General features: G+C 64.4%; 57 protein-coding genes and 1 pseudogene. 29 read left to right on the top strand and 29 right to left on the bottom strand.

What is annotated here, in order from left to right:
• Positions 1-29: 29 nt before the first annotated feature.
• Positions 30-335 carry a GlsB/YeaQ/YmgE family stress response membrane protein gene (locus tag OC450_RS28240; RefSeq protein WP_211381771.1) on the bottom strand — a complete coding sequence of 102 codons (306 nt, stop codon included), beginning with the start codon at positions 333-335 and terminating at the stop codon, positions 30-32.
• A gap of 282 nt (positions 336-617) precedes the next feature.
• Here OC450_RS28240 and OC450_RS28235 point away from each other — a divergent pair, with 282 nt between their 5' ends.
• From OC450_RS28235 to OC450_RS28225, 3 genes are all read left to right on the top strand, one after another.
• Positions 618-893 carry a hypothetical protein gene (locus OC450_RS28235; protein WP_211381770.1) on the top strand — a complete coding sequence of 92 codons (276 nt, stop codon included), beginning with the start codon at positions 618-620 and terminating at the stop codon, positions 891-893.
• Between the two features lie 156 nt (positions 894-1,049).
• On the top strand, positions 1,050-1,727 hold the full coding sequence (locus OC450_RS28230; RefSeq protein ID WP_211381769.1) for a Crp/Fnr family transcriptional regulator: 678 nt from the start codon (positions 1,050-1,052) through the stop codon (positions 1,725-1,727).
• A 56-nt stretch (positions 1,728-1,783) separates the two neighbouring features.
• On the top strand, positions 1,784-2,011 hold the full coding sequence (locus tag OC450_RS28225) for a hypothetical protein (RefSeq protein WP_211381768.1): 228 nt from the start codon (positions 1,784-1,786) through the stop codon (positions 2,009-2,011).
• Between the two features lie 169 nt (positions 2,012-2,180).
• On the opposite strand, the gene OC450_RS28220 is transcribed toward OC450_RS28225, so the two are convergent.
• Both OC450_RS28220 and OC450_RS28215 read right to left on the bottom strand, forming a co-directional pair.
• Positions 2,181-2,447 (bottom strand): hypothetical protein, encoded by a 267-nt coding sequence (locus OC450_RS28220; RefSeq protein ID WP_256809126.1) that lies wholly within the window; start codon positions 2,445-2,447, stop codon positions 2,181-2,183.
• 314 nt (positions 2,448-2,761) lie between these two features.
• Complete coding sequence (locus OC450_RS28215) at positions 2,762-4,198, bottom strand: lipopolysaccharide biosynthesis protein (protein ID WP_211381766.1); 1,437 nt, start codon at positions 4,196-4,198, stop codon at positions 2,762-2,764.
• A 308-nt stretch (positions 4,199-4,506) separates the two neighbouring features.
• Between OC450_RS28215 and OC450_RS28210 the strand changes: the two genes are divergently transcribed.
• The gene (locus OC450_RS28210; protein WP_211381765.1) at positions 4,507-5,574 is read left to right on the top strand and encodes an endo-1,4-beta-xylanase; all 1,068 of its coding nucleotides are present in this window, start codon (positions 4,507-4,509) and stop codon (positions 5,572-5,574) included.
• Positions 5,575-5,584: 10 nt separating this feature from the next.
• Here the strand turns inward: OC450_RS28210 and OC450_RS28205 are convergent, their stop codons facing one another.
• A complete protein-coding gene (locus OC450_RS28205; protein WP_262049065.1) occupies positions 5,585-6,538 on the bottom strand; it encodes a DUF6492 family protein in 954 nt (317 codons plus the stop codon).
• 658 nt (positions 6,539-7,196) lie between these two features.
• On the opposite strand from OC450_RS28205, the gene OC450_RS28200 reads away from it, so the two are divergent.
• Positions 7,197-7,928, top strand: a complete 732-nt coding sequence (locus tag OC450_RS28200) for a 4'-phosphopantetheinyl transferase family protein (RefSeq protein ID WP_211381763.1) — start codon at positions 7,197-7,199, stop codon at positions 7,926-7,928.
• An 85-nt stretch (positions 7,929-8,013) separates the two neighbouring features.
• On the opposite strand, the gene OC450_RS28195 is transcribed toward OC450_RS28200, so the two are convergent.
• The 3 genes from OC450_RS28195 to OC450_RS28185 form a co-directional block, all read right to left on the bottom strand.
• The gene (locus OC450_RS28195) at positions 8,014-9,039 is read right to left on the bottom strand and encodes a histone deacetylase family protein (RefSeq protein ID WP_262049064.1); all 1,026 of its coding nucleotides are present in this window, start codon (positions 9,037-9,039) and stop codon (positions 8,014-8,016) included.
• 96 nt (positions 9,040-9,135) lie between these two features.
• Entirely contained in the window at positions 9,136-10,074 is a 939-nt protein-coding gene (locus tag OC450_RS28190; protein ID WP_211381761.1) for an SMP-30/gluconolactonase/LRE family protein, read from the bottom strand.
• Positions 10,031-12,106 (bottom strand): PQQ-dependent sugar dehydrogenase, encoded by a 2,076-nt coding sequence (locus OC450_RS28185; protein ID WP_262049063.1) that lies wholly within the window; start codon positions 12,104-12,106, stop codon positions 10,031-10,033. The genes OC450_RS28190 and OC450_RS28185 overlap by 44 nt, the downstream gene beginning before the upstream one ends.
• Before the next feature lie 207 nt (positions 12,107-12,313).
• On the opposite strand from OC450_RS28185, the gene OC450_RS28180 reads away from it, so the two are divergent.
• The 3 genes from OC450_RS28180 (at position 12,314) to OC450_RS28170 (ending at position 14,561) form a co-directional block, all read left to right on the top strand.
• Positions 12,314-12,547 carry a DUF6894 family protein gene (locus OC450_RS28180; RefSeq protein WP_211381759.1) on the top strand — a complete coding sequence of 78 codons (234 nt, stop codon included), beginning with the start codon at positions 12,314-12,316 and terminating at the stop codon, positions 12,545-12,547.
• A gap of 9 nt (positions 12,548-12,556) precedes the next feature.
• The gene (locus tag OC450_RS28175; RefSeq protein WP_211381758.1) at positions 12,557-12,733 is read left to right on the top strand and encodes a hypothetical protein; all 177 of its coding nucleotides are present in this window, start codon (positions 12,557-12,559) and stop codon (positions 12,731-12,733) included.
• A gap of 238 nt (positions 12,734-12,971) precedes the next feature.
• Entirely contained in the window at positions 12,972-14,561 is a 1,590-nt protein-coding gene (locus tag OC450_RS28170) for a gamma-glutamyltransferase family protein (RefSeq protein ID WP_262049062.1), read from the top strand.
• A 95-nt stretch (positions 14,562-14,656) separates the two neighbouring features.
• Here the strand turns inward: OC450_RS28170 and OC450_RS28165 are convergent, their stop codons facing one another.
• From OC450_RS28165 to OC450_RS28150, 4 genes are read right to left on the bottom strand one after another with little or no spacing between them, the layout of a single operon-like run.
• Positions 14,657-15,943: an NAD(P)/FAD-dependent oxidoreductase gene (locus OC450_RS28165; protein ID WP_262049061.1), complete on the bottom strand. Its 1,287-nt coding sequence runs from the start codon at positions 15,941-15,943 to the stop codon at positions 14,657-14,659.
• Positions 15,944-15,954: 11 nt separating this feature from the next.
• A complete protein-coding gene (locus tag OC450_RS28160) occupies positions 15,955-16,686 on the bottom strand; it encodes an amino acid ABC transporter ATP-binding protein (protein ID WP_211381755.1) in 732 nt (243 codons plus the stop codon).
• A complete protein-coding gene (locus tag OC450_RS28155; protein WP_211381754.1) occupies positions 16,683-17,336 on the bottom strand; it encodes an amino acid ABC transporter permease in 654 nt (217 codons plus the stop codon). Before OC450_RS28155 ends, OC450_RS28160 begins: the two co-directional genes overlap by 4 nt.
• Before the next feature lie 31 nt (positions 17,337-17,367).
• Positions 17,368-18,132 carry an ABC transporter substrate-binding protein gene (locus OC450_RS28150; protein ID WP_262049060.1) on the bottom strand — a complete coding sequence of 255 codons (765 nt, stop codon included), beginning with the start codon at positions 18,130-18,132 and terminating at the stop codon, positions 17,368-17,370.
• Positions 18,133-18,315: 183 nt separating this feature from the next.
• Between OC450_RS28150 and OC450_RS28145 the strand changes: the two genes are divergently transcribed.
• Positions 18,316-18,984, top strand: a complete 669-nt coding sequence (locus tag OC450_RS28145; protein ID WP_211381752.1) for a helix-turn-helix domain-containing protein — start codon at positions 18,316-18,318, stop codon at positions 18,982-18,984.
• 75 nt (positions 18,985-19,059) lie between these two features.
• Here the strand turns inward: OC450_RS28145 and OC450_RS28140 are convergent, their stop codons facing one another.
• On the bottom strand, positions 19,060-20,325 hold the full coding sequence (locus OC450_RS28140; RefSeq protein WP_211381751.1) for a D-amino acid dehydrogenase: 1,266 nt from the start codon (positions 20,323-20,325) through the stop codon (positions 19,060-19,062).
• A gap of 69 nt (positions 20,326-20,394) precedes the next feature.
• The gene (locus OC450_RS28135) at positions 20,395-21,723 is read right to left on the bottom strand and encodes an aspartate aminotransferase family protein (RefSeq protein ID WP_262049059.1); all 1,329 of its coding nucleotides are present in this window, start codon (positions 21,721-21,723) and stop codon (positions 20,395-20,397) included.
• Positions 21,724-21,872: 149 nt separating this feature from the next.
• Between OC450_RS28135 and OC450_RS28130 the strand changes: the two genes are divergently transcribed.
• The gene (locus OC450_RS28130) at positions 21,873-22,421 is read left to right on the top strand and encodes a cupin domain-containing protein (RefSeq protein ID WP_211381749.1); all 549 of its coding nucleotides are present in this window, start codon (positions 21,873-21,875) and stop codon (positions 22,419-22,421) included.
• 136 nt (positions 22,422-22,557) lie between these two features.
• Complete coding sequence (locus OC450_RS28125; protein ID WP_211381748.1) at positions 22,558-22,710, top strand: hypothetical protein; 153 nt, start codon at positions 22,558-22,560, stop codon at positions 22,708-22,710.
• A 44-nt stretch (positions 22,711-22,754) separates the two neighbouring features.
• On the opposite strand, the gene OC450_RS28120 is transcribed toward OC450_RS28125, so the two are convergent.
• From OC450_RS28120 to OC450_RS28110, 3 genes are read right to left on the bottom strand one after another with little or no spacing between them, the layout of a single operon-like run.
• The gene (locus OC450_RS28120; protein WP_262049058.1) at positions 22,755-25,016 is read right to left on the bottom strand and encodes a xanthine dehydrogenase family protein molybdopterin-binding subunit; all 2,262 of its coding nucleotides are present in this window, start codon (positions 25,014-25,016) and stop codon (positions 22,755-22,757) included.
• Entirely contained in the window at positions 25,009-26,064 is a 1,056-nt protein-coding gene (locus OC450_RS28115) for an FAD binding domain-containing protein (RefSeq protein WP_211381746.1), read from the bottom strand. Before OC450_RS28115 ends, OC450_RS28120 begins: the two co-directional genes overlap by 8 nt.
• Positions 26,061-26,558, bottom strand: coding sequence for a (2Fe-2S)-binding protein (locus OC450_RS28110; RefSeq protein WP_211381745.1), 498 nt, complete (start codon positions 26,556-26,558; stop codon positions 26,061-26,063). Before OC450_RS28110 ends, OC450_RS28115 begins: the two co-directional genes overlap by 4 nt.
• 252 nt (positions 26,559-26,810) lie before the next feature.
• Between OC450_RS28110 and OC450_RS28105 the strand changes: the two genes are divergently transcribed.
• Together OC450_RS28105 and OC450_RS28100 are read left to right on the top strand one after the other, a co-directional pair.
• Positions 26,811-27,449, top strand: a complete 639-nt coding sequence (locus OC450_RS28105) for a TetR/AcrR family transcriptional regulator (RefSeq protein WP_211382412.1) — start codon at positions 26,811-26,813, stop codon at positions 27,447-27,449.
• Between the two features lie 65 nt (positions 27,450-27,514).
• Positions 27,515-27,922 carry a DUF4864 domain-containing protein gene (locus tag OC450_RS28100; RefSeq protein WP_262049057.1) on the top strand — a complete coding sequence of 136 codons (408 nt, stop codon included), beginning with the start codon at positions 27,515-27,517 and terminating at the stop codon, positions 27,920-27,922.
• Here the strand turns inward: OC450_RS28100 and OC450_RS28095 are convergent.
• Positions 27,919-29,184: an MFS transporter gene (locus OC450_RS28095; RefSeq protein WP_211381743.1), complete on the bottom strand. Its 1,266-nt coding sequence runs from the start codon at positions 29,182-29,184 to the stop codon at positions 27,919-27,921. The two genes, OC450_RS28100 and OC450_RS28095, sit on opposite strands and share 4 nt — an antisense overlap.
• A 175-nt stretch (positions 29,185-29,359) precedes the next feature.
• Between OC450_RS28095 and OC450_RS28090 the strand changes: the two genes are divergently transcribed.
• The 9 genes from OC450_RS28090 (at position 29,360) to OC450_RS28050 (ending at position 37,616) form a co-directional block, all read left to right on the top strand.
• Positions 29,360-29,782: a hypothetical protein gene (locus OC450_RS28090; RefSeq protein WP_249128816.1), complete on the top strand. Its 423-nt coding sequence runs from the start codon at positions 29,360-29,362 to the stop codon at positions 29,780-29,782.
• Positions 29,783-29,858: 76 nt separating this feature from the next.
• On the top strand, positions 29,859-30,146 hold the full coding sequence (locus tag OC450_RS28085) for a hypothetical protein (protein WP_211381741.1): 288 nt from the start codon (positions 29,859-29,861) through the stop codon (positions 30,144-30,146).
• Positions 30,147-30,155: 9 nt separating this feature from the next.
• Positions 30,156-31,580 carry a TolC family protein gene (locus tag OC450_RS28080; RefSeq protein WP_262049056.1) on the top strand — a complete coding sequence of 475 codons (1,425 nt, stop codon included), beginning with the start codon at positions 30,156-30,158 and terminating at the stop codon, positions 31,578-31,580.
• A gap of 13 nt (positions 31,581-31,593) precedes the next feature.
• Positions 31,594-32,931: a copper oxidase gene (locus OC450_RS28075; protein WP_262049055.1), complete on the top strand. Its 1,338-nt coding sequence runs from the start codon at positions 31,594-31,596 to the stop codon at positions 32,929-32,931.
• A gap of 35 nt (positions 32,932-32,966) precedes the next feature.
• Positions 32,967-33,422, top strand: a complete 456-nt coding sequence (locus tag OC450_RS28070) for a cupredoxin domain-containing protein (protein ID WP_211381738.1) — start codon at positions 32,967-32,969, stop codon at positions 33,420-33,422.
• 14 nt (positions 33,423-33,436) lie between these two features.
• Complete coding sequence (locus OC450_RS28065; RefSeq protein ID WP_211381737.1) at positions 33,437-33,739, top strand: copper-binding protein; 303 nt, start codon at positions 33,437-33,439, stop codon at positions 33,737-33,739.
• 166 nt (positions 33,740-33,905) lie between these two features.
• Positions 33,906-34,658 (top strand): hypothetical protein, encoded by a 753-nt coding sequence (locus OC450_RS28060; protein ID WP_211381736.1) that lies wholly within the window; start codon positions 33,906-33,908, stop codon positions 34,656-34,658.
• A 321-nt stretch (positions 34,659-34,979) separates the two neighbouring features.
• The gene (gene flhA, locus OC450_RS28055) at positions 34,980-37,121 is read left to right on the top strand and encodes a flagellar biosynthesis protein FlhA (RefSeq protein ID WP_256809117.1); all 2,142 of its coding nucleotides are present in this window, start codon (positions 34,980-34,982) and stop codon (positions 37,119-37,121) included.
• A 294-nt stretch (positions 37,122-37,415) separates the two neighbouring features.
• Positions 37,416-37,616 (top strand): hypothetical protein, encoded by a 201-nt coding sequence (locus tag OC450_RS28050; RefSeq protein ID WP_011084994.1) that lies wholly within the window; start codon positions 37,416-37,418, stop codon positions 37,614-37,616.
• 191 nt (positions 37,617-37,807) lie between these two features.
• Here the strand turns inward: OC450_RS28050 and OC450_RS28045 are convergent, their stop codons facing one another.
• Both OC450_RS28045 and OC450_RS28040 read right to left on the bottom strand, forming a co-directional pair.
• Positions 37,808-39,028 carry an NAD(P)/FAD-dependent oxidoreductase gene (locus tag OC450_RS28045; RefSeq protein WP_262049054.1) on the bottom strand — a complete coding sequence of 407 codons (1,221 nt, stop codon included), beginning with the start codon at positions 39,026-39,028 and terminating at the stop codon, positions 37,808-37,810.
• Between the two features lie 140 nt (positions 39,029-39,168).
• Entirely contained in the window at positions 39,169-40,128 is a 960-nt protein-coding gene (locus tag OC450_RS28040; RefSeq protein WP_262049053.1) for a helix-turn-helix transcriptional regulator, read from the bottom strand.
• A gap of 997 nt (positions 40,129-41,125) precedes the next feature.
• Here OC450_RS28040 and OC450_RS28035 point away from each other — a divergent pair.
• From OC450_RS28035 to OC450_RS28025, 3 genes are all read left to right on the top strand, one after another.
• Positions 41,126-41,473 (top strand): hypothetical protein, encoded by a 348-nt coding sequence (locus OC450_RS28035; RefSeq protein ID WP_262049052.1) that lies wholly within the window; start codon positions 41,126-41,128, stop codon positions 41,471-41,473.
• 64 nt (positions 41,474-41,537) lie between these two features.
• Entirely contained in the window at positions 41,538-41,666 is a 129-nt protein-coding gene (locus OC450_RS28030) for a hypothetical protein (protein WP_262049051.1), read from the top strand.
• A gap of 305 nt (positions 41,667-41,971) precedes the next feature.
• On the top strand, positions 41,972-43,813 hold the full coding sequence (locus tag OC450_RS28025) for a caspase family protein (protein ID WP_262049050.1): 1,842 nt from the start codon (positions 41,972-41,974) through the stop codon (positions 43,811-43,813).
• A gap of 214 nt (positions 43,814-44,027) precedes the next feature.
• Here the strand turns inward: OC450_RS28025 and OC450_RS28020 are convergent, their stop codons facing one another.
• The 6 genes from OC450_RS28020 to fliI all read right to left on the bottom strand — a co-directional run bounded on the left by OC450_RS28020 (position 44,028) and on the right by fliI (position 48,880).
• Complete coding sequence (locus OC450_RS28020; protein ID WP_211381731.1) at positions 44,028-44,261, bottom strand: hypothetical protein; 234 nt, start codon at positions 44,259-44,261, stop codon at positions 44,028-44,030.
• Positions 44,262-44,294: 33 nt separating this feature from the next.
• Positions 44,295-44,543, bottom strand: coding sequence for a hypothetical protein (locus tag OC450_RS28015; protein ID WP_256809112.1), 249 nt, complete (start codon positions 44,541-44,543; stop codon positions 44,295-44,297).
• Between the two features lie 626 nt (positions 44,544-45,169).
• Positions 45,170-46,243 carry an anti-sigma factor domain-containing protein gene (locus OC450_RS28010; protein WP_211381730.1) on the bottom strand — a complete coding sequence of 358 codons (1,074 nt, stop codon included), beginning with the start codon at positions 46,241-46,243 and terminating at the stop codon, positions 45,170-45,172.
• 37 nt (positions 46,244-46,280) lie between these two features.
• Positions 46,281-46,826 carry a sigma-70 family RNA polymerase sigma factor gene (locus tag OC450_RS28005; RefSeq protein ID WP_211381729.1) on the bottom strand — a complete coding sequence of 182 codons (546 nt, stop codon included), beginning with the start codon at positions 46,824-46,826 and terminating at the stop codon, positions 46,281-46,283.
• Between the two features lie 187 nt (positions 46,827-47,013).
• Entirely contained in the window at positions 47,014-47,433 is a 420-nt protein-coding gene (gene fliJ / locus OC450_RS28000; RefSeq protein ID WP_129271398.1) for a flagellar export protein FliJ, read from the bottom strand.
• A 121-nt stretch (positions 47,434-47,554) separates the two neighbouring features.
• Positions 47,555-48,880: a flagellar protein export ATPase FliI gene (gene fliI, locus OC450_RS27995; protein WP_211381728.1), complete on the bottom strand. Its 1,326-nt coding sequence runs from the start codon at positions 48,878-48,880 to the stop codon at positions 47,555-47,557.
• A 441-nt stretch (positions 48,881-49,321) separates the two neighbouring features.
• Here fliI and ctrA point away from each other — a divergent pair, with 441 nt between their 5' ends.
• The 4 genes from ctrA to OC450_RS27975 all read left to right on the top strand — a co-directional run bounded on the left by ctrA (position 49,322) and on the right by OC450_RS27975 (position 52,197).
• Positions 49,322-50,023 carry a response regulator transcription factor CtrA gene (ctrA, locus tag OC450_RS27990; protein ID WP_015688285.1) on the top strand — a complete coding sequence of 234 codons (702 nt, stop codon included), beginning with the start codon at positions 49,322-49,324 and terminating at the stop codon, positions 50,021-50,023.
• Positions 50,024-50,192: 169 nt separating this feature from the next.
• On the top strand, positions 50,193-50,597 hold the full coding sequence (locus OC450_RS27985) for a DUF350 domain-containing protein (RefSeq protein ID WP_211381727.1): 405 nt from the start codon (positions 50,193-50,195) through the stop codon (positions 50,595-50,597).
• 1 nt (position 50,598) lies between these two features.
• Positions 50,599-51,033, top strand: a complete 435-nt coding sequence (locus tag OC450_RS27980) for a hypothetical protein (RefSeq protein WP_262049049.1) — start codon at positions 50,599-50,601, stop codon at positions 51,031-51,033.
• Between the two features lie 3 nt (positions 51,034-51,036).
• Positions 51,037-52,197 carry a glutathionylspermidine synthase family protein gene (locus tag OC450_RS27975; RefSeq protein WP_256809109.1) on the top strand — a complete coding sequence of 387 codons (1,161 nt, stop codon included), beginning with the start codon at positions 51,037-51,039 and terminating at the stop codon, positions 52,195-52,197.
• Positions 52,198-52,360: 163 nt separating this feature from the next.
• Here OC450_RS27975 and OC450_RS27970 read toward each other — a convergent pair whose 3' ends face one another.
• From OC450_RS27970 to OC450_RS27955, 4 genes and pseudogenes are all read right to left on the bottom strand, one after another.
• Positions 52,361-53,233 carry a CheR family methyltransferase gene (locus OC450_RS27970; protein ID WP_211381724.1) on the bottom strand — a complete coding sequence of 291 codons (873 nt, stop codon included), beginning with the start codon at positions 53,231-53,233 and terminating at the stop codon, positions 52,361-52,363.
• Positions 53,230-54,429, bottom strand: coding sequence for a chemotaxis response regulator protein-glutamate methylesterase (locus OC450_RS27965; protein ID WP_211381723.1), 1,200 nt, complete (start codon positions 54,427-54,429; stop codon positions 53,230-53,232). Before OC450_RS27965 ends, OC450_RS27970 begins: the two co-directional genes overlap by 4 nt.
• 74 nt (positions 54,430-54,503) lie before the next feature.
• Positions 54,504-54,869 (bottom strand): PleD family two-component system response regulator, encoded by a 366-nt coding sequence (locus tag OC450_RS27960; protein WP_007600538.1) that lies wholly within the window; start codon positions 54,867-54,869, stop codon positions 54,504-54,506.
• Between the two features lie 72 nt (positions 54,870-54,941).
• Positions 54,942-55,020 (bottom strand): annotated as a pseudogene (locus tag OC450_RS27955) (chemotaxis protein CheW); the annotation flags it as partial.

Here is a 55,020-nt window from a genome sequence, read left to right as displayed (position 1 = left end):
CGTTCCAGGCCGATTCTCGCGAAGCGCGCCTACCAGCGTTTGCGCCAAACGCCGCCCCATTGTCCGCTCCATCGGCTCCGTCCGCGGACGAGCGCCACGATCATGAGCAGCAACACCGCGCCGACCGCGGCGTCGATGATCTGCGAAACCATGCCGGAACCGAGATGGATTCCCAGTTGCGGAAATATCCAGCTCGCAATGAAGGCGCCTGCTATGCCCACGACGAGATCGCCGACCAGGCCCAAGCGCGTGCCCATGACGATCCGGCCCGCAAGCCAACCGGCCGCGATGCCCACGGCCAATATGACGAAAAGGCTTTCACCAGATAGATTCATGTTCACATCCTCACCAACGGACGACCAAGCGGTGTTCCGCCACCGGTCAGACTAGACCTGAGCAAGGGCGGATGATGTGCAAAACAGCTCAGAGCCGGTCGTGTGATCGGCGCGCGGCTCACTATTAATTGCGGACCATTCCTCCAAAGCTGAGCAATTCTGCTCGGAAGCAGGGCGAGCCAGCCGATAGTGTCTCTGACGACCGCCTCCGACCTGCGCGACGAGCCGGATCGACAAGTGACGCGGCTGATACCTCTGCAGGTTCGTCCAGGAGATCTCACATTGCCCATCAGAACTACGCGGACCACCGTTTCGTTCGCCAATCCCTTCGTTCTTCAGGGCCTGGAAGGCTCACAGCCCGCAGGTGAATATGTCGTGCTCGCTGACGACGAGCAGATCGAAGGGTTGTCGCGGATCGCTTATCGGCGCGTGGCGACGCTGCTTCAGACGCCCGCGACATCTGCCTCCCAACTGCTGATCCAGTCCTTCTCGATCAGCCAGACGGAGCTGGATGCCGCACTCATGAAGGACCGGCATCAGACGGTCGTACGGCATTGAGCGCAGGCGAGCGATATGGCGAGGCGGCCGAGCCGCCGCCACAAGTGTTTGGCCGGGATCACCGGCGGGCCGGAGGGCGGAAGCAAGATTTGCCTAACGCGCCCGGCGCCGGCCCTGCTAAGCTGAAGCTCTCTCCATCAGGTTCTTGACGACGTCATGCCAAAAGCGGCGAAAAGCGCGTTCGATCCAAAGCTCTTTCTCGCCAAGGTCGGCGAGGGCAAAGCCATATTGAAACTCGACAAGAACCAGGTCGTGTTCTCGCAAGGCGACGCCGCGGACACGGTCTTCTACATCCAGTCGGGGAAGATCAAGGTTCTGGTCATCTCCGAGCAGGGCAAGGAAGCCGTGGTCGGAATCATGGAACCCGGACAATTCTTCGGTGAGGGTTGCCTGAACGGCCATCCCTTGCGAATTTCGACAACGGTGGCGATGGAACAATGTGTGATCACGTCCATCGCGAAATCAGCGATGCTCGCGGTGCTCAAGGGCGAACCAAAGTTCTCCGAGTTGTTCATGGGCTATCTGCTCAGTCGAAACAGCCGCATCGAGGAAGACCTGATCGACCAGTTGTTCAATTCGAGCGAGAAGCGGCTTGCGCGTCTGCTGCTGCTCCTGGCGAATTTTGGCAAGGATGGCGCCACTCAGCCCATCGCGGTGCAGGTCAGCCAGGAGACGCTCGCGGAGATGATCGGAACAACCCGCTCCCGGGTCAGCTTCTTCATGAACAAGTTCCGCAAGCTCGGTTTCATCACTTACAACGGCAAGATCGAAGTTCACAACTCCCTCCTGAACGCGGTCTTGTATGACAAGCCTGAGATCGTGAGGGACGACTGAAGCGGTTGGAGGCAGGAACGCCTCGTGCCGTCTCCGCAACGATATGAAGGTACTCCATGAAAACGCCGACCACGCAAGTCGACGAGATCGAGCCGAGAGCCATTCAAAGGGCCGACGTAGCACCGGCCGATGGCTTCTCCCTTGTGGTCGATGGTCACTTCAAGACCCGTTACGACAGCGAAACGGCTGCCCGAGCAGCCGGGGGCGAGTTGCTCGGCAGGTTCCCGATGTTGCAAATCCTAGTCTACGATGCTGCGACCGGGAGGCGGTCGCCGCTGCAATAGATGGCTGCCTTTGCTGTGCGGGACGGTTTGCTGTGCGGGACGGTTTCCGGGCTCGTCAGATTCCGGCGGCCCCCGGACGAAGAGCAGCGCTTCGCTGTCCCGGTCGAGACGCTTGTCGGCACCCGAGGCGTCGAGCGTATGGCCGACCAACTCGCCCGCCGGCAACCACCTATCGGGACGCATCCCGGCCCCTCGCCTCTTCCTCGGCCAGCCGCTCCAGGAGCCATAGCCGCCGGGCGTCGTCTTTGGCCAGATCGAGCCGCCTTCTGAAGCTTCTCAGGTTTTCGCGGTGGATGTATTCTTCCAGGTCCTCCAATCGGTGGCCCTCGTTCAGGTCGGCGGCCTCAGATCGTAACTGGCGAACCAGAGAACCGCGGCCGATGTCATCGGATCGGCTTCGACCATGGCGGCGCGCAGTTGATGGCAGCCGGCGCATGCGAACGTTCCGATGTCAAACGCGGGCGAGCCGGGCATCCTCGCCAAGGTCATGTGTTCGCCGCACCTGGGACAGCGCGGCTGCAGGCTTGATGCAGATGGCGGACCGGATGAGCGGGAATGTTGCACATGCATGCGATTCACCCTCGAGGCCTGGCGGGAGCGTGACAGCACTCCCAGTCACCGATAGATACCGATAAGGGCGGTGATGACCCCAGCATGAGCCGCCGGGTCCGAAGTTACTGGTCAATATTGCTCAGCTGGAGCGAAGTTCCCACCCGGGGCCCGGCCCGACGGCCTGGTCGGACATCGCGGCTAGACGCCCAGTGCCTTCCGATTGAAGGTTCGCAGAACACGCAGCGACAGCGTGCGAACGTTCGCGACGTTGAGAAGCCACGCCGCAGCGGCATAAGCGAGCCCGCCGGCGAGGCTCACGACCACAAGCGATACGAGGCCGGTGCCGTTGGCCTGCGATCGTGCAACGAGGATCGCAGCTGCCATCGCCGCAGCGGCGACGGCAACGCCAGCGAGGCGATTGAAGTCGAACGGCACGGGATGGGCGCGCTGCATCAGGACGACGGCCACGACGAAGCCGATCGCTTCGGTCGCGAGCGTCGCCAGCGCCGCACCGTGGAGGCCGTAACCGGAGACCAGCGCGAACATCAACGCCACGCTGACCACCAGCGTGAGGAACGATTGCGCCGCGAGCATGAAAGGCCGCTCGGCGAGCTGGAAGCTGATCTGCACGTAGAATTGATTGGCGATGCCGAAGAAGCGCGCGAGCACCAGGATCGGCAGCAGCGCCGACACGCCGGCGCGGAAGTCGACGCCGACCAGCGTGCCGGCGACCTGGTCTGCTGCAAGCGCAAGCCAGACCGCGACGGGCGCGACGACGACGAGCAGAAGTTCGAGGCTCTCGGTCAGCCGCTCCCGCGTCGTCTCGTCGTTTTTCTCCGACAATGACCGGAACACCAGCGGCACGGTCGCCGCGGCGACGCTGGAGGCGATCATGACCATGAACTGGCGCGGCAGATCGGCGGCAACGCCGAAGATGCCGGCGGCGTCCTTGCCCAGCAGATAAGCGACGATGAGCCGGTCGCAGGCCGAATAAACCGCGACGGACAATCCGGCCAGCGTCAGCGGCAAGCCGTAGCGCGCGAGCTGCATGAACTGGCTGCGCTGGAATCGTGCGATCCTGGTGCGGTCGCCGATCAGATTGAGGATGATCCCGGTGAGCGACCCCAGGCCGAACGCGGCCAGCAGTCCCAATCCACCCCAGCCGAGCCAGATGCCGAGCAGGCCAAAGCCGACGCTGGCCACGCTGCGCACGATCGAGATCGCCGCGAACCTATAGGGACGCAATTTGGCGCGTTCGAACTCCTGGCCGACATCGACGGCATTCGCCGTGATCGCGACGAACATGCTGGCGAGCAACAGCCCGACACTGACGTCGCTGCGGAACAGGAAGACCAGCGGCGTGGTGGCGCAGAGCACTGCAACGGTGAGCGCGAAGGCGACCATCGCCGTGCCGCGAAAATCCACCTCGGCCGACATCGCCTGATAGCGCGACACCGACAGCTTGATCCAGGCAAAGAAGATCGCGCCGAGAATGCCGGCCAGGCTGATGCCGACGACATAGACGCCGTACTCCGCCGGCGTCAGCAGCCGCGTGTAAGCCGTGACGGCGAAGAAGCCCACCGCCGCGGGCAGGATGTAGGCGACGAGGTAAATCGAGAAATGGCGGTTCAGCATGCGAGCACGGGACCGGCAACATGGTTGCGAGTGTGACGGCCGTTGATCAATTGGACCTTGGCGGGACGGGCGAATTGCGCTGCAGCATCGCTCAAGAGTGTCACATAAGTCTGCAAATCGGGCGGCGAATGAGACAGCCCCCGGGATTTCGTCGGTTAGCGTTAAATTTGCCCTTCCCTGATCGGAAGGGCGCGACCGCCGAACGCAACGATGACTCGTCGATGGCAAAGGTTAACCCAACAAAGCAAAACCCCCGCATTGCGAGGCGCCGCTTGGTACGTTGGCGCATTGGTTCCCAAAGGAATGCCGTGACCAGGCTCGACAGACGCGAATTTCTCCTCGGCAGCGCTGCCGCACTCGCGGCGGGCACATCGGCGTCCGCGGCGCCGGCGTCGAAGCTCGCCCAGCGCCGACCGGGATTTGGCGCCGCGGCCACGCTCTGGGACCTGCAGGCCGATCCGCGGCTCGGCGAAGCCATCAGCACCTATTGCACGCAGGTGGTTCCGGTGCTCGAGCTGAAATGGCCGATGCTCCGTCCGAACGCGCACACCTTCGCCTTCGAACGCGCCGATGCGATCCTGGATTTCGCCCGGCAGAACGATCTGACGATGCGCGGCCATGCGCTCGCCTGGTATCACGACATTCCGGACTGGACCAAGCAGATCAAGGATTCCAAAGGCGTCGAGCGCGCCTACGTCGATCACATCGGCACCGTCGTTTCCTATTACAAGGACAAGCTGACGTCGTGGGACGTGGTCAACGAGCCGATCCCGGACAATCCCCGCAGCCCGAAAGACCGGCGCGACACGTTCTGGACGCAGCATCTGGGCAACGGCTGGATTCCGCTGGCCTTCCGCACCGCCGCCGCGGCCGATCCTTTCGTGAAGCTTGCGATCAACGAATATGACATCGAGTCGGCGAAGGACTCATTCATTGCGAAGCGCGCGGCTTACCGCACTCTCATCATGGACCTGCTCGACCAGGGCGTGCCGCTGCACGCCGTGGGCCTGCAATCGCATCTGCACGCCGAGCTCGAGATCGACACGCACGGGCTTGCCGAATTCGTCACCGAGCTGCGCTCCTGGGGTCTCGATGTGCTCGTCACCGAGCTCGACGTCGACGACCAGAAGCTGACGGGGACCCCGGCGGAGCGCGACGTCGTCGTCGCCAAGCGCGTCGATGATCTCTTGACCGCGATCTCGACCAGCGGCCCGGTGCGTTCGATCCTGACCTGGGGCCTCTCGGACCGTTACAGCTGGATCAACGGCACCTTTGCCCGCGCGGACAAGCAGCCCAACCGCCCTTTGCCGCTCGACGGCGAGTTCAAGCCGAAGCCGTTCATGGACGTGATCAGCAAGTTCACGAGGGACGTTTGAGGACGCGGCCTTAGCGCGTCTTCGTCGGTAATTCGAATTCGGCTGCGGCTCCCATATCTTCAGGAGACAGGCTCGGAGCGCGGCGATCGCGCGAGCTGAGGCGGAACACGTCGCGGATGTCGTCGACCGAGGTCGACGAATAGGACTGGATGCAGAGCGCGACCTGCTCGGGCGAGGCGGCACCCATCATCGCTTCGATCGCCGGGCGGTCGAGCCGGGTGTCGTCCCAATGCGATGCGGCGATGCTGTCTTCCGTGACCCGGTGGGTGGCCAGATGCGCGGACGAGCTCGCGACGAAATGGCCATAGAGCAGATATTCCGAGAACTTCTTCTTCCGGCACAGCGCCAGGACCCAGTTCAGTCCCGTCGCCGACTTGATCGCGTCGGTCATCGCACGCGCGGTGTCCTTGTCCCAGACCAGCGCGTTGCCGACATAGTCGTCCGCGGGGAAGGACCTGTCCTTCACGCCGAGGAGCTGGTCGACGGTGCGGAGCCACAGGACATGCAAGGGGTGATCGGCGTCGATCCCGCTGCGCGTGACGAACAGCGGCGTCTTCTCAGCGCCGGCATATTGACCGACGTCGAATTCACGAAAGAAAAGATTGTCCGAATCCAGGATGCAGACGCGCTGCTCCGGCGCGTTGAGGACGCCGGCGATCTTCAGGATCTGCTGGATGTGCCAGCCATGGACGGGCGACGACAGCAGCGACAGCCAGACGCGCCGCTTGCTGATGAACTGGAGCGCCGGGGGCAACGCCCAGAGCCATTTCGGCAGGTAACGCGAGGCCGGAACGATGACGCGCTTGTCGGAAGCGAACCGCTCGAACAGCGGCACGTCCTCATCGTTAACGAGAACATAATGCCGCGTGTATCCCGAGAGCCAGGTGTCGATGCTCTCGCTGAGCAGCGAAAAGCGCTCGATATCCTTGGCGTAGCTGGCGGTCAGCAGGGCAACGGAATGCATGGCGCGCGCTCGAATAATCAAGCCGCACTCATAGCGACAGCGGGAGATGCTGGAAACTCACGATTCGAATCAAGGTAAAGCGAAACGAAGCTTCCGCGATCCGCATCGTGCTGCGCGCGAGGGCAGCCGATGCTGCCGATCGACCGGCCCTGGCTGTCACCGATACACAAGGAGCGCGAGACCGGCTGCAAAGCACGTGCGAATACGGGTTCGCTCGCCAAAGCTGTGTATGATCAAGTTGCGTCTTGATTCTTTGACGCCAGCACGCAAGATTGTTCCCACGTTTTGATTTGGACGATTATTTTCTACCGGGGGAGTTTTATGGGCTTCATCAAATTTGCCAAGGGCAGCTCGTCAAGCCACATCAAGGACATCGACGCCAGCCTTTTCGTGCTGGGCGGGTTCAACAAGGCCAAAAAGAAGTAAGGCTCGACGGCCGGGACGCCGCACGAACCTTGGGCTTCAGTTTACGGACATTGGCGGCTCGCTTGCCGAGTTGGGGTCTCGCACAAGCTTGCATCTGTAAACCGGCCTGCAAATCGACAAGAATTCGCCCGGGTGGACCGCTAGAAGCGGTTCGCCTGGTTGATTTTTGCTCAGTTGATTCTTCCGTCGGGACCGGGGATCCAGCCTCTGCCTGACGCCAAAGGCCCGATTGATGGCAGACGACAGAATTGAACTGTTTGTCGGACTGATCGAGACGATCGACGCGCCGGGCGCGGTCGATGCGTGTCGACATCTGCTCTCGGTCGACGAACGGGTCCGGGCTGACCGCTTCATGTTCGAGCGGCATCGCCGGCAATATATTTTCGCGCATGCGATGTTGCGCCTGGCGCTGTCCCGGGCCGCGCCCGATGTCGCGCCCTCTGACTGGTCGTTCGGGGCCGGCCGCTACGGGCGGCCGTTCGTCGCAGCGCCCAAGACCTCGGCCGCGCTGTATTTCAGCCTGTCCCACGCGGACGGCTGCGTCGCCTGTGTCGTGTCCAGGCACGAAGCCGTCGGCGTCGACGTCGAAACCGTATCGCGGCGGGTGGCTCCGCTGTCGACGGCGCTTCGGTTCTTCGCGCCGGAAGAGGTCGAAACGCTGCGCGGACTGCCGGAGCCCGCCGCGATCGAGCGCTTCTTCGACTATTGGACGCTGAAGGAAGCCTATCTGAAGGCCAGGGGTTTCGGCCTCAATTTGCCGCTCGACGCTTTCGCGATGCAGGTGTCGCGCGAGGCCATCGAGATCAGCTTCAAGCCCGATATCGCCGACGATCCGGACGGCTGGCGCTTCTCGCTGTGCTCGCCGTCGCCCTCGCATCGTCTGGCGATTGCCGACGGCTCCCGCGCCGCCGGCGGCCTTCCCATTATCCGCAATGCATGGCCGCTGCAGGAAGCAGCCGAATGACGCCGCCCTGGGCGGGCGTCTCGAAGGATGGCCGCAGGCGAGCGTTACGCCACGCTTTTCTTCGCAGGGCAGGGAGAGGCGAGCCTCAGCGCGCCTCTTCGAATCCTGCCAGCACCGAGGTCAGATTGGCGCCCAGAATATCCGAGAGATAGCCGCCCTCCTGCACGAACACGGTCGGCAGGCCCATCTTGGCGATGGCCTGGCCGATGCGGCGGAAGCCGGGCGTGGTAACGGCGAGGCCGCGCAGCGGATCGTGCTCGGAGGCGTCGAGGCCTAGCGCGATGACGAGGGCGCCGGGCGCAAAGGATTCGATCGCCTTGCGCGCGACATCCAAGGCCTGGATGTAGCCCTCGTCGCCAGTGCCGATGGCGAGGGGAATGTTGAGATTGGTGCCGCGCCCCTCGCCCTCGCCGCGCTCATGCGCATAGCCCCACACGAACGGGTAATACGCGGTCGGATCGGCATGGATCGAGATCGTGTACACATCGGGCCGCGCGTAGAAGATTCCCTGCGTGCCGTTGCCGTGGTGGACGTCGACGTCGAGGATCACGACGCGCTCGTGCCTCTGCCGCAGATGTGCCGCCGCAATCGCGCTGTTGTTGAGGAAGCAGAAGCCGCCGGCCATGTCGCGATAGGCGTGATGGCCGGGCGGTCGGCAGAGCGCATAGGTCGCATCCTCGCCGTCCATCACCAGCTGTGCCGCCGTGACCGCGACGTCGGTCGCGGCGCATGCCGCCGCCCAGGTGCCCCGGCCGATCGGCGCCGCGGTGTCGGCGGTGTGCCAGCCGAGCTTGCCGACGATGTGGGTCGGATAGGTCGCGGCATGACGCACGGGATGGATGTTGCCGATCATCTCCGGGCCGGAATCGCCGAGCGCGGTCCAGGCATCCCAGGCCTCGCTCAGGAACGACAGATATTCCGGACTGTGGACTCGCGCACGCGGCCCCTGCCCGAATGTGGTCGGCTCGACCAGTTGATGCTTGCCGTCCTTGAGCCCCTTGAGCAGCCGGTCGGCACGCTCGGGCTGCTCGGTGGTGCGCTTGACGACACCGCGGACCAGGAAGAATTGCGGATCGTGGCTGCGATGCAGTTCGGTATGGACGGCTTTCACTCAAACACTCCGTGGTCGCGTGCTCTTCGACGATGTCCACAGATGTCTAAATCCCTGCGGCGGCCAGATGCAAGCAAGAACAATGCCGCGCCTTTTCTAGCAGCGCCCGCGCTGCAGGCAGTGCTCGCGGCCCTGCTGGTCGGTGCGGAAGGACTCGATGAAGCCGCCCTGGCGCTGGGTGACGAAAACGGTCTTGCCGTCGCTGCCGCCGAAGGCGAGGTTGGTGGGCTCCCTGGCCCTAAGCGCAATCTCGCGCTCGACCGCGCCGTTGGGCTTCATCAGCGCGATCGTGCCTTTGAGGATGCGCGCGACATAGAGACGGCCGGCCACGTCGGTGCGCAGCCCGTCGACGGTGTCGGGCTGAAACGCCTTCACCAGCTTTGCGCTCGCGAGCTCGTTGCCGTTGATCGTGTAGGACCAGATCTGGCCGCTGCTGGATTCGCCGACATAGAGCGTCTTGCCGTCCGGGCTGAGGTCGATGCCGTTGGTGGTGCCCATCGCGCGCGGCGCCGACATGACCTGCCCCTGCACCGCGCCGTCAGCAGATTTGGCGATGCGCCAGATGTGGCCTTCCCGACCCTTCCAGTTCGGGTCGCTCGCATAGACCGTGCCGTCATGGGCGACCGTGATGTCGTTGGGCTGGTTCATCTCGTCGGAGTGAAACCAGACGGCAGGCTCGGCGCTTCCCTTCGGAATGGTGAAGATGTTGTGCTTCTTGTAGTCGGCGATGAACATCGCGCCGTTCCGATCGAAACGGATCGCGTTGCCGACGCTGCCTTCGGGAAGTGTCGTGAACAGCTCCGAGGCCGTACCGCCCGCCGGCAGCCTGCCGATGGTGCCGGGCTTGCCGAGATTGACGACGAACAGATTGCCATCGAGATCGGCGGCGGGTCCTTCGATACCGAAGGTATATTCGCTGGCGGGCGTCACCTGCACGCTGTCGAACAACTTGGTTTCGGCAGCGGCCGGCAGCGTCGCGATGAGCAGGATGCTACTGCACAGGCACCAGAAATTCCTGCCGGATGTAATAGCCATCGTCGTCGCTGCACTCGCCGTTCAGATAGGGATCGGCCGGCCGGAAGAAGCGGCTGAAGCCGGGTTTGTCTACAGCGTTCCTTTGTGTCACGACGACGACCTTGGCGGCCGGTATTTCGCCGCATTCCGTGTTGGATTTGCTGAAGAACTTGCGCTGCGGCGGACCCGGCCTGATCCGCATCCGCGTGCCCGGAACCATTTTCGCAACCAGCAGATCCACCGTGTCGAGCAGGCGCGTGTAGCCAGGCTCGGTCTTCGGCAGGCTTTCGCCGCCCGGCGGCATCAACTTCTCGGCGCCGAGACCGCGCAGCCGCGTGCGCAGCCTGCCGGAGTCGGGATCGCCGGGATAGATCCAGCCGTCCTGCGACAGCATGAAGCGCAGCACCGTTGCATCCTTCTCCGCGTCCGATTGCCCTGACTTCAGGCCGAAATCGGAATGGCAGCCGACGCAGTGTTTTTCGACGAGGCCCTTGCGCAGCGTGGTGAGCCGGATGCTGTTCTGCGCGTCCCCGGCAACGAAGGCCGCGAGCCGGTCGATCAGCATCTGGCTGCGCGTGTCGCAGGGCAGCGGCGGCGGCGCATCGCCCGTGGCGCGATCGATCCGGATCACGGTCTGGTTCTTGTCCTCGACCAGCCAGATCGCGCCGTCCTCCGCAACTGTCATGCCGACCGGGGCGCCCTGCGGCCGCGTACCGTTGACGCGGTGCCAGCCGGCGATCAGCTCCTCGAACGGAGCAGCAGCCACCTCCCCGGCGTCGGTCTGAAAGCTGTGGGTCGGGTCGGCCGCGCAACTGACGTGGTAGCGCACCGGCGCCGGGACGGTATTCGGGAAGCCGTGATCGTCGACGTCGTAGACGAGGACACGGCTGCCGGTCGGGCGATAGCCGTGCAGGCCGACCAGCAGCTTGCCCTCGAGCTCCGGAAATTTGGCGCCGTGATAATACAGCATCGCCAGCGGCGCGCCGTGCGGCGGCATCAGCGAGAACGGCGCCTTGTAGAGCGCGTTGGTCGTGCAGAGCGATTTGTAGATGCCGGATTGCAGCACGCTCCTGAATTCGGGACTCGGCGTCGACAAATCGTAGCAATAGGGCCAGCCGTAATGCCTGCCCTGCTCGATCGCGTTGATCTCCTCGTTCGGCTTGAAGATGTCGGGCAGGTCGCGGCCATTCTCGCCCTGGAGGAAGGCGTAGCCGGCATCGGGGAAGTTCGGATGCAGCACCAGGGCCATCGAATTGCGCAGACCGCGCGCATAGACGCTGTGCGGCGGATCCGGATCGTTCGGCTTCAACGCCGCGAAGATGCCGCCCGCGGGCGGCGTGAACAGCCAGATCGATGCCATAGCGGAGGCGCCCTCTGCGGCCGCGCAGGGTTTTGTGATCGGCGCCGGCGTGATGCAATCGTCGCTGTGCGAGCCGACATTGACGAACAGCCGCCCGTTCTTGTCAAAGACGAACTGCTTGAGCGGATGCGCGCTCTCGTCGAGCCTGGTGCCGTCGGGCAACGTGATCCGACGGCCGGGCATATGACGGATGATGGTCTCGACCGTGCTCCGCGGATTGTCGGCGAGCGGATCGAACCGGAAGATCGTCTCCGCGGTCGAAGCATAGAGCTTCTTGTCCGGGCCGATCACGAGGCCGAACGGATATTCGATTCCCGTCAGCAGCTCCTTGAACCGCTGGCCCTGGGGTGCATGCGGATCGAGCAGCAGCAGCCGGCCATCGGTGTGGCCCCAGCCGCCCATGTCGGCGACCACGAACAGGTCGCGGCCCGGCACCTGGACGATCGCGCGCGGAAATTTGAGGTGGTCCTCTTCGCTGGCGACAAGGCCGGCGCAAAATCCCGCCTTCATGTCGATCTGGATTTTTGGAAACACCAGATCGGCACCGCCGCAGGTCTCGGTGCCGATCGCGTAGCCGCTTTTCCTCACCGATTCGGAGGAGGCTCCCGAGGCAAGGCCGAGCAGCGCTCCAGCGACGATCGCCGCAAACAGCCGCAGGCAGCGGCGTTCACGCCAGAATGTGAGCTGGTTCACGGCGGCCTCCTGGACTTTCCGCCAAAAGTTGTTCCATGTCATGGGAACGCCGTCCAGTTGATCAACACCCCCTTGTGATCAAACCCGCAGGGGTCTTGGTGCCGACCAATCTCCGTAGATTCCCTTACCGGGTTCGACCCGAATGTTTCGCGAAGGCTTGGGATGGTATCCGTTTGCCGTCCCAATCGCTCCCAATAGGAGACGCATATGGTCCAGGTCTATTTCCACTGCTCCAATACCGAGGGCACGCTGATCGATCGCAGCGGCACCGCGGTGGCCAGCCTGACCGAGGCGCGTGACCGGGCCGCCCAGATCATGAACACGATGATCCTGACGCCGGGCACCGAAGATTGGCGCGACTGGGTGATCCATGTCAGCGGCTCTGACGGCGAGGAGATCTTCGATCTCCCCTTCACCGCCATGCTCGGCAAGCCGCATTGAGGTGATGCCATGTTGCTCGCGTCACTGAGCCTGCTCCGCCAGCCCCTGAGCTTCGTCGCCACTAAATGGCAGACGCTGATCCGGATCGCCGGCACCCCCTACCGGCCCGAGCTCCACTACATGCGCGGGCCCGGCCCGAAATGGCACGCCAAGTATCAAGCCAGCCGGCTGGATCGCGCGCGCTGAGCGCCGCGGCTTCGCCCTCCCTTTTCAGCTGACCGCTTCGCAAACTCGTGATGCCCGGGCCTGTCCCGGGCATCGACGTCTTGGGCCAGTCGCAGAAGTGCGCGGCCGCACCATCCCGCGCCTGCTTCACACCTGCCATGTCGCTTCGCCGCGTGGATGTTCTCGTCAGCGGCGATGTGCCAATGTTCGAGCGCTCCGCCGATCGGGACGCGCAACAGAGCCAGACGCAGACAACATCATGCCTCATCAGTTCAGCCTCGCCCAGACCATCCGCAAACCCGCCGTCAGGTCCAAGGGCGGCATCGTCGCCGCGCAATCGCGGCGGGCGGCCGAGGTGGGAGCGCAGGTGCTGGCGGCTGGCGGTGACTGCGTCGACGCGATCGTCGCGACCACGTTCGCGCTGAACGTGCTGGAGCCCTGGAACAGCGGCATCGGCGGCGGCGGCGCGATGGTGCTCTACCGCGCCAGGGAAAATCGCACCGAGGTGATCGACTACGGCATGTGTGCGCCGCAGAGCCTGCGCATGGCCGACTATCCGCTCAGCGGCGAAGGCGCAGCGTCGGATCTGTTCCCCTGGCAGCGGGTGAAGGATGACCGCAACATCCATGGCCCCGGCTCGATCGCCGTGCCCGGCGTCGTCGCCGGCATGGAGGAGGCGCATCGCCGTCACGCCAGGCTGCCATGGAAGGATCTGGTCGCGCCGGCAGCCGCACTCGCCGGCGAAGGCCTGCTGGCCGATTGGTGGACCACGCTGACGATCGCGGCCTCGGCGGCCGATCTTCGGCGCTATCCCGCGAGCGCGGCAGCGTTCCTGAAGGACGGCCTGCCGCCGAGCGCGCCGTGGGGCATCAAGTCCGAGACTCGGCTGCCGCAGGACAATTTGAAGGCGACGTTGTCGCACCTCGCCGAAGCCGGGCCGCGTGATTTCTACCAGGGCGATCTCGCCAGGAGCATCGCATCCGACATCAGGGGCGACGGCGGCGCGCTGTCGGTGGAGGATCTTGCCGCGTTCCGCGCCCATCTGCGCGAGCCGTTGGCGATCCCCTACCGCGGCGGCAAGGTATTTGCGACGCCCGAGCTCACAGCCGGACCGACGCTGGCACATGCGCTCCGCCTTCTGCAGCAGAATCTGAAACCGGCAGGTGCGCCCGATGCAGCCGCCTACGCCGAATATGCGCTCGCCTTGCAATCGGCCTATCGCGAGCGGCTCAAGGACATGGGCGATGCCGACGGCAAGCGCTCGCTCGGCGCCGAATATCTCGCGCCGGCCTGCACCACCCATTTCTCCGTCGTCGACCGCCACGGCAACATCGCCGCGGTGACGCAGACGCTGCTTTCGTCCTTCGGCTCGAAATATGTGACGCCGCACACGGGCATTGCCATGAACAACGGCATCATGTGGTTCGACCCGATGCCTGGCACGACCAACTCGCTCGCCCCGGGCAAGCGCTGCCTCACCAACTACACGCCCGTCATCGCCGAGATCGAGGACGGCAAGCGGCTGGCGGTCGGCGCCTCCGGCGGCCGCCGCATCCTGCCTTCGGTGATGCAGCTCGTGTCCTTTGCGATGGATTTCGGCATGGACCTCGATGCCGCAATCCATCAGCCGCGCATCGATGCCAGCGAAGGCGCGACCGTGATCGGCGATATCAGGCTGCCGGCCGACGCGCGCAAAGTCCTGGCGGCGCGCTTCGACTACGAGGAAACACAAGTGCAGGCCCTGCCGATGAAGTTCGCCTGCCCGAGCGTGGTGATGCGTGACGGTGACGTCAACACAGGCGCGGTCGAGATTTTTCAGCCTTGGGCCGACGCGATCGCGGAAGGCTGAGGTTAAACTACACCAGATCGGGCCACCGGCTCTTTAACCTCTCCCGCAAGCGGGAGAGCACCTGCTTCGTGGCGAGAAGAAAATCCAACTGCGCCTTAGATCCCCAGCCGGTCGCGCACGCGACCTGCGATCACGGCGCTCGTCACGCCCACCGGCCAGAAGGCATGCATCGGGATCGGCTTGATGCCGGTGACGGGCATGTCGATCCCGGCCTTGGGCCCGCCGATCAGCCGACGGGCGAGCTGCGCGCCCATCGCGGTCGAGAGCGCGACGCCGCGGCCGTTGCAGCCGAGCGAGATCAGGATGTTTTCCGCCGGCTCGTGCACATGCGGATAGTGATCCTTGGTGATGGCGAGCCGGCTGTTCCAGCCATGGGTCCAGGCGACGCCCTTGAGCTGCGGCCATAGCCGTTCTGCATAACGCATGAGATAGGCGACATCGTTCGGCGCGCTGATCCAGCGCATCGGGCCGCGGCCGCCCATCAACAGGCGGTTGTGCTGATCGATGCGGTAGTACACCGTGATATGGCCGCTTTCGTAGAGCACCGGGCGCGTCGGCATGATCGAACGGGCGATCTCGTCTGAGAGCGGCGCGGTGGCGGCGATCGACGAAAACACCGGCACGATGGTGCGGCGGAGGCCCGGCCAGAGATCGTCGGTAAACCCGTTGGTCGCGAGCAACACCTTGTCGGCATGCACCACGGCGCGCGGCGTTTCGATGCGCCATCGCGAGCCCTCACGGCGCAGCGACAGCGCCGGCGTCTCGCCATGGACCTTTGCGCCTGCGGAGATCGCGGCGCGCGCAAGGCCGCGGGCGTAGCTCAGCGGATGCAGATCACCGCCGCGGGAATCCAGCATCGCACAGAGATAGCGATCGGTGCCGGTCATCTCGCGCAATTGCTCGCGGTTGAGCAGCTTCACCGGCATGCCGCGGCGGATACATTGCTGCGCGGTCTTGTCGATCGCCGCGGCGCTGGCCTCGTTATAGGCCGCGCGCAGCGTGCCGTTCTGCCGCGCCTCGCACGGGATCTGGTAGCGACGGATCAAATCATGCGTGAAATTCGTGGTGCCGTAGGAGAACTCGATCATGCGGCGGCCGAGCTCAGCGCCGAAATCGGCCTCGATCTGATCGGGGTCGTGCTTCAGTCCGGGATTGGTGTGGCCGCCATTGTTGCCCGACGCGCCCCAGCCCGGCTCCTGCGCCTCCAGCACCAGTGCCTCGACGCCCTGCTCGGCCAGATGCAACGCTGTGGACAGGCCTGTGTAACCGCCGCCGACGATCGCGACCGGAACGGTCTTGTCGACGTCGAGCGGCGGCGTGGCCACCGGCGCGACGGCGGTCTCGGCATAGAGCGAAGGCGGCAGAGGCAGGCGCGTCGGCATGGCGAGACCGTTCAGAGCGGATGCAGCACGCGGCGCAAGAAGTCCTGCGTGCGCGGATGCTGGGGTTGATTGAGCAGCGCCCTGGCCGGCCCCTGCTCGACGATGACGCCGCCGTCGATGAACAGCACCCGGTCGGCGACGTCGCGGGCAAAACCCATCTCGTGGGTGACGACGACCATGGTCATGCCGTCGTCGGCGAGCTTGCGCATCACGCCGAGGACATCGCCGACCAATTCAGGATCGAGCGCCGACGTCGGCTCGTCGAACAGGATAGCCTTGGGCTGCATCGCGAGCGCCCGTGCGATCGCGACGCGCTGCTGCTGGCCGCCCGAGAGCTCCGGCGGGTGCGCCTCGGCCTTTTCGGCGAGGCCCACTTGCGCGAGCAGCGCGCGGCCGCGCTCGAGCACTTGTGCGCGCGCCTCCTTCTTCACATAGAGCGGACCTTCGACCACGTTCTCCAGCACCGTCCGGTGCGGAAACAGGTTGAAGCGCTGGAACACCATCGAGACCTGGGTGCGGACTTTCACGATCGAGGCGGCATCGCGGTCGACCTTCAATCCCTCGACGTTGATCTCGCCGCGGTCGTAGCTTTCCAGACCGTTGATACAACGCAGAATCGTGGACTTGCCGGAGCCGGACGGGCCGACGATGCAGACCACCTCGCCTTTCTCGACGCGCGCCGTGATGCCCTTGAGCACCTCGTTCTCGCCAAAGCTCTTGTGGACGTCGTTGAGGTCGATCATTTCTTGCCCGCCCGCTTCTCGAAGTGTCGAACCAGCAGGATCAGCGGGATGCTCATGGTGAGATACATCAGCGCCACCAGCGTGAACACGCTGGTGTTCTTGAAGGTCGAGGACGCGATCAGCTTGCCCTGGAGCGCGAGCTCGGCGACCGTGATGGTCGAGGCTTGCGACGAATCCTTCAGCATCATGATCATGACGTTGCCGTAGGGAGGCAGCACGATACGCACCGCCTGCGGCAGCACCACACGGCGCATGGTGAGCCACCAGCCCATGCCGATCGATTGCGCCGCCTCGATCTGGCCCTTGTCGATCGCCTCGATGCCGGCACGGAAGTTTTCCGCCTGATAGGCCGAGTACGCGATGCCGAGACCGAGGATCGCGGCCTGCAACGCCGAGAGCGTGACGCCGAGATCGGGCATCACGAAGTAGAGGTAGAACAAGAGCACGATGATCGGGATGCCCCGGATCACGTTGATCAGGCTGGCGCTGAGCATCGACAGCGCCTTGATGCCGGAGACCCGCATCATCGCCCAGATCAGGCCGAGCACCGTCGAGAGCAGCAGCGAGCCGATGGTGACGACGATCGTCAGCGCGACGCCGCTCATCAGGATCGGGAAGAACTCGGCGGCGTCGTGCCAGAAGCCTTTCATCGGCCAGCCTTCATCGATCGATCCTTAACGATCAGCCCTGGGCCTTCAGGCCCCATTTGTCGAGGATCTTGTCGATGGTGCCGTTGGCCTTGAGCTTGGCGAGCGAGGCGTTGATCTTGCCGAGTAGCGCGGTCTCGCCCTTGCGCACGCCGATGCCGACCGACCCGACGGTGGCGGGCTTGTAGCCGTCGACGAGGCGAACCTCGGGGAAGCCACCCTGCTTCAGATTATAGGCGAGGATCGGGTAGTCGGCGTAGCCGGCCTTGAGGCGGCCGGCATTCACGTCGCGCAGGATGTCGGGAATGGTGTCGTAAGCCTTGACGTCGGCGAACAGTCCCGACTTTTTCAACGCGTCGACGAAGGCGGTGCCGACCTGGGCGCCGACCGTCTCGCCCTTCAGATCTTCCTGCACAGCGTAGGCTTTGGTGTCGCTCTTCGGCACGACGAGACCTTCACCGTAAGTGTAGATCGGGTCGGAGAAGTCGACGACCTCCTTGCGCGGCGCGGTGATGAACATCGCGGCTGCAATGATGTCGATCTTGCTCGAGGTCAGCGAGGGGATCAGCGCCGAGAACTGCATCGGCTCGATCTGCACGCTGAGGCCGGCGTCCTTGCCGATCTCGGTGATGAGATCGACCATGATGCCCTGGATGGTATTGGTCTTGGTGTCGAGGAAAGTGAACGGAATGCCTGTCGGCGTCGAGCCGACCTTCAGCACCTGCTGCGCCGAAGCCGGCGCCACGACAGCTAGCACGAGCGCCGCGACCGCGGCCTGAACAAAACGCTTCAACGGCATCGCAATCCCCTTTGGACTCGGCCGGTGGCGGCGAGGCGCGCGGTGTCGAAACGAGAGACGTTGCGGGCCAAGCCGTTTCAGCCTATTTTCACCAATATGAAAATTTGGTCACACTTCCGCGGACGATGCAAGCGGTTTTCATGCACATGAAGGAAGCGATTTGACGTGAGCGGTGGCAAAAGAATGCGCAAACCGGCCGCGGCAAAGCCGGCCAGGGCTGTGAAGGCGAAGGTGAAGGCCAAGGTTGTCACCAAGGCCATCGCCAAACCGTCGGAGCCCGCGATGGACGTCGCGGTCGGCCGCCGCATCCGCGATCTCCGGCGCGCCAGGCAATTCTCGCTCGAAACGGTCGCTTCGCGAACGGACCTGTCGATCGGCTTCCTCAGCCAGATCGAGCGCGGCCTGTCTTCGCCGTCGCTGCGGGTGCTGGCAACGCTTGCCGACGTGCTCGGCGTCGGCATCGCCGCGCTGTTCGGCGCGAGCCCGAGCGCCGACGGAGCATCCGATCAGGTGGTGACGCGCGGGCTGCAGCGGCCGGAATTGAAGCTATGGCGCACCGGCGTCTCGAAGCAATTGCTCAGCCCCGCCAGTGCGGACAACCGGCTCAACCTGTTCCTCGTACATCTTGAGCCCGGCGGCTCCACCGGCGACGAGCTCTACACCCATGACGGCGAGGAAGCCGGCCTCGTGCTCGACGGCGAGATGATGCTGACGGTGGACAGCGAGACCTGGTCGCTGAAGACGGGCGACAGTTTCCGGTTCGCGAGCCGAAGGCCGCACCGGTTTTCGAATCCGGCCAATGACGCGAAGGCCGTGGTGCTGTGGGTGAATTGCGTGACGGGGGCGGGTTGATCGCTCGTCCTCTCTCCGCGAGCAGGTGAGGCGAACCGCGACACCTCCCCGCCGTCATTACGAGCGGATAGAGTCTTACCCGAACCGGTGATCGTATCGCTCCACCGTCAGCGCACTGACATCGATGTCAGGCTTCTTGCCCGACAGCATGTCCGCGAGCACGCGGCCGGAGCCGCAGGACATGGTCCAGCCGAGCGTGCCGTGGCCGGTGTTGAAATGGAGGTTGGGGTAGCGCGTCGGACCGATCACGGGCGGGCCGTCCGGCGTCATCGGGCGCAGGCCGCTCCAGAACGTCGCCTTCGAGAGGTCGCCGCCGCGCGGGAACAGATCGGTCAACGAGTGATCGAGCGTGGCGCGCCGCGCGTCGTAGAGCTGGCTCGAATAGCCCGAGATTTCGGCGGTGCCGCCGACGCGGATGCGATTGCCGAGACGGGTGATCGCGACCTTGTAGCTCTCGTCCATCACGGTGGATTCCGGCGCGCCGGAGGCGTCCTTGATCGGCACCGTGATCGAATATCCCTTCACCGGATAGACCGGCAGCGAGATGCCGAGCGGCGCGACCAGCCGCGACGACCAGCTTCCGAGCGCGAGGACGTAAGCGTCCGCCTGCAACAGGCCAGCGCTGGTGGAAACACCAGTCACGCGCCCGCCGTCCGTGACGATGCGGTCGATGCCGGTGTTGAACATGAAGCGCACGCCGAGCGCTTCGGCATGCTTGGCGAGCGCCTGCGTGAACATGTGGCAGTCGCCGGTCTCGTCCTGCGGCAGGCGAAGCCCGCCGGCGAACTTCTCCTTCACGCCCGCCAGCGCCGGCTCGGCCGCGATGCAGCCCTCGCGACTCAGCACTTCAAACGGCACGCCGTATTGCTTGAGCACGGCGATGTCCTCACCCGTGCCGTCGAGTTGGGCCTGGTAGCGGAACAGCTGGAGCGTGCCCTGCGAACGCTCGTCATATTGAATGCCGATGTCGCGGCGCAGGTCGCGCAGGCAGTCACGGCTGTACTCCGCGATCGGGATCATCCGGCTCTTGTTGACCGCGTAGCGCGCGCTGGTGCAGTTGCGCAGCATCTTGGTGAGCCAGACCCACATCACGGGATCGAGCTTCGGCCGGATCACCAGCGGGCCGTGCTTCATCAAGAGCCACTTGATCGCCTTCACCGGCACGCCGGGACCGGCCCAGGGCGAGGAATAGCCGGGCGACACCTCGCCGGCATTGGCAAAGGAGGTCTCGAGCGCCGGCTCCGGCTGACGGTCGACGACCGTTACCTCATGACCGGCACGTGCGAGATAGTAGGCAGAGGTGACGCCGATGACACCGCTGCCGAGGATCAGAACTTTCACGCTTGGTCAAACTCCCGCGGCATCACGCCCGCCGCTGCAAGAAACAACTCGCAACGGCGAGAGCAATTATCAGGCCACCCGCTTGATGGCGTCGCCCAGAATCGACACGATGTCGTCGATGTGGCTCTTCTCGACAATGAGCGGCGGCGATAGCGCGAAGGAGTCGCCGCTCATGCGGAAATACAGCCCGCGATTGAAGCAGTCGACCATCACGTCGTAGCCGCGCGCACCAACCGTGCCGTCACGCGGCGACAGCTCGACCGCGCCCATCAGGCCGCAATTGCGGATGTCGATGACGTTGGGCAGGCCCTTCAGCGAATGCAGCGCATCGCGCCAATATTCGGCGATCGAGGCACCGCGCGTGAGCAGACCCTCGTCCTTGTAGATGTCGAGTGTCGCGATACCGGCGGCGCAGGCCGTCGGATGCGCCGAATAGGTGTAGCCGTGGAACAGCTCCATCTGGTTCTCGGGGCCGACCATCAGGCCGTCGTGAACCTTGCGGTGAGCGAACACCGCGCCGCAGGGAATGGTGCCGTTGGTGATGCCCTTGGCCGTCGTCATCAAATCAGGCGTGACGCCGAAGAAGTTGGCGGCGAACGGCGTGCCAAGGCGGCCGAAGCCGGTGATGACCTCGTCGAAGATCAAGAGGATGCCGTGCTTGTCGCAGATCTCGCGCAGGCGCTGCAGATAGCCCTTCGGCGGCGGCAGCACCGCGGTCGAGCCCGGAACCGGCTCGACGATCACGGCGGCGATCGTCTCGGCGCCGTGCAGAGCGACGAGGCGCTCGAGATCGTCGGCGAGCTCGGCGCCGTGCTCCGGCTGATCCTTGGCAAAGGCGTTGCGGGTGAGATCATGGGTGTGGCGGATGTGGTCGACGCCCGGCAGGAGGGTCGTGAAGGCGCGGCGATTGGCGACCATGCCGCCGACAGACGTGCCGCCGAAGCCGACGCCGTGATAGCCGCGCTCACGGCCGATCAGGCGGGTGCGGCTCGCCTGGCCGTTGGCGCGGTGATAGGCGAGCGCGATCTTCAGCGCGGTATCGACCGACTCGGAGCCGGAATTGGTGAAGAAGATGCGGTCGAGGCCCTTCGGGGCGATCTCGGCAAGGCGCTCGGCGAAGTCGAAAGCCAGCGGATGGCCCATCTGGAACGACGGCGCGAAGTCCAGCGTCATCAGTTGCCGCTCGACCGCAGCCGCGATCTGCTTGCGGCCGTGGCCGGCATTGACGCACCAGAGACCGGCGGAGCCGTCGATCACCTTGCGGCCGTCGACGGTGGTGTAGTGCATGCCCTCGGCCGAGGAAAACAGGCGCGGCGCCTTCTTGAACTGCCGGTTGGCCGTGAACGGCATCCAGAACGAATCGGTCTTGATGGTGTTCGGAATCTGATGAAGGGTCACGGGCCACGCTCCTTTGCTGACCCGTTAGCAGAGCCACGGCTCAGGCCAGTCAACAAGTCCTTTTCTGCGCTGCCGCAACCCATTGATTTAGCTGGGGGTGCTGGTCCATATTTGCCCGATCCGCAACACTTGCAACAGGGATTCCGGGCATGAGCGTCGACATCGGTGGACGGCTGCGATTCATCCGGGCCCGCCAGAAGCTGTCGCAGCGTGAGCTCGCCAAGCGCTCAGGGGTCACCAATTCGACGATCTCGCTGATCGAATCCAACCAGATGAACCCGTCGGTCGGCGCGCTCAAGCGCATCCTCGACGGCATCCCGATGGGGCTCGCCGAATTCTTCGCGCTGGAGCCGGAGACGCGGCGCAAGATCTTCTACCGCTCCGAAGAGCTGACCGAGGTCGGCAAGAAGCCGATCTCGTATCGCCAGATCGGCGACAATCTGTTCGGCCGCAGCCTTCAGATCCTGAAGGAGCGCTACGAGCCCGGCAGCGACACGGGACGGGTGCACCTCGTCCATGACGGCGAGGAAGGCGGCATCGTGATTTCGGGCAAGCTCGAAGTCACCGTCGAGGACGAGCGCCGCATCCTCAATCCGGGCGATGCCTATTATTTCGAGAGCCGCCGCCCGCATCGCTTCCGCTGCGTCGGCGGCAGGCCGTGCGAGGTGATCTCGGCCTGCACGCCGCCGACGTTTTGAAATTATCCGGAATCTTACGGAGTGCCCCGGTGTCTTACGGAGATTGAGCCATCTCAATTTCCGCGAGCCGATCCTCTATATGATGCGAGCCGTAGCCGAGAGACATTCCGGCGCCGCATTCTAACCGGGCTCGCAGATGAAGATCACGCTCGCCAATGCAGAGGCTGCGCTCGATGAAGTGCAGCGCGACACTGACAAGCTCCATTCGCAGGAGCTGCGTAAGATGATCGCCGACTACATCGAGACGCAGCGAGAGGCTCTCAAGGCCCTCCGCAAGAAGTTGCACTAGCAGGACGCGGCGGAACGAGACCAGCTCGTCCCGCTTTTTTTGCCTCAAAGCGGCGTCAGCAATTCCTCGATCCTGATCGGGAAACGACGCACACGGATGCCCGTCGCATGCCAGACCGCGTTGGCGACCGCGCCGGCGCTGCCGGTGATGCCGATCTCGCCGACGCCCTTGATGCCGAGCGCATTGACGTGCGGATCGTGCTCCTCGACCGTGATCACGTCGAGCGGCGGCACGTCGGCGTTCACGGGGATGTGGTACTCGCCGAGATTGGCGTTCATGATCCTCCCGCTGCGGCGGTCGGTGATGGCCTCCTCGTGCAGCGCGAACGACATGCCCCAGATCATGCCGCCGAACAGCTGACTCTGCACCATGCGCGGATTGACGATGCGCCCGGCCGCGAACGCACCGACCATGCGCGTGACCCGGACCTGGCCGAGCTCGGGATCGACCTTCACCTCCGCGAACACCGCGCCGTGGGCGTGCATCGCATACTCCTCCATCGCCGCCGGATTCGGCGCACCGGTGCCGCGCGCCTCGACCTCGGCGACGCCTGCGCGCGCGAGAATCTCGGGATAGCTCTCGCTGCGGCTCTGGTCGTCACGCCGGATCAGCCTGCCGTCGCGCGCGATCACGCCGGCATTGCCGGCGCCGAACAGCGGCGAGCGCTCGTCACCGGTTGCGAGATCGGCGAGCTTTGCGATCACGGCTGCGCCGGCGCTGTGGATCGCGGCACCCGCAGTCGCGGTATGCGCCGAGCCGCCGGCGATGCCGGCATCGGGCAGGTCCGACGTGCCGGCCTTGAACTCGACCCGGTCGATATCGAGCCCGAGCTCGTCGGCTGCGATTTGGGCCAGCGCCGTCCAGGCGCCCTGCCCCATGTCATGCGCGCCGATCTCCATGGCGCCGGAGCCGTCGCCGCGAAGAACTGCACGTGCCTCGGCCTGGAACATCAACGCCGGGAAGGTCGCGGTGCCCATGCCCCAGCCGACCAGGAGGCCGGCATCGTCGCGCATCTGCCGCGGCTGGAGCGGTCGCTTCGCCCAGCCGAAGCGCGCCGCGCCCTGCTCGTAGCAGGCACGCAATGCCTTGGACGAAAACGGTTTGCCGGTGATCGGCTCGACCTCGGCATAGTTCTGGAGGCGAAAGGCGAGCGGATCGATGCCGCAGGCCCAGGCCATCTCGTCGATCGCGCTCTCCAGCGCGATCGAGCCGGTCGCCTCGCCGGGCGCGCGCATGAACAAAGGGGTGCCGGTATTGACGCGCACGGCATCATGCGAGGTGCGGATCGCAGGAGCCGCATAGAGCGTGTGCGAGGCATCGGCAGCCGGTTCGTAGAAATCATCGAACGTGCTCGACACCGTTCTGGCATGATGATCGAGCGCGGTCAGACGCCCCTCGCCATCGGCGCCGATGCGCAGCCGCTGCCGCGTCGGCGCGCGATGGCCGACCGGACCGTACATCTGCTCACGACGCAGCACGAGCTTGACGGGCTTGCCGACGAGCTTGGCAGCCATGAGACCGAGGACCGGGGGGCCCGCCATCAATCCCTTGGAGCCGAAGCCGCCGCCGAGGAAGGGGCTGCGGATGTGGATCTTGTCGTGGGCAATGCCGAACAGCTCAGCCACGCGCGCAAGCGACAGCATGAGCCCCTGGGTCGGCATGTCGATCTGCACGCTGTCGCCGTCCCAGGCGGCCACGATCGCATGCGGCTCCATGGCGTTGTGATATTGCGGCGGCGTCTCGTAAGTCGCGTCGATCTGCTTGTCGGCCGACGCGAGACCGGCCTCGACGTCGCCGCGGTGATTTTCGGTGGGGTTGCCGACACCGACGACAGGCGGCACGAAGCTTTCGCCGGCATCGAGCCCGACGAGGGCGGGCAGCGTCTCGTAACGCGGCGCCAGCAGCACCGCGCCTTCCGTCGCCGCCTCCAGCGTTTCGGCGATCACGACGGCAATGGGCTGGTTGGCGTAGCGGACCTCGTTGCTCTGCAACACCTCCATCCGGAACACGAACGGATTGGTCTTGATCTCGGGGTCGATCGCAAGCTGCGGCTTGTGGTCCGGTGTCATGACGTCGACGACGCCGGGATGGCGCTTGGCGGCGGCGACATCGAGCGCGGTCACGCGGCCGCGTGAAATGCTGGCAACAGCCATGACCGCAAACAGCATGCCCGGCGGGTGATTGTCGGCGGCGTATGTCGCCTGCCCCTTCACCTTGAGGATGCCGTCGCGGCGGGTCAGGGGCTGGCCGATGTTCGAGCCGTGGCGCAGATGGGCGGGCGCGCTGGTCAGGTTGAGCTCAGGCATGAATGGCTCCGGACGTCGAGGCAAAGGAAGAGGCCGGCAGCGCGGGGATGCGCGCGGGCGTGCCGGCAGCGGCGAGGGTCAGCGCGCGCACGACGATGCGGCGCGCGAGCTCGATCTTGAAGGCGTTGTCACCGGACGGTTTTGCGTCGGTGAGCGCACGCCAGGCGGCCTCCTGGAACGCGTCTGCCGTCGGCGCGACGTTCCTGAGCACGTCCTCCGCGGCGCGGGCGCGCCAGGGCTTTGCGGCGACGCCGCCGAGCGCAAGCCGCGCCTCCCCGATCCTGCCGTTCTCGATTCGCAACGCAGCGGCGGCCGAGACGACGGCAAACGCGTAGGAAGTGCGCTCGCGAACCTTCAGGTAGCGCGCATGCGCGGCAAAGCCGCGCGCCGCAGGCGGCAGACGCACGGCGACGATGAGATCACCCGGTTCGAGCGCCGATTCGCGCTCGGGCGCAGCGCCCGGCAGGCGATGCAGCTCGTCGAGCGCGATCTCGCGCCGCCCGTTCCTGCCCTCGATCTCGACGACGGCATCGAATGCGACCAGCGGCACGCAGAAGTCCGACGGATGCGTCGCGATGCAGTTTTCGCTCCAGCCGAGCACGGCGTGGCTTCGGTTCTCGCCCTCGCGCGCGTCGCATCCGCTGCCGGCCTCGCGCTTGTTGCAGCGGCTGGCGGTGTCATAGAAATACGCGCAGCGCGTCCGTTGCAGCAGATTGCCGCCCACGGTGGCGGCATTGCGCAGTTGCGCCGATGCGCCGGAGAGCAGCGCTTCGGCGACGGCCGGATAGGCCTTTGCAAAGTCCGCGTCATGCGCGAGATCGGCGTTGCTCACCAGCGCGCCAATGCGCACACTACCGTCGGCGAGATGCTCGATCTGATCGAGGCCGCCCAGATGCGTGACGTCGACCAGACGATCCGGTCGGCTGACGCCACCCTTCATCAGATCGAGCAGATTGGTGCCGGCGGCAAGATAGACGGCGCCCGGCTGAGCCGCGGCGGCGACGGCCTCGGCGACCGTGCCGGGCTTGACATAATCGAACTGTTTCATGCGGAGCGCCTCTGATTGGATTCGTCCATGCCGGCCTGCGCCTCGAGCACGGCATCGACGATGCCGGCATAGGCGCCGCAGCGGCACAGATTGCCGCTCATGCATTCGCGGATGCGCTCGGGATCGTTGCCGGCCTGCGCCTCGCTCATCATGCCGATGGCGCTCATGATCTGGCCGGGCGTGCAGAAGCCGCATTGAAAGCCGTCATGGGCAATGAAGGCGGCCTGCACGGGGTGAAGCTGGTCGCCGCGCGCGACGCCCTCGATGGTGAGGATGTCGGCACCGTCATGACTGATGGCGAGTGCGAGGCAGGAGTTGATGCGCTTGCCGTCGACCAGAATGGTGCAGGCGCCGCATTGGCCGCGGTCACATCCCTTCTTGGTTCCGGTGAGATGGAGGCGCTCACGCAGCAGATCGAGCAGCGTGACGCGCGGATCGTCGAGGACGAAGTCGCGCCGCGCACCGTTCACGGTGAGGCTGATGGAGTGGTTCATACAAGGCTCCGATCAGATATGGACATGGGTGATCGCGCAGCGCGCCACCGCCGTGGCCGCCGTCGATCTGCGCCGCCCGGACACAATCCGAGCCAACGTCTCGACGAAGATACGGAGGCACCCTCCGTTTAACAAGGGCCGCCGAAAAATATTTGGAATTCGTCAAAAGCCCGAACGCGGACAACGCGATGCAGCCCTGCAAGGGTTCATTGCAGGGTTCAATCTAACCAATTCGTGATCTACATTGCCGGCATGGACGACCACACCGACCAGACCCGCAAGCCCCGCGCCGACGCCGTGCGCAATCGCGAGCGCGTGCTCGAGGCGGCCAAGACCGTGTTCAACGCGGGCGGTCCGGAGGCGAGCCTCGAGGCCGTGGCCAAGCGTGCCGGCGTCGGCATCGGCACACTCTATCGGCATTTTCCGACGCGCGAGGATTTGTTCGAGGCGGTGTACCGGCGCGAGGTCGAGCAGCTCAGCGAGCTCGCCGAGCAGTTGAAGAACGCCAAGGACCCGGTGGATGCGCTGCGGCGCTGGCTGCGCTCAGGGGTCGAATTCGTTGCCACCAAGAAGGGCATGGTGGCAGCCTTGGCGCTCGCGGTGCAAAGCGGGTCGGAGTTGCATGCCTTTTCCTTTGAGCGCCTGACCAAGGCGATCGGCTCGCTGCTCGATCGCGCAGCCGCGGCTGGCGCGATGCGCGCGGACGTCAGTCCCGAGGACTTGCTGCGCGCGTTCTTCGGCATGTGCTACATGCACGACCAGCCGGGCTGGCAATCCTCGGTGCTGCGGATGCTCGACGTGTTCGTCGACGGGCTGCGGGTACAACCGGCCGGCAAGCCCAAGGTTCGGCTTCCCAAGCCTGCGAAGCCGGCGGTGAAACGGAAGCGATAGCGCGCCGTACTTACCTAAGGTCATGCTAAGATCAGCATCGCCGGGGTTTCAACGCGGAGCCTGTTATGCGCATTGCCGCTTTGCTCGTCATCCTTACGATCGTCTTCGGCACAGCTCCAGCATTCGCCGACGACGTCACTGCGGCGCAGGGCGTCATCCGCGCCCAGGAACAGGCTTTTACGCACGATGATGCGGCCGGGGCCTATTCCCATGCCGCGCCGGCGATCCGGGAGATCTTCCCCGCGCCCGACATCTTCATGTCCATGGTGCAAAACGGCTACCCGCCGGTCTATCGACACAAGAGCTTTGAGTTCGGCGAGAGCAAGACCGAAGGCAACCGGGTCGCGCAGCGTGTCCACATCGTGGATGCCAATGGCGAGGCCTGGGAGGCGCTCTACACGCTCGAGCTGCAGCCGGACGGCAGCTACAAGATCACGGGTTGTTCGCTGCTGAAGGCGGGACAGGCGGTTTAGGTCGCAAAACCCGGCCCGGTCCTGACCGCATTCATCCGCGACCGGATCAGCAGTGTCACGACGATGACGATATTGACGCCATTCCACGCCACGCCGTTGGCGAAGGCTGCAGCATACGATCCGGTCGCGTCGAAGATGACGCCCGACACCCAGCCGCCGAAGGACATGCCGAACACCGAGGCAAAGATCACGATGCCGACGCGCGTTGCTGCCTGGCTCGCCGGCATCGCCTCGCGCACGATGATGGCGTAGCTCGGCACGATGCCGCCCTGGAACAGGCCGAACATGGCGGAGATCAGATAGAGCGAGGTGAGGCTGTCGAAGAACAGGTAAAACACCAGCGCAAAGCCTTGCGCGAGAGCACCGACCAGAAGCGTGGGGATGCCGCCGATCTTGTCCGCGAGGTAGCCCGAGCCGATGCGGCTGACGATGCCGCAGGCCATCATCAACGAGAGCATTTCGGCGCCGCGCGCCACGCCATAACCGAGGTCGCCACAATAGGCGACGATATGCACCTGCGGCATCGCCATGGCGACGCAGCAGGAGATGCTGGCGATCGAGAGCAGCACGGTCAGCGTGTTGGTCGACAGCTTGAGATCGACCCGCGGCGGCGGCGCATTGGCGTGATTGCGGACCTTGTCGTCGCCCATCTGCGCGCGCAGGACCAGCACCAGGATGGACATCAGACCGACGCACACGATGCCGATCCCGATATGGGTGTAGCGCCAGCCGATCGTCTGCATGCCAAAGCTCACGAGCGGCGGCCACATCGTGCCGGCGACGTAATTGCCGCTGGCGACGATGGTCACGGCAAGGCCGCGATAACGCTCGAACCAGTGCGACGCCTCCGCCATCAGCGGCGCGAAGGTCGCCGACGTGCCGAGACCGATCAGGAAATACGCCGCCACGAACTGCCAGAGCTGGGTCGACAGGCCCGCGAGCACATTGGCGACGCCGAGGAACGCGATGCTGATCGCCATCGCCGGCACGATGCCGAACCGGTCGGTGATCTTGCCGGCGATCACGCCGCCAAGCCCGAACCCGAACATCAGGAGGGTGAAAGCCAGCGACACCGCGCCGCGCGTGGCGGCAAATTCAGCCTGCACCGCGGGAATCATGACCACGATCGCCCACATGCCGACGCCGCCGATCGAGCCGATCAGCAGCGCAATGACGAGCCGCATCCAGGCCCGACGGGAATCAGGGCTGAATGTCTCGGGTGTTTGTTCTGGATGATTTGGCGCGTGCACGGGCCGGACCATGGCCCGCAGGGGGCCGCAGGGTCAAGCAGCGTGGCGCGATATTGGGCATGCACGGTGCACTGCGGTAAGAAGGAGCTTGGCGAACGCGCGCTTTGCCGTTAATTTGCAATCAGCGTGTGCAACATTGCCGCGCGGAGAGCATGTCGACGGAATGTTGCTGCGATTGACACGATCGATGCGGATCAGGGTGGGGCGCCTCATTGCCCTCGCCTATCTGTTCTGCGTGCTCGCGCCGGCAGCAAGCCTCGCCTGGGGTCATGGCCCCGCGCCATGCCTCGGCGACGACGTTCTGCTCGGCGACATCGTGCCCGCGCACCATCAGATGCAGACGAGCCATACACATGGCGACTCCTCGCATGACAATGCGGGGGCACATGCGCATCACCAGGCCGCTGCACAGGACGCGCCGGCGCCCCATCACCACGGCGGCAAGGGCACGGCCGGACCGTGCTGCGCGATGATGTGTGTGAGCGCGTTGCCGGCCGATCTGCCCAGCTTCGCAAAGCCGCTTCAGCCGGTTTCCGCCTGTGCGCCCGAGATCGTGGCGATCCTGCACAGCGCCGCGCCGCCCCTGCTCTACCGCCCTCCCATCGCCTGATCTGACGCGACGACGTCAGGCCGACGCGCATCCGCGCGCGTGCACCTGTGGTCCTACGACAGATCAGGGATGAATCATGTTGACGCTTTCCGGGGCGAAGTCCGCCGCCGCGTCCGCGGCGCTTGGACGACGACACTTTCTATTTAACTGGCCGCTGCTGGCCGTGGCTGCGCTGGCACTGTCCGGCTGCATGCCGGCAACGACGCAGGTCGCCGGCGTCGATCCTGCCGATCCCTCGGCAAAGGTCGCACGCACCAGCTATCGGTCGACCATCGCGCCGTATACCAGCCTGCGGCCTGCGACGCCGGCACCATGGCGCGAGCGCAACGAGAACGTCGCGCCGCAGCCCAAGCAGGACCGGTAGGAGCGCGCCATGACACATCATCTCGCGCGGGGCCTGCTCGTCCTCACTGCGTTCGGACTCTCCGGCTGCATGGCATTCTCGCCGGACGGAGGCATGACGACGGTCTCGGACCTAACCAGCCAGACCATCAATAAGGATGTCGCCTTCGTCCGGTCGGCCGAGGGCGCGGAGGCCGTCAACGCGGCCGTCCGCCGCTTGCTGGCGCGAACGCTGACCACCGAGACCGCCGTGCAGATCGCGCTGCTCAACAACAGGGGATTGCAAGCGGCCTATAACGAGCTGGCGCTGGCCGAGACCGATCTCGTCGAGCAAAGCCTGCCGCCCAATCCGGTGTTCTCGATCTCGCGGATCTCAGGCAATGGCGCCAGCGAAATCGAGCGCCAGGTGGTCGGCGACATCCTCGCACTCGCCACCCTGCCGTTCCGCTCCGACATCGCCCGCGACCGCTTTCGTCAGGCGCAGTTGCGTGCAGCGCTGGCGACGCTGCGGCTCGCCGCCGATGTCCGCGGCGCCTATGTCCGCGCCGTGGCCGGCAACGAGATGGTGGTGCTGCTGACGGACGCGAAGGCGACGGCGGAATCGACCGCACAACTCGCGGTCAAGCTCGGCGAGACCGGCTCGATCAACAAGCTCGACCAGGCCCGCGAGCAGGTGTTTTACGCCGAAACCGCCGCCGACCTCGCGACCGCGCGGCAGACGGCGACGAGCGCGCGCGAAAAGCTTGCGCGCCTGATGGGATTGTGGGACGGCGGCCTCGACTTCCGCCTGCCCAATCAAATGCCGCCGCTGCCGCGCCGGCCGCGGGCATTGCCGTCGATCGAAACCGACGCGGTCGCCCATCGCATCGACCTGCAGATCGCGCGGCTGGAATTGACGGCGCTGGCGAAATCGCTGAACCTCACCGAGGCCACGCGCTTCGTGACGCTGCTCGACCTCGCCGGGATCTCGCGCCGCACCCAGGATCCGGAAGGAGCGCCGTTCCGCGAACGCGGCTTCGACGTGCAGTTCCAGATCCCGATCTTCGACGGCGGCGAGGTTCGGGTGCGGCAGGCAGCCGAGACCTACAACCTCGCCTTCAATCGTCTGACCGAGCGCGCCGTGAACGTCCGCTCGGAAGCGCGCGATGCCTATCGGATCTACCGCTCCAGCTACGACATCGCGAGCCACTACCAGCGCGAGATCCTGCCGCTGCGCAAGATCATCACCGAGGAAATGCAGCTCCGCTTCTCCAGCATGCAGGTCGATATCTTCGCGCTGCTCACCGAGGCACGACAGCGCCTCGCATCGCTGCGCGGCGCGATCGATGCCAGGCAGAAGTTCTTCCTCGCCCAGTCCGACTTGCAGACCGCCGTCAACGGCGGCGGCGCGCCTGCGGCCGGCGGCGACAATTCAACCACCATCGCCGCGGCAGCGCCTGCCGACGGCGGCCACTGACATGGAGGCCGAGATGTTTTCCCGCCGAGGATTCCTGGGCACTGCCGCGCTAGCCAGCGCATCCGTCGTCAGCGGCCGCGTGCAGGCCGCCTCGATCCCGGAAGCCCCGCACATGGACAAGGTGGTGATGCAGCCGCCGCTGCATCCGACCAGCGGCCCGGACTATCACCCCGTCGTTACGCTGAACGGCTGGTCGCTGCCGTTCCGCATGAACGGCGACTGGAAGGAATTCCATCTCGTCGCCGAGCCCGTGGTGCGCGAGTTCGCCGAGGGCATGAAGGTGAATTTGTGGGGCTATAACGGCCAGTCGCCGGGACCGACGATCGAGGCCGTCGAAGGCGACAAGGTTCGTATCTTCGTCACCAACAGATTGCCCGAATACACCACCGTGCACTGGCACGGCATGATCATTCCCAGCGGCATGGACGGTGTCGGCGGACTGACCCAGCCGCACATCCAGCCTGGCAAGACCTTCGTCTACGAGTTCGAGATGAAGAAGAGCGGGACCTTCATGTACCACCCGCATTCCGACGAAATGGTGCAGATGGCGATGGGCATGATGGGCATGGTCGTCGTGCATCCGCGCGATCCGAACTTCGGCGCCGTCGACCGCGACTTCGTCTTCGTGATGAGCACCTATCGCGTCGATCCCGGCACCTATCTGCCGCAGGTCAACGAGATGACCGACTTCAACATGTGGACCTGGAATGCGCGGGTGTTTCCCGGCATCGATCCCTTGCCGGTCAGGCTCGGCGACAAGGTGCGCGTGCGCATCGGCAATCTCAGCATGACCAACCATCCGATTCATCTGCACGGCCACAGCTTTGCGGTGACCTGCACCGACGGCGGCTGGATTCCGGAGAGCGCGCAATATCCTGAGACGACGACCGACGTGCCGGTCGGCGCGGTGCGCGTGTTCGACGTGCTCGCCGACAATCCCGGCGACTGGGCGTTCCACTGCCACAAGTCGCATCACACCATGAATGCGATGGGACACGCGGTGCGCAATCTGATCGGCGTGTCGCGCAAGGATCTCGCCAAGGCCGTCGGCAAGCTCGCGCCCGACAGCATGGCGATGGGCTCGACCGGCATGGCGATGGGCAACATGGAGATGCCCGCGCCCGACAACACGCTGCCGATGATGACCGGCACCGGCCAGTTCGGCCCGATCGAGATGGGCGGCATGTTCACGGTGATGAAGATCCGCGAGGACCTCGCGCGCGACGATTATCGCGATCCAGGTGCCTACCAGTTCCCGCAAGGCACCGTCGCCTACGAGATCACGCCGCCGGCCCCGGAGCCGCCGCGGCAACAACCAGGCGGCCCGCCGATGAAGAACATGAAGATGTGAGCTTGCCGATGAACCACCACCAACTGGAGAGACCAATGAACAAGACGATCAAACTCGCCCTCGCGCTGGCTGCGCTTTCGATCGCGCCGGCCTTTGCCCACGAGCAGCACGGGCATGGGACCTTTTCGGCCGGCGAGCCCGGCGATTCCAAGAAGCCCGCCCGCACGATCGAGATCTTGATGAACGAAATGGACTACACGCCCGCCAGGATCGAGGTCAAACGCGGCGAGCAGATCCGTTTCGTGCTGCGCAATGTCGGCAAGGAGGACCACGAATTCCTGCTCGCCACCACCAAGGAGAATCTCGCGCATGCGGTGGAGATGAAGAAGCATCCGCACATGGAGCACGACGACCCCAACGGCGTGCGGCTAGCACCGAACAAGACGGCCGAGATCCTCTGGAAATTCAGCAAGGCCGGCACATTCGAGTTTTCCTGCCTGATCCCCGACCACCGCGACTACGGCATGGTCGGCCACGTCACCGTGAAGTAACGAGGGAGCCTTCGATGAACCGCATCATCCGTATCGCTGCCGCGTTGGCGCTGACCGTCGGTCTTGCCGCCGGAGCCTTCGCGGCCCAGGGCGCCGCGATCAGCGGCGAGGTCAAGAAGATCGACGAAGGCACCGGCAAGATCACGCTCAAGCACGGACCGGCGAAAAGCCTCGGCATGGATGAACCCATGACCATGGTCTACCGGGTCAGGGACCCTGCCTTGCTCAAGCAGGTGAAGGTCGGCGACAAGGTCACCTTCGAAGCCGAGGAGGCGGCTTCGGGGTATACGGTGACCAGAATAGAGAAGGCGAAGTAGGCAGCCCTCGTCGTTCCGGGGGCGATGCGCTGCATCGAACCCCGGAATCTCGAGGTTCGGGGATCGCCACCATGACTTAAACGGCGACGCCCGCAGAGATACCTCTCTCTTTTCCACAACTTTAAATAATGGCAAGATGACCCTTATTTGAGTCATGGAGCGCATTATGGAGCAGGATCATATCGACAAGGCTATTGTTGAAAACTACCGCAAACTGCGAACACGGATGGGCGCGCTGACTGCGGCTTTCCCGGTCGTCGTCATCTTGATCGGACTCCTTTGGGGCATTCGTCTCCAGCCCTCGTTGAGCGATTACTATTTTGCCCAGGACGCGGTTCAAGGCAGGGCGGATCTCTATCCCGTCCGGCTTTGGTTCTGCGGTTTCCTCTTCGCTGTCGGCGTGTTCTTGTACCGCTACAAGGGCTTCTCGAAAAATGAAGACCGCTGGCTCAGCCTTACCGGCGCATTTGTCCTGGGCGTTGCGATCTTTCCCATGGCCGTCTCCGGCAAGACGAGTCCATTCACACTCGCATCGTTCGGCCTTCCGAATGTGACGCTGCACGGAATCAGCGCGGTGCTGGCGTTCGCCTGTATCGGCATCATCATATTCTGGTACTCGGACTCGACGCTGTCGAAGCTCAAGAAGGACAGTGCGGCCCGCAAATGGTTCAGGAGGGCCTACTTCCTGATCGGCACCTACATGTTGCTGGCCATGGCAGGCTCGGTCATCATGCATTTCCTGCATACGGATCGAGAGAACGATTCCTACATCCTGTATGTGGAATGGTCCGGCCTCTGGGCCTTTGCCCTTTATTGGTTCGTGAAGAATCTCGAGCTTCGTTACGTTGCGGAGTCGATCAGGAAGGGGACGACCGCACCGTCGCCCATGGGCAAGGCCGATGTCCTGGACGCGCTGTAGATCCGGAGCGTGAAGTGGCGGTTCCCGTCTAAGGCCTGAGGCTGGGTGGCTGTTGGTTCGCCGCCCAGAGCCTCCGCCTGGAATGATCTCTCGGGGCCCCCCGACGCCCTCTCCCTTCACGCTTGCCCGCACCCTCCGTTAACCGTTTGCTAACCATACACCCGGCAAGAATTGCCGAGTGAAGTCGAGTGTCGTCAGCCGCGTAAGACGGGAGCCCCCGTGGACGCCAGTGCGGTGCCTCACTTTCGGAACGGCGGCCCTTCGGCCGCCGCGCAGACAATTGGGGCGCGCGGACGGCAGTCGCGCGGGGGAGCAGCTACCATGGTCGACGTCACCGCGGGACAGGGCGTAGGCAGCACGAACGCCGGCTTCCCCACCCTTGCCGAGGTCGGGAACATCCTCAAGCGCGGCGATATCGCGCTGGCCCTCGGCGTCCTCACCATCCTGGTGGTGCTGATCCTCCCGCTGCCCGCGATCGTGCTGGACCTGTTCCTGGCGATCTCGATCACGCTCTCGATCCTGATCCTGATGACGTCGCTGTTCATCCAGGCGCCGCTGGAATTTTCCGCCTTCCCGACCGTCCTGCTGATCTCGACCATGCTGCGCCTGTCGCTCAACATGGCCTCCACCCGCCTGATCCTGTCGCACGGGCACGAGGGCACGGATGCCGCCGGTCACGTCATCGAGGCCTTCGGCAGCTTCGTGATGGGCGGCAATTTCGTCATCGGCATCATCGTCTTCGCCATCCTGATCATCGTCAACTTCGTGGTCATCACCAAGGGTTCGGGCCGTATCGCCGAAGTCGCCGCCCGCTTCCACCTCGACGCCATGCCCGGCAAGCAGATGGCGATCGACGCCGACCTCTCCGCCGGCCTGATCGACGAGGCGGTCGCCAAGCAGCGCCGCAAGGACCTGGAGGACGAGAGCGGCTTCTTCGGCGCCATGGACGGTGCCTCGAAATTCGTTCGCGGCGACGCCATCGCGGGCCTCCTGATCGTCTTCATCAACGTCGTCGGCGGCATGATCATCGGCGTGGCGCAGCAGGGCCTCTCCTTTGCCGACGCCGGCCGCAGCTACACGCTGCTGACCGTCGGTGACGGCCTCGTCACCCAGGTGCCGGCGCTGATCGTCTCGACCGCGGCCGGCCTGCTCGTCTCCAAGGCCGGCGTCTCGGGCGCTGCCGACAAGGCGCTGATGAAGCAGTTCTCCGGCTACCCGCAGGCGCTCGCGATGTCCGCGGCGGTCATGCTGGTGCTGGCGGCGCTGCCGGGCATCCCGACCCTTCCGTTCCTGGCGCTCGGCGCCGGCGCCGGCGCGCTCGCCTGGCACGCCCGCAACCGCAACCGGGCGACTGCAAGGGCTGCCGAAATTGCAAAGACCGCACCTGCACCGGGAACGCCGGGCGCGCCGGGCGCCGCTGCGACCGAGGAGCCGATCTCGGCTGCACTCAAGATCGACGACCTCAAGATCGAGCTCGGCTATGCGCTGCTGCCGCTCGTCAACGGGCCGGACGGCACCGACCGCCTCACCGAGCAGATCAAGGCGCTGCGCCGCTCGCTCGCGATCGAGATGGGTTTTGTGATGCCCGCCGTGCGCATTCTCGACAACGTCCAGCTCGAAGCCAACACCTACATCATCAAGATCAAGGAAGTCGACGCGGGCTCCGGCAAGATCTGGCCGAACCAGTTCATGGTCATGGACCCCGGCGGCAGCCAGGTGCAGGTGCCCGGCATCCACACCACCGAGCCGACCTTCGGCCTGCCCGCGACCTGGGTCGATGCCAGCCTCAAGGAGGAGGCCTCGCTCAAGGGCTATACCGTCGTCGACGCCGCGACCGTGCTCTCGACCCACCTCACCGAGCTGCTCAAGGCCAACATGTCGGACCTGCTCTCCTATGGCGAGGTGCAGAAGCTGCTCAAGGAGCTGCCGAAGGAGCAGAGCGAGCTGGTCAAGGACATCGTGCCGGGACAGGTCACGGTCTCCGGCATCCAGCGCGTGCTGCAGCTGCTGCTCGCCGAGCGCATCTCGATCCGCGACCTCTCGACGATCCTCGAGGGCATCGCGGATTCGCTCGCTTTCTCGCGCAATCCCGCCACCATGGTCGAGCACGTCCGCGCGCGGCTGGCGCGGCAGATCTGCGCGCAGAACACCTCCTACAACGGTTATCTGCCGCTGATCGCATTGTCGGCGCGGTGGGAGCAGGCCTTTGCCGAATCCATCATCGGCCAGGGCGAGGAGCGCAGCCTCGCGATGCAGCCCTCGAAGCTGTCGGAGTTCATGACCGGCGTGCGCGAGGCGTTCGAACGCGCCGCCCGCGAGGGCGAGGCGCCGGTGCTGGTCACCTCTGCGGCAATTCGTCCCTTCGTGCGCTCCCTGGTCGAGCGGTTTCGGGCCCAGACCACCGTGCTGTCGCAGGCGGAAATCCACCCGAGGGCAAGGTTGAAAACGGTCGGAAGCATCTGATTTGCCTTAAGAAGCCGTATGTTTTTTGGCCACAGGCAAATGGTTTTTGAGTTCCGGGCGCCTTGTCGACCAGATGTCGATAAAACGCCTTGCAGGCACATTACGTACTTGAAATAATTATATAATTGCACGATTGGAGGCCGCTTCTGATCGCGGACTCTCACGTCGTGTCACGCTCTTGTGATCGCCTCTTGGGAACGAATCCCCCCAATACTAGGTTGTTGGGCATCGGAAGCATGAACCTGCCCGAACAGGGCGGCGACTACTTCGGGTAGATGGCGGCAGGAGCCTTCCATGAACCACTCGATTTACAGCGCAGATCGCTCGACCCACCTGAAGATCGTGGTCGTGGCCCTCGTCGCAGGGATCGCGGTGGCAGGCTTCGGCATCACGGCGCGCACGGGTTCGGACGAAGGTCTGACCCAGACCGCCCGCGTCATCAAGGCCGGCAAGCCGGTTGTGATCACCAGCTCGAACGCTTCACTCGTTCGCTAAGGAGACATGAGTTTCAGGAATTCACGCGGCTCTTTATCAGCCCCCCAAAGTCGCCACGTGGATATGTAGACGACCCCAACCCCAAGTCGACTACAGAAAGCGCCCGCCCCCCACGGGCGCTTTCTCATGTCTGGGGTCCGTCATCGCGACGGAGTGGGGCGAACTGCCGTCAATCCTCCAACGAGCATCCGCTACCGCGCCCCATAGGTCGGCGGCGGCGCCTGCACGGTCGGAGCTGCCGCAGCGAACAGCTCCTCCTTGCGTCCCGAGAGCGGCGGATAGATGCGTTTTCGGTTGATGGTCTGCTTGGTCGCCTTCGCGGCCGCGCCGGTGGTGCGGACTTCGCGGTCCCACCCTTCCGTATAGAGCGCGCCCCAGCCACCGAGATCGAGCACGGTCACATACCAATCGATCCGCAGCGGGAGCAGCGGCAGGCCTGCGAGATCGGCCACCACATTGTGCCCGGCGAAACGGCCCATCGGGCGGGCGAACTGGCAGGACATCACGGTCGGATGCAAGCCGTCGACCACGCTCGAGGCAACGTCGCCGGCCGCAAACACACCGTCGGCATCCGCAACCCGCATGAAGGGATCGACGAGAAGACGCCCGAGGCGGTCGCGTGCACCCGGAAAGCTCGCCGCCAAGGGGCTCGCGCGCATCCCGGCACACCAGATCACCGTCTGCGCCGGAATGAACTCGCCAGAGCTCAGGCGCAGGCCGCCGGCCTCGACGGATGCGACGCGCACGCCGAGCCGCGTCTCGACGTCGAGCGAGGCCAATGCCGTCTCGATGACCGGACGCGCATGCGCGCCGATGCTGGCGCCGACCACAGGATTGGGATCGACCAGGATGATGCGTCGGCTGCCATTGATGCCGGCGCGCGCCAGCCTGTCGGGCATCTCGGCCGCGACCTCGATGCCGGTGAAGCCGGCGCCGACCACAACGACCGTCGCGCGCCCCGGCGCGGGCGCGCTGCGTCCAAGCGAAGTCAGATGATCCTCGAGTCGGAGCGCCGCGGCATAGGTGTCGACGTCGAAAGCATGCTCGACAAGGCCGGGAACGTCGGGACGCATCACTTCGCTGCCGAGCGCCAGCACCAGCCGGTCATAGGCCAGCGTCTCATCGCCGCCGCCGGTGACCAGCGAGATCTCGCGCCGGACGGGATCGATGGCTTCGACCTCGCCGATCCCGTGACTGACGCCGATCGGATCCAGCAGTTGCGGCAGCGGAAGCGCGACCTCGCTGAGGTCGACCTCGTAATTGCGGACGCGGATGTTGTGATAGGGATTGCGATCGACGAGGCGGATCTCGATGTCACTGCCGGCCGCACCGATCTCGTCGCGCTTGCGCGCGGCACCGATGGCCGCCCACAGACCCGCAAATCCGGCGCCGAGCACGACGATACGCGCCATGTCCGTGACTGCATTCCCAAGAGAGTGACAAGGAAGCGACGAGCGATCGAGGCGTCCGACCGCGCAGACAGATATAGCTCATCCGGCCGGGCGGACCAACTGTCGCGGTACCGGCCGGCAGCACAAATTCTCGGTGCGGCTCAGGCCTCGCGCAGTTCCGACGGCGTCGCGCCAAAGCGCTTGCGGAAGGCGCGGTTGAAATAGGACAGGTCGGAGAAGCCCGATGAGTGTGCGATGTCGCTGATCTTGCGCGTCCTGGCGCGGGGGTCGCCGAGCAGCTTGCGCGCCTGCAGCAGGCGCTGCTCCAGCACGAATTCGGTGAAGGTGGTTCCGGCCTGCTCGAACAGGCGTTGAGCCTGGCGCGGGCTCAAGCCGGAGCGCGTCGCGATCTCGGACAGGCAGAGATCATTGCGGCCGAGAGCGGCCATCACGTCGGCGCGCATGAGATCGAGACGGGCCGCCGCATGACCTCGCCCGCGCGCGAGGCTTGCATGCTCCGCATCGGTGCCGAGCAAAAGACCGACGAGATCGACCATGTGCTGCGCCGTGAGGCGCTGGCCCACGGCGTCGAGATGCGGCGCATGATGGGCGGCAAGGGCATGGTAGCGGAAGATCGTCTCGGCGATTGCACCGTCGGAGAGCACTTGCGACAGCTTGTCCTCGGCACGCGGGTTGATGTCGAGCAGCGCCCGGCGCGGCATGCGGATGGTGGTGAAGCGATCCTCGTCGGTATGGCCGACCGTGCCGGTGATGGCCATGTCGACGAGCACCATCTGCGCCGGCGCAAGCTCGACGGTATGGCCGTTCTGCCCGACCCGGACGAGGCCCGCATGGCCAGCGATCAGGACGAGGTCGTCGCTGCCGTCGGCAAGATGGCTCTGGGTGCGTGAATATTGCGCGGAGGCGCCTTCGGGAATGGCCAGCGCGATGTTGTCGACCACGCTGATCTGGAGCCGGCAATCTATGCTGTCGCCACGGCTCGGCCCGATGTCCAGGCCGCAGGAACCGAAAGCCCGTTCGCGCCAATGCTCAAAGGCCGGACCCATCGGCAGGCCCGCATATTGGTGAACGAAGATGCCCGGCGTTCTCGCTGCATCCATCTGATTTCTCGCCCCTCTCCGGCACCATGATCGGCGGTGTCGACTGCAAATTCCGGGCATTTGACGCCGCGAAACGCGGAGAGGTTCAAATCGGGGACGGATTTGGCGGGACTTGTCGGATCACGACGACCGGATGGACCGGGGCGACAGAGCGATGCGCAGGCTGCGCTCCCTCCCCTCCTCGCTGGGCCCTTCTGCAAAAAATGAAAAACAACCCCATGCACAGTAGAGACGCGGCTGCCGGGCGGCACACGATGCAGTCGGTCAAGCCATTGCGGCGTCGGGCAAATCAGCGGCAGACCGGCAAGGAGCGCGGCATCTGCGGCGCGGCTTCGCTTTCGCAGCCGGACACGCCGTCAGCCGGGCGCGATTCAAGGCCCGCACGAATTCGTATTTTACGAACACCATTTGACGCGTCGGGCAAAACAGTGGCACTATGCCATGCTAGCCCGTTTCGGAAATCGCGACCGGCTGGTCGCCATACGCGGCGCGCGAACGTCCCGCTGTCCCGAAAATCCAATGGAGGGGCGATCTTCGTTCGATGCTCGTCAAACATCAGCAGAACCGTTCCAGCACGTTCTCGCCTTGGATTTGAGCGCCGTCGGAAAGTGACGGTTCTCTCCTCGTCCTGCACAGGTCATCCTCGAAATGCCTGTCTCGGCAAATTACCGTGTCTCACTTCAGGGGTGCAGCCCAGCACTGTCACCGTAATCACCTAGACTGACTGAATCACTGATCCCTCTGCGTCGCAACAGCCGCCTTTCTCAACAGAATCGGTCAAAATGCGAAGAACTCAAACTGAGCCAATCTAGTCCGCCGTGCCTTAATAAGCGGACCTCAACGAGGTGCGCCGACACTTCGCTGATGGGCCAAAAGCGGACATTCACCATGTTAAGGCTTTCGCTGAGCCGACTGCCTTTTGATCGCGTTAAATCAGCCACCTCGGTATTGTTACCGCTAGGGTTGCATTGCAATAGCCCGGCGGGTAAGCAGAACGATGGGCCTCAAACCTGCTTTCATGCGCGATGTTCCGGCTGATGTTCCTTCGATGAGGAAGGTACTTGGTCCGAAGCTAGGCAAGCAATACGCTGCAAATCCTAATCTGGCGAGATACGCGTTCGTCCTCAAATTCCCGGATGGTGTTGTCACCGGACGCGCGGTTGCACATGCTTTAGGAAAAATACCAACTCCGCGGGGCCCGACCTTGCTCGCAGGTCAACACTTTACGGTAGAAGCAATGGGGCTCGCCAAGGCGGCAGGCTGTGAAGTGATTGCCGTTCACGAGTTCTTTTGGACCGACGCAGCATACGCCGACAGATTTAGCGACCGACCGCTAAAGCGCTAGAGGATGCGATGGCCTCACCCCGGTGTTTTGCGATTGCCAACCCATGCCGATCGGAGAAGCTGGAATGGTTCTCGGCGAGATCGCTTTGCTTACCATCATTGTCGTCGGCTTTGTCCAAGGCGACAGCATTAAGCCCGATGACACCCCAGAGAAGTTTCCCGGTGGGGGTCCTGGCGGCGATTTTTCGAACTAAGCCTTGAGACAAACGTCGAGCGAAGTCAGCTTTGGGTCACAGGCCGACTTCCGAACCGACTTGAGCCTAGGTCGGCTTATCTCCTGAAGCCAGACATAGCGGCCCTGTCAACGAACGGCGGCAACGGGCCAGAAGCGGAAGTCGGCCTAAGGCAGAATGAAAGTCCGCCAGATGAGGCCTAGTTCATCTTACGAGCCGTAGTTTGATGAGGTGGTCCAAAAGGCCCCGGCCCCTCAGAGACATCGCAGAGTTCCACTTGCATTCTCCCAAGCTGCGAATACCCTGCGCAAATATTCGGGGCTTCCATGCGCGCACTTGGCTGGTTCTTCTTAATCCTTTTGCTTTCCTTGACGATAGGTCCGACGCACGCCGAACGCCGGGTCGCGCTGGTGATAGGCAATTCCGCCTATAAGAGCGTGCCGAAGCTGGCGAATCCTGTGAATGACGCCGCCCTGGTTGGCGGCATGTTCAAGAAAGCTGGGTTCGATTTCGTCGAGATCAGGACTGATCTCAACATTGCCGAGACGCGGAAGACGCTGAGGGAATTTGGCCTTCGGAGCCGGGATGCCGACATCGCCGTTGTTTATTATGCGGGGCACGGGATCGAGGTCGATGGCATCAACTATTTAGTTCCAACTGATGCTGCGCTGGAAGTCGATACGGACGTATACGACGAGGCACTTCCGCTCGACCGTATTCTCGCGACGATCGAACCGGCCAAGCAGCTTCGCCTTGTCATTCTCGATGCCTGTCGTGACAACCCGTTCGCGGGATCGATGAAACGTACCGTGGCCAGCCGTTCGATTGGTCGCGGTCTTGCTAAAGTCGAGCCTTCAAGCCCGAACACGATGATCGCCTTTGCGGCAAAGGCCGGCTCGACAGCGTCAGACGGCGCCTCGAAGAACAGCCCATTTGCAACGGCCGTGGTGGAGCGTTTGCCAAAGCCCGGGCTCGACCTCCGTAAAGCCTTTGGCTTCGTCCGCGACGATGTTCTCAAGAGCACGGATTATCGCCAAGAGCCCTACGTCTACGGTTCTCTCGGTGGCGAAGATCTGCCGCTGGTCCCGGCCGCTCCGGCTATGGGACCGCAAGCCGATCCGCAAGAGGCCGTCCGCCGCAACTACGAACTTGCGCTACAACTCGGTACCCGCGATGGCTGGACCGTATTCCTTGCGCAGTATCCCGATGGGTTTTACGCCGGTCTCGCAAAGGGTCAGCTCAACAAGATCGCGGCGGAAGAGGCGCGAGCTGCTGCAGCAGACAAAGCGCGACAGGCCGAGGAGGAGAAGGCACGTCTCGCTGCTGATCGCGCCAACAGGGCTGAACAGGAGAAGGCAGCGGCGGCCGCGAAAGCTGCCGAGAACACCCGGCTTGCGGCAGAAAAGGCCAAGAGGGCGGAAGAGACGAAGGCAGCAGAAGCCGAGCAGCGGCGCAAGGATGCAGAGGCAGCCGTTTACAAAGCGCTTGCCGAAAAGCAGGCCGCCGAGGCCGCGCTTGCTGATAGGATTGCCAAGGAAAAGGCTGCAGCCGAGCTTACGACGCAGCCGGCCACCAGGGTAACCAACGACAAGAACGACGACCTGAAGGTCGCGGATCTCCCGCCGACGCCGCCGCAGCCATCTCTCTCGCCCCAAGAGACGATCAAGCTGGTTCAGTCTGAGTTGCACCGCGTGGGCTGTCTGACAAACGCAAGTGACGGTGACTGGAACACCGCCTCACAGCGCTCCTTGACGCTGTTCAACAAATTTGCCGGGACGAAATTCGACACCAAGCTTGCCAGCTTCGAAGTACTCGATGCCATCAAAGGCAAGCCCGGTCGGGTTTGTCCACTTGCCTGCGAGCGCGGCTTCAGGGCCGATGGCGAAAGCTGTGTCAGGATCACGTGCCGGTCTGGCTATCACATCAATAGCGACAACGAATGTGAAAAAGGCCAAGACAAGAAACCTGTCGCGGCGCGTGAATCGCCGAAGGCAGTAGACGACGAGCGCAAGCAGGTCGAATCAGTGCCTCCGAAGCAACAAGCGAGATCAAGTGGCCAGATGATCTGCTCGAGTGCCGGTTGCCGGCCCGTCAAGCCCGGATGTCACGTCGAGCAGCGGAAGTATTACAGCACATCCATAAGCGCAGCCACAGAAGTGTGCAACTGACATAGTTGTTGCAGTCCCCGGCCGATGGCCGCAGTTAGAACTTGAGCCCCGTCTCGAAGGATGGTCGGCGGAGCAGCTAACGTCTGAAACGGGTCAAAGTGAGAAGTCCGGGCGCTCAACCGGCAGGTCGGCTTTACCCCCAACTAAGGACATGGTCTTGCCGCCACGCAAACTGACGCTTTGGGCCAGAACCGGACATCGGCGCGAAGTTCATTTACGTCTTTGTAGTGACGAACCCTTCGCTCCATGCATCCTTGTCGACTTCCATCTTGCTGACTTGGAAACAGTCGGGATAGTCGCGAAAACCCTCAAACTGGAGTTTGCGCCTTCTTGCGGCTTCCGCTTCGGCAGCGCTGCTGTAGACCCCGATGAGCTTATCGTCAGTCTCGTTTTCATCGACGCCGCCTTCAAGTGGTCGACTATGCCAGAGCAGAAAAACCGAGCCCATTTGGTGTACGATCCTTCCCTTCCTACGACGTTCTCATTGGCTCGAATACGTTCTTGGGTCAAAAAATGCAGCGAGACCGGAGACGACTGCAACAACCGCCAAAAATAGGACAGTGGTAGGATCGATGAACAGATACAAGGCTGCCGCTATTCCGATGATGGTCAGCGCTGGGCCAATGAGCGCAGGGTGCGTCTTAAGCCAGTTGATCACCCTGTGGCGGACCTGAGGGATGTAGGCGGTAGCCGCGAGGAGAGCGACAAGTACAACAAGCCATTTCGGCATGGGACGCAGCACCTCATTTGTCCTACAACCACAATAGCTAAGCACGCTTTCGCCCGCATGAAGAATAGAGTTCAAATTATAGCGACTACCGGCCAATGTCTGTCTTGGGTCAAAATGCGAAGAACTCAACCTGAGCAAATCTTGTCCGCCATGCCTCAACAAGCGGACCTCGTGGAGCGATGCTGCCACTTCGCCGATGGGTCAAAATGCGAAGAACTCGACCTGAGCAAATCCTGTCCGCTATGACTCAATAAGCGGACCTCGTGGAGCAGAGCGGGCCGTTTCTCCGAAGGGGCGCAACAGAAATGCTCTCGGGGACGCATAAGAGTTCAGCTTCTCGCGACTGACGTCTGCCGGCGGCCACTCGAACCACAAGAAGCGTCAAGCTGCGGACTTCACGCGCTTTGGGAATTCGGTGACAGTGCACTAAATTCCTGATCATCCGTCTTCCTCCACGGATGGCCTGGGCCCGCGCTTGAGACTACGTGATCATGGTGGCGGTCACATACCTCCAACTACGGCGAGCGTGCATTGGAGCGGCTGCTCGCCGGTGTGGCCACAGCTCACTCTTGCAACAAGCTCTTGGGGTCATGGGTCCTGGCTTTCGCCAGGCGGACGATGGAAATCTACTTCTTCGCCGGAACCTGCGCCTGCGATGGCGGCACGGTCTCGATCAGCTTGCCGGAAAATACCGGCGCCGAGGTCGGCTGACCATTGGGCGAGCCGCCGGGCTGCTCGACGGTGACCGCGTAGGTGGCGCCGTTGACGACGTCGGCATCGTAGGCGGCGAGCAGCGGACGCGCGGTGAAGTCACTGCTGCCGATCACGCCGAGCGAGCGCGGGCGCGGCAGCTTGTCGGAGATCAGCCAGAGCTCGAAGCTCTTGCCGGGCTCCGGCGTCGCGCCGACCTTGCGCACGGTGAAGTTCCTGGTCGTACCGTCGATGGTGAGGATGAAGGCGGGGCCACCGGCCTGGCCCTGCAACAGCGCGACATATTGCGACGACGCCGCGAGCGGCGCCGGCGTCTTGACCTCGACCGTCTGGATGCGCGGCGCGGGACGCAGGGCCCCAGGCAGCGCATCGGGCAGGAAGATCTGGAGCGACAGCGTCACCAGCAGCGCGGCCGCAAGCGCGCCGACGGCGGATGCGACGGTGCGCCAGCGCTTCACGCGGCCCTCGAGCCGGATCACATTGGTGTTGTCCACGACCGGCGCCGGCGGCGCGCGCGCGACATCAGGATCGGGTGCATGGACCTGCGGCATGAAGACCGGCGCGATGTCGGGAAGCGCATCGGGGTCCGGGCGCGCGGTTTCGGATTGCGCCGCTTCGGATTGCGCGGCTTCGGAAGGCTGCGGCTCCGGTTGCTCCGTGCGGTCCGATGACGCTTCCGGCGGCACGGCTTCGAACGAGAAAGACTCCGGTACGGGTGGCGGCGGCGAGGCTTCGGACAGCGCGGGGGGCTGCTGTGCGAAGCCCGTCCGCGCGAGCTCGGACCTGATGTTCTCCCACACGACCGGACGCGGCTCGATCGTGCCTACCATCTGGTTGAGCACGCCGAGCCGGAATTCCCACGCCTGCACGATCGCGGCGAACTCGGTGTCCACCGCCATCATGATCGCAACCTGCGTGCGCTCGTCGGCATCGAGTGTGCCGAGCGCATATTCCGCAGCAAGCGCGATATGGTCTTCCGTGTAGGCCATCACATGCAGTCCAGAACCACCCTCACAACATCAGCCCTCATAGTCCGAGGCATTCGCGGATATCCAACATGCTGCGCCGCAGCCACGTCTTGACCGTGTTGACGGGCGCCGAAAACTTCTCCGCCAATTGCTCGCGGCTCCAGCCGTTGTAATAGGCGAGAAGCACGAGCCTCTGACGGTCCGGCTCGAGCCGGCCGATACATTCCAGGAGCCGCTTCAACTCTTCCGTCATCTCACGGCGCGCCAGCGGATCGGGACTGTCGGCCGCAACCTCCATCGCCTGAGGCTCTTCCTCGATGGAGGATTCCGTCTTCTTGCGCACGATGTCGATGGCACGGTTGCGCGCGATCGACGCCATCCACGTGATCGGCGACGACAAGGCCGGATTGAACTGGCCAGCGCTGTTCCAGATCTTGACGTAGGCCTCCTGAATGACCTCCTCCGAGAGATCCTGTCTGCGCAAGATACGGAGCACGACGCCATAGAGTTTCGCGCGCGTGGCGACGTAAAGGCGCTCGAACGCGGCCTGATCGCCCTTGGCGACCGCCTCAATCAGCCCGACCAGCTCTGCTGGCGTCAGCATTCAGCCCCCCAACGCGCAGGCCCCGGCGCGTCGTTCCGCGCGGACCCAGGCACTCCGCCACCATAGCGCGCAGCAAAGCCCATCACCAAGGGGCGGGGCGCCACGCTGTGGATAGCAAACGCGAAAACCCGGACCTTGCGGGCCCGGGTTCAGCAGATTCTCGGCGGTTCGACCGCTGACTGCGTTTTTAGGCGACGGCGCCGATGCGGGCGCGCATCAGGCCGATGCTGTCGAGGTCGGCCTGCTCGCGGGCGTTTTCCTCGGCGCGTTCGCGGGCCTGGTCGCGCTCGTCGAGGAGCTCGACCTTCTTCAGTTCCTCGAAGGCTTCCGCCAGCGCACCCTTGGCTTCGTCGAGCTGGCCCTTCAGCTCGTCGGCCGAGCGGGTCAGGTTCTCGCGGCGCTGGATCGCAGCCTTGGCATAGGTCGGATAGGCGAAGTGCGAGGGATCGTTGATCCCGGCACGCTCCTGCTCGGTCGAGATCTCGCGTTCAAGATCGGTCGACATCCGCTGGAAGTCGGCGATCATGGTCTCGATCTGGGTGACCCGGCGGCGCTTCTCGTCGACCTGAAACTTCTTCAGGCGGATGAGGGTATCACGTGACTTCATCGACTCGTACTCCCCAGAAGTCCCTTGGCTGCACGTGGGACGGCACCGGTCTCCCCACGGGCCCGACTGGGGCCAAGACCGGCTCTGCTACTCTGTGGGATCGGATGATGACGGGACAAAGTTAGCGTTCCGTTTCCAAATTGCCGAGGATTTGCGCCAACTGGCGGTAGCCGTCCGCCAGCGACGCATTTTCGTCCTTGCGCTGGCGCAGGAAGGCCTCCAGCGGCTCGTGCAGGCGGATTGCCTCGTCGACCTCGGGGCTGGAGCCGGCCCGGTAGGCGCCCAGACGGATCAATTCCTCCATGTCGGCATAGGTCGCCATCACCGCCCGCGCCTTCTGGATCGTCGGCCAGAACTCCGGGTCGGCCGATTTCGGCATGGTGCGGGAGACGGATTTGAGGATGTTGATGGCGGGGTAGCGGCCGCGCTCGGCGATCGAGCGCTGCATCACGATGTGGCCGTCGAGGATGCCGCGGACGGCATCCGCAATCGGCTCGTTATGGTCGTCGCCGTCGACCAGCACCGTGAAGATCGCGGTGATGGCGCCCTCGCCCAGGCCCGGCCCGGCGCGCTCCAGAAGCTTCGGCAGCTCGGTGAAGACGGTCGGCGTGTAGCCTTTGGCGGTCGGCGGCTCGCCGGCGGACAGGCCGATCTCGCGCTGGGCCATGGCAAAGCGTGTCACCGAGTCCATCAGGCACAGGACGTCCTGCTCCTCGTCGCGAAAATATTCGGCGACCGCAAGCGTCAGATAGGCGGCCTGGCGGCGCATCAGCGCCGGCTCGTCGGAGGTCGCGACCACGACGACGGAACGCGCAAGGCCCTCCTCGCCGAGGTCGTCCTGCAGGAACTCCTGAACCTCGCGGCCGCGTTCGCCGATCAGCCCGATGACGCTGACCGCGGCATCGACGTTGCGCGCGAGCATCGACAGCAGAACCGACTTGCCGACGCCGGAACCCGCGAAGATGCCCATGCGCTGGCCGCGGCAGCAGGTCAGGAACGTGTTCATCGCGCGCACGCCGAGATCGAGCGGCGCGCCGACGCGTTTGCGCGAGTGCGCCGGCGGCGGCGAATTGCGGTACGGCATCGGCGCCGGGCCCTGCGGCAGCGGCCCCTTGCCGTCGATCGGCTCCCCCAGTGCATTGACGACGCGGCCGAGCCAGGCCGCACAGGGCCGCACCTGGTTTGCGGCGTTGGCGATGACCGCCTTGCAGCCGCGCCGCACGCCGTCGAGGCCGGCGAACGGCATGACGACGGCATTGTTGCCGGAGAAGCCGATCACCTCGCAAGGAATGGAGCGGTTGCCGCCGGTCTCGATCACGAGCCGCGCGCCGACCGACATCGCATGGATCGGGCCGGCCACCTCGACCATCAGGCCGCGCACGCCGACCACGCGGCCGTAAATGTTGACGCCGTCGATGTCGCCGATCTGTTCGGCAAGAGCCTTCATAACGGGGCTTTCATAACGGGGCCTTCATCAGGGACGCGGTAAGGAGCGCGCCTTCATCCTTGGGGGCTTCATGGCGAAAACCTTAAGTTTCGCCATATTTCTGAACGGCGCTTAACTTCGTGTTTACCCGCATCGTTAATCATTGCGTCACTGTCTTTGTGACTGAGCGTGACTCCCCTTCAGAAGAAGGCTGAGTCGCGGGAGTCGGTTAGGCCCGTCTCTTAAAGTGGAACTTGAACGGTATCGGGTGACAAAAGCTGCTTCGTACACAGGACCTTAGGGCGATTCGACAAAAATTGCACCGGGGGGACTTGCGTTCCAGAATCAGGATTTGTTAACCATCTGTCGTCAGGATCCGAATCAGTTGTTCAAAGGCGTTTTGTTGAGTGCCGCGAATGCGGCCGACCTGACGCCCAGGAGCGGCGACTATGGGGAACTGGCATGCGCGTTTTGCTGATTGAAGATGACAGCGCCGTCGCGCAGTCGATCGAGTTGATGCTGAAGTCTGAGAGCTTCAACGTCTACACGACCGATTTGGGGGAAGAAGGCGTCGATCTCGGTAAATTATACGATTACGACATTATCCTTCTCGACCTCAACCTGCCCGACATGTCCGGATACGACGTGCTCAAGCAGCTTCGGGTCTCCAAGATCAAGACACCGATTCTGATCCTCTCCGGCCTCGCCGGCATCGAGGACAAGGTCAAGGGTCTCGGCGTCGGCGCCGACGACTACATGACCAAGCCCTTCCACAAGGACGAGCTGGTGGCCCGCATCCACGCGATCGTGCGCCGCTCCAAGGGCCATGCCCAGTCGGTCATCCAGACCGGCGACCTCGTCGTCAACCTCGACACCAAGACGGTCGAAGTCGGCGGCCAGCGCGTGCATCTGACCGGCAAGGAATACCAGATGCTGGAGCTGCTTTCGCTCCGCAAGGGCACCACCCTCACCAAGGAAATGTTCCTCAACCATCTCTATGGCGGCATGGACGAGCCCGAGCTGAAGATCATCGACGTCTTCATCTGCAAGCTGCGCAAGAAGCTCGCCAACGCCTCCGAAGGCCGCAACTTCATCGAGACCGTGTGGGGCCGCGGCTACGTGCTGCGCGAGCCGCACGAGCAGGAAGAACGCATTCCCGCCTGATCCTGGGTTTACCCGCAAGCCCCTCGGGCTTGCTCCTCCCAGCCTGGACCCCGCCGCAAATGGCGGGGTTTTGTTTTTTGGGGGATGCGAACGCGGCTGCATCGCCGTCCCGCCGTTGAACCGCTATCCTTCCCCCGCCGACGAATGGTCGCTGCACGATGGGGGAACCATGATCCTGCAATCACTCGCCGGCCTGCCCGCCTTCCTGGTCTATTTCTGCACCGGGCTGATCGCGATCGTGGCGTACCTGTTCGTCTACACCCGCATCACGCCCTACAACGAATTCCAGCTCATCCGCGACAACGAGCCGGCCGCAGCGATCGCGCTCGGCCTCAGCCTGCTCGGCTTCGTCGCGCCGCTGGTCAGCGCCATCGCGCATTCGGCCAATGTGCTGGATTGCCTGATCTGGGCGATCATCGCGCTGATCGTGCAGATCATCGTGCTCTTTCTCGTGAGGGTGCCGGTGCCGAATCTGCCGGCGCGGATCGCGGCCGGCGAGCTCGCGCCCGCGATCTGGCTCGGGCTGTCTTCGCTCGCCGCGGGACTGCTCAACGCCGCGTGCATGATCTACTGACATGGCCGACAAACCCTCCAAAAAGGAGTTCGGCAAACGCCGGCCGCCGGCCGGGCCGCCGCCTTCGCAACGGCCGGCGAAACGCTCCGGCCACGTCGCATTGCTGGTGATGGGCACGATTGCGGTCGGCACCACCGCCTACACGCTGATGCCGCGGCAGCACTGCGAGCCCGGTCCTGCCGGGGCGCCAGTCCCCGGGGCGATAGCCCCCGGTGCGACGGTCCCGGGCGCGGAAACGCCGGTGCAGGCCAGCACCGCGTGCGGCAGAAGCAGCTCCTCGAGCGGCGGCAGCTCGCGCTGGTCGTCGCGATCGAGCTTCTTCAGCAGCGACTCCTCGTCCCATCCCTCGTCGGGAACGTCGTCCGATTCGGGCTCCGGCAGCGTGAGCCGCGGCGGCTTCGGCTCGTTTGGCCATGGCTTCTCGAGCGGCGGCTGATCCATGCAACGCATCGTCTGCCCCGAGCGCGACGACTGGCGGCAGACCGCCGAGCAATGCGGCTTCGCCTTCCACACCATCGACGGCGAGCGCTACTGGGACGAGCGCGCCTACTATGCTTTCACCCTCGACGAGATCGAGCGCGGCATCGAGACGCCGACCGGCGAGATCGACGCGATGTGCCTGGAGCTTGCCGGCCGCGTGATCGGCGACGAGCGCCACCTGCGGCGCCTGAAGATTCCGGAAGCGTTCTGGAGCCTGATCGCCGAGAGCTGGGAGCGAGACGACCGCAGCCTCTACGGCCGGCTCGACCTGACATTCGACGGCAAGGGCCCGGCAAAGCTGCTCGAATACAACGCGGATACGCCGACCTCGATCTTCGAAGCCGCGGTGTTTCAATGGACCTGGCTCGAGCAGGCGATCGAACGGCGCATCATCCCCGGGCGCGCCGACCAGTACAACTCCATCCACGAGCGGCTGATCGCGGCGTGGAAGGAGATTGCGGCCAGCCGCCACGTCCATCTCACCGGCACCACCGGCAACGAGGAGGACGCCGGCACCCTCGCTTATCTCGAAGACACCGCGCGCCAGGCGGGACTTTCCACCACGCTGCTCGACATCGAGGAGATCGGCTGGCGCAACGAGGCCGGCGGTTTCGTCGATCTCGACGACCGCGACATCGCGCTCGCCTTCAAACTCTATCCCTGGGAATGGATGTTCCACGACGCCTTCGGCGCAAAGCTTGCGAGCGCGCCGACACGTTGGATCGAGCCGCCGTGGAAGGCGGTACTCTCCAACAAGGGCATCCTGCCGCTGCTCTGGGAGATGTTTCCGAACCATCCCAATCTGCTGCCGGCCTTCTTCGAGGACGACGCGCGCGCCGCAGAACTCGGCAGCTCCTACGTCCGCAAGCCGCTGCTGTCGCGCGAAGGCGCCAACGTCACGCTGGTGTCCGGCGGACTCCCGCTCGACGAGCAGGCAGGACCTTACGGCGCCGAAGGATTCGTGCGGCAGGCATTGTCACCGCTGCCGAATTTTTCGGGCTTCTATCCGGTGATCGGAAGCTGGCTGGTGGATCACGAGCCATGCGGGCTGTCGATCCGCGAGGACGAAAGCCCGATCACGGGCAACGGCTCGCGGTTTCTGCCGCATGCGATCCTGTGAGGGTTAGTTTTCTTCCCTTCTCCCCTTTTGGGAGAAGGTGGCGCGAAGCGCCGGATGAGGGGTTCTCTCCACTCGCGAGACCGTTCGTGAGGATGGAGACCCCTCACCCGGCTTCGCTATCGCGAAGCCACCCTCTCCCACAAGGGGAGAGAGTGAAGAATGATCACCTTGCCGCGGCAACCTTGAGCGACGGCGGCATCAGTCCGCCCATCGGGCGGCCGGAGCGCGCGGGGTTGAGCTGATAGAGACCACGCCGCTCGGCGATCGGGCGGAACGCGTCGGTGATGCCGACGACGGATTCGGCGGCGCCAAGCAGCAGCGTGCCGTCGGCTTCCAGGCCCTTCGCCATCCGCTCGAAGATCACCGCCTTGGTGGCCTGGTCGAAATAGATCAGCACGTTGCGGCAGAAGATCACGTCGAACGTGCCGAGATGGGAGAAGTCCTGCAGCAGATTGAGCTGGCGGAACTGCACCATCGCGCGAATGTCGGCATTGAGCTGCCAGGTCTCGCCGGTCTGCGTGAAATACTTCATCAGGTGCTGGATCGGCAGACCGCGCTGCACCTCGAACTGGCTGTAGACGCCGGCCTTGGATTTCTCCAGCACCTCCTGCGACAGATCGGTGGCGACGATCTCGATGCGCCAGCCGGCGAAGGCCGCGCCCATCTCCTTCACGCACATCGCGATCGAATAGGGCTCCTGCCCCGTCGAGGACGCCGCCGACCAGATCCGCAGCGACCTGCGCGCCGCGCGCGCCTGGAGCAGGCCCGGCATGATGGTTTCGCGCAGATGATCGAACGGAATCTTGTCGCGGTAGAAGAAAGTCTCGTTGGTGGTCATCGCTTCGACCACGTCGGTCGCAAGCCGGCCGTCGCCGTTCCTGATCTTCAGCACGAGGTCGGGAATGCCGGGAAGGCTCGCCCTGCGGGCAAGCGGCAGAAGCCGGCTCTCGACCAGATACTGCTTGTCGGCGGAGAGATCGAGGCCGGAACGCTCCTTCAGGAACTTGCGCAGATACTCATAGTCGACCGGTGTCACGAACGGTCTCCCGCGAACAGGCGGTTGACCCTGGCGCCGATCTGGTTGAGCGGCAGGATCGCCGCGCAGATGCCGGCATTGGCCGCCGCGCCCGGCATGCCCCAGACGACGCTGGAGGCTTCGTCCTGCGCGATCACGCTGCCGCCGGCGGCGACGATATCCTTGCCGCCGCGCATGCCGTCCGAGCCCATGCCCGTCAGGATCACGGAGAGGATGGCGCCATGCCAGATGTCGATGGCGGAGGTGAAGAGCGGATCGACCGCGGGCTTGCAGAAATTGACGGCGGGGCCGTCGTCGAGCGCGATCGCCACGTCGGCGCCGCTGCGCACGACGCGCATGTGCTTGCCGCCGGGTGCCAGATAGATCCGCCCCGGCTTCACCGGCTCGCCGTCGACCGCCTCGGCCGCCGGCTTGCGGCTCGATCGCGCCAGGTGTTCGGCAAGAATGGTGGTGAAGGTCGGCGGCATGTGCTGGGTGATCAGAACCGGGACGCGGTCGATCACCGGGCCGAGCTCGGTGACGAGCGCCATCAGCGCCTGCGGACCGCCGGTCGACGAGCCGATCAACAGCACCTTCGGTGCCTGGGTCGAAAACGGACGCGTGGATAGCGGCGAAGACGACGACGGCGCATGCACGGCAGGTGCGGGCGCGGCGGGCCGTGCGACAGCCGGAGCACGCGCGGCCGGTGCAGCAGGGCTGGCAGGCGCCAGCGGCGGGCTCGCAACGGCAGGTTTGCGGCGCAGCCGTGCGCCGAGGTGGCGGATCTTCTGGATCAGGTCGTGGTGGAAGATGTCCGCGGCCGACGCCTCGCGCGTCGATTCCGGCTTCGGAATGTAGTCGGCCGCGCCGAGCGACAGCGCCTTGAAGCTGATCTCCGCGTTACGGCGGGTCAGCGTCGAGGCCATGATGATGACGAGATCGCGCTTCTTCGCCAGGAGCTGCGGCAGCGCCGAGATGCCGTCGAGCTCGGGCATTTCGATGTCGAGCACGGCGACGTCGGGGTTGATGCGTTCGATCTGGTTGACCGCCTCGAGCCCGGTGCGCAGCGAGGCCGCGACCTCCATGTCGTGCTCGGCACCGATCCAGCGCGAGATCAGACCGCGGATGACGACGGAGTCATCGACGATCATCACCCGCAGCGGTCCGGCTTCGCGCGACGAGCCCGGGGTCGAATTACCTGCGAACGCAACACTCATTACTCACCAACTCAGACTGAAACGGTCAGTTGAAAACAAACGCCGAAGGAGCCGTTCAGCCTCCGGGCGGTCGCTCAGATAAGGCCGACTTCCTGGAATTTCGCGGTCACGATGTCCTTGTCGAAGGGCTTCATGATGTACTCGTTGGCGCCGGCATGGAGCGCGCGCGCAATATGCGCGACGTCGTTCTCCGTGGTGCAGAACACGACCTTGGGCTGGTCCCCGCCGGGCATGCGCCGGAGATGGCCGAGGAACTCGTAGCCGTCCATCACCGGCATGTTCCAGTCGAGCAGCACCGCGTCGGGCAGACCGCGCTTGCAGGCCTCCAGCGCCTTCTCACCGTCCTCGGCTTCGAGGATCTGGAAGTCGAGGCCCTCCAGGATCCGGCGCGCAACCTTGCGGATGACGCTGGAATCATCAACGACGAGACAAGTTCGCATGTGAACCTCTGCTTCCCCCCCTTTTGCGGGGGCACTTCCAATTGCAAGTCCGTCGGCAGCGATGCCGCCGTATCAGGCCGCCATCATCTCGGGCGCGAGCTCGAGGACGCGATCGACGTCGAGGACGACCATGAGCTGGCCGTCGAGACGG

The organism is Bradyrhizobium sp. Bra78 (assembly GCF_024519855.1).
Taxonomy (GTDB): Bacteria; Pseudomonadota; Alphaproteobacteria; order Rhizobiales; family Xanthobacteraceae; genus Bradyrhizobium; species Bradyrhizobium japonicum_G.
Note: the sequence above shows the minus strand (reverse complement) of the source record. Positions and strands in the feature narration are given on the sequence as shown.

Excerpts from the sequence above, each read along its gene's own strand:
- OC450_RS28240 (WP_211381771.1), bottom strand. The coding sequence starts at position 335 with ATGAATCTATCTGGTGAAAGCCTTTTCGTCATATTGGCCGTGGGCATC.
- OC450_RS28230 (WP_211381769.1), top strand. The coding sequence starts at position 1,050 with ATGCCAAAAGCGGCGAAAAGCGCGTTCGATCCAAAGCTCTTTCTCGCC.
- OC450_RS28225 (WP_211381768.1), top strand. The coding sequence starts at position 1,784 with ATGAAAACGCCGACCACGCAAGTCGACGAGATCGAGCCGAGAGCCATT.
- OC450_RS28220 (WP_256809126.1), bottom strand. The coding sequence starts at position 2,447 with ATGCGCCGGCTGCCATCAACTGCGCGCCGCCATGGTCGAAGCCGATCC.
- OC450_RS28215 (WP_211381766.1), bottom strand. The coding sequence starts at position 4,198 with ATGCTGAACCGCCATTTCTCGATTTACCTCGTCGCCTACATCCTGCCC.
- OC450_RS28205 (WP_262049065.1), bottom strand. The coding sequence starts at position 6,538 with ATGCATTCCGTTGCCCTGCTGACCGCCAGCTACGCCAAGGATATCGAG.
- OC450_RS28200 (WP_211381763.1), top strand. The coding sequence starts at position 7,197 with ATGGCAGACGACAGAATTGAACTGTTTGTCGGACTGATCGAGACGATC.
- OC450_RS28190 (WP_211381761.1), bottom strand. The coding sequence starts at position 10,074 with ATGGCTATTACATCCGGCAGGAATTTCTGGTGCCTGTGCAGTAGCATC.
- OC450_RS28180 (WP_211381759.1), top strand. The coding sequence starts at position 12,314 with ATGGTCCAGGTCTATTTCCACTGCTCCAATACCGAGGGCACGCTGATC.
- OC450_RS28175 (WP_211381758.1), top strand. The coding sequence starts at position 12,557 with ATGTTGCTCGCGTCACTGAGCCTGCTCCGCCAGCCCCTGAGCTTCGTC.
- OC450_RS28170 (WP_262049062.1), top strand. The coding sequence starts at position 12,972 with ATGCCTCATCAGTTCAGCCTCGCCCAGACCATCCGCAAACCCGCCGTC.
- OC450_RS28165 (WP_262049061.1), bottom strand. The coding sequence starts at position 15,943 with ATGCCGACGCGCCTGCCTCTGCCGCCTTCGCTCTATGCCGAGACCGCC.
- OC450_RS28160 (WP_211381755.1), bottom strand. The coding sequence starts at position 16,686 with ATGATCGACCTCAACGACGTCCACAAGAGCTTTGGCGAGAACGAGGTG.
- OC450_RS28155 (WP_211381754.1), bottom strand. The coding sequence starts at position 17,336 with ATGAAAGGCTTCTGGCACGACGCCGCCGAGTTCTTCCCGATCCTGATG.
- OC450_RS28150 (WP_262049060.1), bottom strand. The coding sequence starts at position 18,132 with ATGCCGTTGAAGCGTTTTGTTCAGGCCGCGGTCGCGGCGCTCGTGCTA.
- OC450_RS28145 (WP_211381752.1), top strand. The coding sequence starts at position 18,316 with ATGCGCAAACCGGCCGCGGCAAAGCCGGCCAGGGCTGTGAAGGCGAAG.
- OC450_RS28130 (WP_211381749.1), top strand. The coding sequence starts at position 21,873 with ATGAGCGTCGACATCGGTGGACGGCTGCGATTCATCCGGGCCCGCCAG.
- OC450_RS28125 (WP_211381748.1), top strand. The coding sequence starts at position 22,558 with ATGAAGATCACGCTCGCCAATGCAGAGGCTGCGCTCGATGAAGTGCAG.
- OC450_RS28120 (WP_262049058.1), bottom strand. The coding sequence starts at position 25,016 with ATGCCTGAGCTCAACCTGACCAGCGCGCCCGCCCATCTGCGCCACGGC.
- OC450_RS28115 (WP_211381746.1), bottom strand. The coding sequence starts at position 26,064 with ATGAAACAGTTCGATTATGTCAAGCCCGGCACGGTCGCCGAGGCCGTC.
- OC450_RS28110 (WP_211381745.1), bottom strand. The coding sequence starts at position 26,558 with ATGAACCACTCCATCAGCCTCACCGTGAACGGTGCGCGGCGCGACTTC.
- OC450_RS28105 (WP_211382412.1), top strand. The coding sequence starts at position 26,811 with ATGGACGACCACACCGACCAGACCCGCAAGCCCCGCGCCGACGCCGTG.
- OC450_RS28100 (WP_262049057.1), top strand. The coding sequence starts at position 27,515 with ATGCGCATTGCCGCTTTGCTCGTCATCCTTACGATCGTCTTCGGCACA.
- OC450_RS28095 (WP_211381743.1), bottom strand. The coding sequence starts at position 29,184 with ATGGTCCGGCCCGTGCACGCGCCAAATCATCCAGAACAAACACCCGAG.
- OC450_RS28090 (WP_249128816.1), top strand. The coding sequence starts at position 29,360 with ATGCGGATCAGGGTGGGGCGCCTCATTGCCCTCGCCTATCTGTTCTGC.
- OC450_RS28085 (WP_211381741.1), top strand. The coding sequence starts at position 29,859 with ATGTTGACGCTTTCCGGGGCGAAGTCCGCCGCCGCGTCCGCGGCGCTT.
- OC450_RS28080 (WP_262049056.1), top strand. The coding sequence starts at position 30,156 with ATGACACATCATCTCGCGCGGGGCCTGCTCGTCCTCACTGCGTTCGGA.
- OC450_RS28075 (WP_262049055.1), top strand. The coding sequence starts at position 31,594 with ATGTTTTCCCGCCGAGGATTCCTGGGCACTGCCGCGCTAGCCAGCGCA.
- OC450_RS28070 (WP_211381738.1), top strand. The coding sequence starts at position 32,967 with ATGAACAAGACGATCAAACTCGCCCTCGCGCTGGCTGCGCTTTCGATC.
- OC450_RS28065 (WP_211381737.1), top strand. The coding sequence starts at position 33,437 with ATGAACCGCATCATCCGTATCGCTGCCGCGTTGGCGCTGACCGTCGGT.
- OC450_RS28060 (WP_211381736.1), top strand. The coding sequence starts at position 33,906 with ATGGAGCAGGATCATATCGACAAGGCTATTGTTGAAAACTACCGCAAA.
- flhA (WP_256809117.1), top strand. The coding sequence starts at position 34,980 with ATGGTCGACGTCACCGCGGGACAGGGCGTAGGCAGCACGAACGCCGGC.
- OC450_RS28050 (WP_011084994.1), top strand. The coding sequence starts at position 37,416 with ATGAACCACTCGATTTACAGCGCAGATCGCTCGACCCACCTGAAGATC.
- OC450_RS28045 (WP_262049054.1), bottom strand. The coding sequence starts at position 39,028 with ATGGCGCGTATCGTCGTGCTCGGCGCCGGATTTGCGGGTCTGTGGGCG.
- OC450_RS28040 (WP_262049053.1), bottom strand. The coding sequence starts at position 40,128 with ATGGATGCAGCGAGAACGCCGGGCATCTTCGTTCACCAATATGCGGGC.
- OC450_RS28035 (WP_262049052.1), top strand. The coding sequence starts at position 41,126 with ATGGGCCTCAAACCTGCTTTCATGCGCGATGTTCCGGCTGATGTTCCT.
- OC450_RS28030 (WP_262049051.1), top strand. The coding sequence starts at position 41,538 with ATGGTTCTCGGCGAGATCGCTTTGCTTACCATCATTGTCGTCGGCTTT.
- OC450_RS28025 (WP_262049050.1), top strand. The coding sequence starts at position 41,972 with ATGCGCGCACTTGGCTGGTTCTTCTTAATCCTTTTGCTTTCCTTGACG.
- OC450_RS28020 (WP_211381731.1), bottom strand. The coding sequence starts at position 44,261 with ATGGGCTCGGTTTTTCTGCTCTGGCATAGTCGACCACTTGAAGGCGGC.
- OC450_RS28015 (WP_256809112.1), bottom strand. The coding sequence starts at position 44,543 with ATGCCGAAATGGCTTGTTGTACTTGTCGCTCTCCTCGCGGCTACCGCC.
- OC450_RS28010 (WP_211381730.1), bottom strand. The coding sequence starts at position 46,243 with ATGGCCTACACGGAAGACCATATCGCGCTTGCTGCGGAATATGCGCTC.
- OC450_RS28005 (WP_211381729.1), bottom strand. The coding sequence starts at position 46,826 with ATGCTGACGCCAGCAGAGCTGGTCGGGCTGATTGAGGCGGTCGCCAAG.
- fliJ (WP_129271398.1), bottom strand. The coding sequence starts at position 47,433 with ATGAAGTCACGTGATACCCTCATCCGCCTGAAGAAGTTTCAGGTCGAC.
- fliI (WP_211381728.1), bottom strand. The coding sequence starts at position 48,880 with ATGAAGGCTCTTGCCGAACAGATCGGCGACATCGACGGCGTCAACATT.
- ctrA (WP_015688285.1), top strand. The coding sequence starts at position 49,322 with ATGCGCGTTTTGCTGATTGAAGATGACAGCGCCGTCGCGCAGTCGATC.
- OC450_RS27985 (WP_211381727.1), top strand. The coding sequence starts at position 50,193 with ATGATCCTGCAATCACTCGCCGGCCTGCCCGCCTTCCTGGTCTATTTC.
- OC450_RS27980 (WP_262049049.1), top strand. The coding sequence starts at position 50,599 with ATGGCCGACAAACCCTCCAAAAAGGAGTTCGGCAAACGCCGGCCGCCG.
- OC450_RS27975 (WP_256809109.1), top strand. The coding sequence starts at position 51,037 with ATGCAACGCATCGTCTGCCCCGAGCGCGACGACTGGCGGCAGACCGCC.
- OC450_RS27965 (WP_211381723.1), bottom strand. The coding sequence starts at position 54,429 with ATGAGTGTTGCGTTCGCAGGTAATTCGACCCCGGGCTCGTCGCGCGAA.
- OC450_RS27960 (WP_007600538.1), bottom strand. The coding sequence starts at position 54,869 with ATGCGAACTTGTCTCGTCGTTGATGATTCCAGCGTCATCCGCAAGGTT.